This is a genomic window from Actinomadura fulvescens (genome assembly GCF_039533225.1).
GTDB classification, from domain to species: domain Bacteria; phylum Actinomycetota; class Actinomycetes; order Streptosporangiales; family Streptosporangiaceae; genus Spirillospora; species Spirillospora fulvescens.
Genome location: NZ_BAAATD010000002.1, coordinates 921,332 through 977,571, shown reverse-complemented (window position 1 = coordinate 977,571; position 56,240 = coordinate 921,332). Strand labels below are relative to the sequence as shown.

53 protein-coding genes and 2 pseudogenes (2 of these 55 running past the window's edge) are annotated in these 56,240 nt (G+C 70.1%); 30 read left to right on the top strand and 25 right to left on the bottom strand.

The features are described from left to right. Positions 1-1,554, bottom strand: the 5' portion of a protein-coding gene (locus ABD333_RS11280; protein ID WP_344540260.1) for a CocE/NonD family hydrolase. 63 nt of this gene lie to the left of the window's left edge; only the first 1,554 of its 1,617 coding nucleotides appear in the window; the start codon lies at positions 1,552-1,554; its stop codon lies beyond the left edge, outside the window. A gap of 232 nt (positions 1,555-1,786) precedes the next feature. On the opposite strand from ABD333_RS11280, the gene ABD333_RS11275 reads away from it, so the two are divergent. Then, complete coding sequence (locus tag ABD333_RS11275) at positions 1,787-2,530, top strand: M50 family metallopeptidase (protein ID WP_410556925.1); 744 nt, start codon at positions 1,787-1,789, stop codon at positions 2,528-2,530. Positions 2,531-2,744: 214 nt separating this feature from the next. Here the strand turns inward: ABD333_RS11275 and ABD333_RS11270 are convergent, their stop codons facing one another. Genes ABD333_RS11270 through ABD333_RS11260 form a run of 3 tightly spaced genes read right to left on the bottom strand, consistent with a single transcriptional unit; the run spans position 2,745 to position 5,892 of the window. Continuing rightward, the gene (locus tag ABD333_RS11270; protein ID WP_344540258.1) at positions 2,745-3,845 is read right to left on the bottom strand and encodes a glycosyltransferase; all 1,101 of its coding nucleotides are present in this window, start codon (positions 3,843-3,845) and stop codon (positions 2,745-2,747) included. Continuing rightward, positions 3,842-4,585, bottom strand: a complete 744-nt coding sequence (locus ABD333_RS11265; protein ID WP_344540257.1) for a DUF2334 domain-containing protein — start codon at positions 4,583-4,585, stop codon at positions 3,842-3,844. The genes ABD333_RS11270 and ABD333_RS11265 overlap by 4 nt, the downstream gene beginning before the upstream one ends. Next, a complete protein-coding gene (locus ABD333_RS11260; RefSeq protein WP_344540256.1) occupies positions 4,582-5,892 on the bottom strand; it encodes a glycosyltransferase family 4 protein in 1,311 nt (436 codons plus the stop codon). Before ABD333_RS11260 ends, ABD333_RS11265 begins: the two co-directional genes overlap by 4 nt. A gap of 232 nt (positions 5,893-6,124) precedes the next feature. Between ABD333_RS11260 and ABD333_RS11255 the strand changes: the two genes are divergently transcribed. The 7 genes and pseudogenes from ABD333_RS11255 (at position 6,125) to ABD333_RS11230 (ending at position 15,220) form a co-directional block, all read left to right on the top strand. Beyond that, positions 6,125-7,288: an alkaline phosphatase PhoX gene (locus ABD333_RS11255; RefSeq protein WP_344540255.1), complete on the top strand. Its 1,164-nt coding sequence runs from the start codon at positions 6,125-6,127 to the stop codon at positions 7,286-7,288. Between the two features lie 73 nt (positions 7,289-7,361). Further along, positions 7,362-8,654 carry an SWIM zinc finger family protein gene (locus tag ABD333_RS11250; RefSeq protein ID WP_344540254.1) on the top strand — a complete coding sequence of 431 codons (1,293 nt, stop codon included), beginning with the start codon at positions 7,362-7,364 and terminating at the stop codon, positions 8,652-8,654. Then, positions 8,588-8,872: pseudogene (locus ABD333_RS47825) on the top strand (DUF5691 domain-containing protein); the annotation flags it as partial. The gene ABD333_RS11250 and the pseudogene ABD333_RS47825, both read left to right, overlap by 67 nt. A gap of 177 nt (positions 8,873-9,049) precedes the next feature. Continuing rightward, positions 9,050-10,465 carry a DUF5691 domain-containing protein gene (locus ABD333_RS11245; protein WP_344540253.1) on the top strand — a complete coding sequence of 472 codons (1,416 nt, stop codon included), beginning with the start codon at positions 9,050-9,052 and terminating at the stop codon, positions 10,463-10,465. Beyond that, positions 10,462-11,556: an ATP-binding protein gene (locus tag ABD333_RS11240; protein WP_425546906.1), complete on the top strand. Its 1,095-nt coding sequence runs from the start codon at positions 10,462-10,464 to the stop codon at positions 11,554-11,556. Before ABD333_RS11245 ends, ABD333_RS11240 begins: the two co-directional genes overlap by 4 nt. A gap of 2 nt (positions 11,557-11,558) precedes the next feature. Continuing rightward, on the top strand, positions 11,559-14,057 hold the full coding sequence (locus tag ABD333_RS11235) for a DUF5682 family protein (RefSeq protein WP_344540252.1): 2,499 nt from the start codon (positions 11,559-11,561) through the stop codon (positions 14,055-14,057). Next, on the top strand, positions 14,054-15,220 hold the full coding sequence (locus tag ABD333_RS11230; RefSeq protein ID WP_344540251.1) for a VWA domain-containing protein: 1,167 nt from the start codon (positions 14,054-14,056) through the stop codon (positions 15,218-15,220). The genes ABD333_RS11235 and ABD333_RS11230 overlap by 4 nt, the downstream gene beginning before the upstream one ends. Here ABD333_RS11230 and ABD333_RS11225 read toward each other — a convergent pair. Continuing rightward, positions 15,208-17,145 carry a protein kinase domain-containing protein gene (locus ABD333_RS11225; protein WP_344540250.1) on the bottom strand — a complete coding sequence of 646 codons (1,938 nt, stop codon included), beginning with the start codon at positions 17,143-17,145 and terminating at the stop codon, positions 15,208-15,210. The genes ABD333_RS11230 and ABD333_RS11225 overlap by 13 nt on opposite strands. A gap of 149 nt (positions 17,146-17,294) precedes the next feature. Here ABD333_RS11225 and ABD333_RS11220 point away from each other — a divergent pair, with 149 nt between their 5' ends. From ABD333_RS11220 to ABD333_RS11210, 3 genes are read left to right on the top strand one after another with little or no spacing between them, the layout of a single operon-like run. Beyond that, complete coding sequence (locus tag ABD333_RS11220) at positions 17,295-18,236, top strand: DUF6777 domain-containing protein (RefSeq protein WP_344540249.1); 942 nt, start codon at positions 17,295-17,297, stop codon at positions 18,234-18,236. Positions 18,237-18,262: 26 nt separating this feature from the next. After that, the gene (locus ABD333_RS11215) at positions 18,263-18,649 is read left to right on the top strand and encodes an ArsR/SmtB family transcription factor (RefSeq protein ID WP_344540248.1); all 387 of its coding nucleotides are present in this window, start codon (positions 18,263-18,265) and stop codon (positions 18,647-18,649) included. Continuing rightward, positions 18,646-19,671 carry a cation diffusion facilitator family transporter gene (locus tag ABD333_RS11210; protein ID WP_344540247.1) on the top strand — a complete coding sequence of 342 codons (1,026 nt, stop codon included), beginning with the start codon at positions 18,646-18,648 and terminating at the stop codon, positions 19,669-19,671. Before ABD333_RS11215 ends, ABD333_RS11210 begins: the two co-directional genes overlap by 4 nt. A gap of 42 nt (positions 19,672-19,713) precedes the next feature. Here the strand turns inward: ABD333_RS11210 and ABD333_RS11205 are convergent, their stop codons facing one another. Continuing rightward, positions 19,714-20,709 (bottom strand): alpha/beta hydrolase, encoded by a 996-nt coding sequence (locus tag ABD333_RS11205; protein ID WP_344540246.1) that lies wholly within the window; start codon positions 20,707-20,709, stop codon positions 19,714-19,716. Between the two features lie 135 nt (positions 20,710-20,844). Here ABD333_RS11205 and ABD333_RS11200 point away from each other — a divergent pair, with 135 nt between their 5' ends. Further along, a complete protein-coding gene (locus ABD333_RS11200) occupies positions 20,845-21,858 on the top strand; it encodes a diacylglycerol/lipid kinase family protein (RefSeq protein WP_344540245.1) in 1,014 nt (337 codons plus the stop codon). Positions 21,859-21,899: 41 nt separating this feature from the next. After that, entirely contained in the window at positions 21,900-22,604 is a 705-nt protein-coding gene (locus tag ABD333_RS11195; protein WP_344540244.1) for a maleylpyruvate isomerase family mycothiol-dependent enzyme, read from the top strand. A gap of 23 nt (positions 22,605-22,627) precedes the next feature. Here the strand turns inward: ABD333_RS11195 and ABD333_RS11190 are convergent, their stop codons facing one another. Together ABD333_RS11190 and ABD333_RS11185 are read right to left on the bottom strand one after the other, a co-directional pair. Continuing rightward, the gene (locus ABD333_RS11190) at positions 22,628-23,185 is read right to left on the bottom strand and encodes a PadR family transcriptional regulator (protein WP_344540243.1); all 558 of its coding nucleotides are present in this window, start codon (positions 23,183-23,185) and stop codon (positions 22,628-22,630) included. Between the two features lie 64 nt (positions 23,186-23,249). Beyond that, complete coding sequence (locus ABD333_RS11185) at positions 23,250-24,137, bottom strand: aldo/keto reductase (protein ID WP_344540242.1); 888 nt, start codon at positions 24,135-24,137, stop codon at positions 23,250-23,252. Between the two features lie 96 nt (positions 24,138-24,233). Between ABD333_RS11185 and ABD333_RS11180 the strand changes: the two genes are divergently transcribed. The 7 genes from ABD333_RS11180 (at position 24,234) to ABD333_RS11150 (ending at position 30,649) form a co-directional block, all read left to right on the top strand. Beyond that, the gene (locus tag ABD333_RS11180) at positions 24,234-24,899 is read left to right on the top strand and encodes a DNA-binding response regulator (protein ID WP_344540241.1); all 666 of its coding nucleotides are present in this window, start codon (positions 24,234-24,236) and stop codon (positions 24,897-24,899) included. A gap of 143 nt (positions 24,900-25,042) precedes the next feature. Then, positions 25,043-26,545, top strand: a complete 1,503-nt coding sequence (locus tag ABD333_RS11175; protein ID WP_344540240.1) for a flavin-containing monooxygenase — start codon at positions 25,043-25,045, stop codon at positions 26,543-26,545. A 62-nt stretch (positions 26,546-26,607) separates the two neighbouring features. Continuing rightward, positions 26,608-27,375: an SDR family NAD(P)-dependent oxidoreductase gene (locus ABD333_RS11170; RefSeq protein ID WP_344540239.1), complete on the top strand. Its 768-nt coding sequence runs from the start codon at positions 26,608-26,610 to the stop codon at positions 27,373-27,375. A 210-nt stretch (positions 27,376-27,585) separates the two neighbouring features. Then, on the top strand, positions 27,586-28,557 hold the full coding sequence (locus ABD333_RS11165) for a DMT family transporter (RefSeq protein ID WP_344540238.1): 972 nt from the start codon (positions 27,586-27,588) through the stop codon (positions 28,555-28,557). A 21-nt stretch (positions 28,558-28,578) separates the two neighbouring features. After that, positions 28,579-29,331, top strand: a complete 753-nt coding sequence (locus ABD333_RS11160) for a serine protease (RefSeq protein ID WP_344540237.1) — start codon at positions 28,579-28,581, stop codon at positions 29,329-29,331. Between the two features lie 37 nt (positions 29,332-29,368). Then, a complete protein-coding gene (locus ABD333_RS11155) occupies positions 29,369-30,319 on the top strand; it encodes an NAD-dependent epimerase/dehydratase family protein (protein ID WP_344540236.1) in 951 nt (316 codons plus the stop codon). Positions 30,320-30,328: 9 nt separating this feature from the next. Further along, positions 30,329-30,649: a GroES family chaperonin gene (locus ABD333_RS11150; RefSeq protein WP_344540235.1), complete on the top strand. Its 321-nt coding sequence runs from the start codon at positions 30,329-30,331 to the stop codon at positions 30,647-30,649. A 694-nt stretch (positions 30,650-31,343) separates the two neighbouring features. On the opposite strand, the gene ABD333_RS11145 is transcribed toward ABD333_RS11150, so the two are convergent. The 3 genes from ABD333_RS11145 to ABD333_RS11135 all read right to left on the bottom strand — a co-directional run bounded on the left by ABD333_RS11145 (position 31,344) and on the right by ABD333_RS11135 (position 34,163). Further along, on the bottom strand, positions 31,344-32,306 hold the full coding sequence (locus tag ABD333_RS11145; RefSeq protein ID WP_344540234.1) for a hypothetical protein: 963 nt from the start codon (positions 32,304-32,306) through the stop codon (positions 31,344-31,346). Between the two features lie 516 nt (positions 32,307-32,822). Beyond that, positions 32,823-33,284: a MarR family winged helix-turn-helix transcriptional regulator gene (locus ABD333_RS11140; RefSeq protein WP_344540233.1), complete on the bottom strand. Its 462-nt coding sequence runs from the start codon at positions 33,282-33,284 to the stop codon at positions 32,823-32,825. A 75-nt stretch (positions 33,285-33,359) separates the two neighbouring features. After that, positions 33,360-34,163 carry an SDR family oxidoreductase gene (locus tag ABD333_RS11135; RefSeq protein WP_344540232.1) on the bottom strand — a complete coding sequence of 268 codons (804 nt, stop codon included), beginning with the start codon at positions 34,161-34,163 and terminating at the stop codon, positions 33,360-33,362. A 92-nt stretch (positions 34,164-34,255) separates the two neighbouring features. Here ABD333_RS11135 and ABD333_RS11130 point away from each other — a divergent pair, with 92 nt between their 5' ends. Next, complete coding sequence (locus tag ABD333_RS11130) at positions 34,256-34,453, top strand: hypothetical protein (RefSeq protein ID WP_344540231.1); 198 nt, start codon at positions 34,256-34,258, stop codon at positions 34,451-34,453. Positions 34,454-34,684: 231 nt separating this feature from the next. Here the strand turns inward: ABD333_RS11130 and ABD333_RS11125 are convergent, their stop codons facing one another. Together ABD333_RS11125 and ABD333_RS11120 are read right to left on the bottom strand one after the other, a co-directional pair. After that, entirely contained in the window at positions 34,685-35,626 is a 942-nt protein-coding gene (locus ABD333_RS11125) for a M28 family peptidase (RefSeq protein WP_344540230.1), read from the bottom strand. A 585-nt stretch (positions 35,627-36,211) separates the two neighbouring features. Next, positions 36,212-36,478: a hypothetical protein gene (locus ABD333_RS11120; RefSeq protein WP_344540229.1), complete on the bottom strand. Its 267-nt coding sequence runs from the start codon at positions 36,476-36,478 to the stop codon at positions 36,212-36,214. A gap of 331 nt (positions 36,479-36,809) precedes the next feature. Between ABD333_RS11120 and ABD333_RS11115 the strand changes: the two genes are divergently transcribed. Beyond that, the gene (locus tag ABD333_RS11115; RefSeq protein ID WP_344540228.1) at positions 36,810-37,208 is read left to right on the top strand and encodes a hypothetical protein; all 399 of its coding nucleotides are present in this window, start codon (positions 36,810-36,812) and stop codon (positions 37,206-37,208) included. Between the two features lie 55 nt (positions 37,209-37,263). Here the strand turns inward: ABD333_RS11115 and ABD333_RS11110 are convergent, their stop codons facing one another. From ABD333_RS11110 to ABD333_RS47490, 4 genes and pseudogenes are all read right to left on the bottom strand, one after another. Then, positions 37,264-41,340 carry an nSTAND1 domain-containing NTPase gene (locus ABD333_RS11110; protein ID WP_344540227.1) on the bottom strand — a complete coding sequence of 1,359 codons (4,077 nt, stop codon included), beginning with the start codon at positions 41,338-41,340 and terminating at the stop codon, positions 37,264-37,266. A 194-nt stretch (positions 41,341-41,534) separates the two neighbouring features. Further along, positions 41,535-41,942: a hypothetical protein gene (locus ABD333_RS11105; protein ID WP_344540226.1), complete on the bottom strand. Its 408-nt coding sequence runs from the start codon at positions 41,940-41,942 to the stop codon at positions 41,535-41,537. 18 nt (positions 41,943-41,960) lie between these two features. Further along, positions 41,961-42,341, bottom strand: coding sequence for a hypothetical protein (locus ABD333_RS11100; protein ID WP_344540225.1), 381 nt, complete (start codon positions 42,339-42,341; stop codon positions 41,961-41,963). Between the two features lie 436 nt (positions 42,342-42,777). Further along, positions 42,778-43,215 (bottom strand): annotated as a pseudogene (locus tag ABD333_RS47490) (virulence activator alpha C-terminal domain-containing protein); the annotation flags it as partial. Positions 43,216-43,335: 120 nt separating this feature from the next. Here ABD333_RS47490 and ABD333_RS11095 point away from each other — a divergent pair. Further along, a complete protein-coding gene (locus ABD333_RS11095; RefSeq protein ID WP_344540224.1) occupies positions 43,336-43,629 on the top strand; it encodes a hypothetical protein in 294 nt (97 codons plus the stop codon). Positions 43,630-43,661: 32 nt separating this feature from the next. Here ABD333_RS11095 and ABD333_RS11090 read toward each other — a convergent pair whose 3' ends face one another. Further along, a complete protein-coding gene (locus ABD333_RS11090) occupies positions 43,662-44,669 on the bottom strand; it encodes a hypothetical protein (protein ID WP_344540223.1) in 1,008 nt (335 codons plus the stop codon). Positions 44,670-44,922: 253 nt separating this feature from the next. Here ABD333_RS11090 and ABD333_RS11085 point away from each other — a divergent pair, with 253 nt between their 5' ends. After that, positions 44,923-45,393, top strand: a complete 471-nt coding sequence (locus ABD333_RS11085) for a hypothetical protein (RefSeq protein ID WP_344540222.1) — start codon at positions 44,923-44,925, stop codon at positions 45,391-45,393. A 131-nt stretch (positions 45,394-45,524) separates the two neighbouring features. Here ABD333_RS11085 and ABD333_RS11080 read toward each other — a convergent pair whose 3' ends face one another. The 4 genes from ABD333_RS11080 to ABD333_RS11070 form a co-directional block, all read right to left on the bottom strand. Further along, positions 45,525-45,773, bottom strand: a complete 249-nt coding sequence (locus ABD333_RS11080; protein ID WP_344540221.1) for a hypothetical protein — start codon at positions 45,771-45,773, stop codon at positions 45,525-45,527. Between the two features lie 196 nt (positions 45,774-45,969). Then, positions 45,970-47,514, bottom strand: a complete 1,545-nt coding sequence (locus ABD333_RS11075) for an MFS transporter (protein WP_344540220.1) — start codon at positions 47,512-47,514, stop codon at positions 45,970-45,972. A 214-nt stretch (positions 47,515-47,728) separates the two neighbouring features. Next, positions 47,729-47,839, bottom strand: a complete 111-nt coding sequence (locus ABD333_RS47485; protein WP_410556935.1) for a hypothetical protein — start codon at positions 47,837-47,839, stop codon at positions 47,729-47,731. 433 nt (positions 47,840-48,272) lie between these two features. Next, positions 48,273-48,956: a helix-turn-helix transcriptional regulator gene (locus ABD333_RS11070; protein WP_344540219.1), complete on the bottom strand. Its 684-nt coding sequence runs from the start codon at positions 48,954-48,956 to the stop codon at positions 48,273-48,275. A 76-nt stretch (positions 48,957-49,032) separates the two neighbouring features. Between ABD333_RS11070 and ABD333_RS11065 the strand changes: the two genes are divergently transcribed. Both ABD333_RS11065 and folE read left to right on the top strand, forming a co-directional pair. Beyond that, entirely contained in the window at positions 49,033-49,494 is a 462-nt protein-coding gene (locus ABD333_RS11065; RefSeq protein WP_344540218.1) for a DoxX family membrane protein, read from the top strand. Then, entirely contained in the window at positions 49,478-50,002 is a 525-nt protein-coding gene (gene folE / locus ABD333_RS11060) for a GTP cyclohydrolase I (protein WP_344540217.1), read from the top strand. Before ABD333_RS11065 ends, folE begins: the two co-directional genes overlap by 17 nt. A gap of 61 nt (positions 50,003-50,063) precedes the next feature. On the opposite strand, the gene ABD333_RS11055 is transcribed toward folE, so the two are convergent. Beyond that, entirely contained in the window at positions 50,064-50,687 is a 624-nt protein-coding gene (locus ABD333_RS11055; RefSeq protein WP_344540216.1) for a LysE family translocator, read from the bottom strand. A gap of 126 nt (positions 50,688-50,813) precedes the next feature. On the opposite strand from ABD333_RS11055, the gene ABD333_RS11050 reads away from it, so the two are divergent. Beyond that, positions 50,814-52,226, top strand: coding sequence for an aminotransferase-like domain-containing protein (locus ABD333_RS11050; protein WP_344540215.1), 1,413 nt, complete (start codon positions 50,814-50,816; stop codon positions 52,224-52,226). A 296-nt stretch (positions 52,227-52,522) separates the two neighbouring features. After that, positions 52,523-52,777 (top strand): hypothetical protein, encoded by a 255-nt coding sequence (locus ABD333_RS11045; protein ID WP_344540214.1) that lies wholly within the window; start codon positions 52,523-52,525, stop codon positions 52,775-52,777. Positions 52,778-52,867: 90 nt separating this feature from the next. On the opposite strand, the gene ABD333_RS11040 is transcribed toward ABD333_RS11045, so the two are convergent. Beyond that, entirely contained in the window at positions 52,868-53,644 is a 777-nt protein-coding gene (locus ABD333_RS11040; protein WP_344540213.1) for a hypothetical protein, read from the bottom strand. A gap of 354 nt (positions 53,645-53,998) precedes the next feature. Between ABD333_RS11040 and ABD333_RS11035 the strand changes: the two genes are divergently transcribed. Next, on the top strand, positions 53,999-54,556 hold the full coding sequence (locus tag ABD333_RS11035) for a hypothetical protein (RefSeq protein ID WP_344540212.1): 558 nt from the start codon (positions 53,999-54,001) through the stop codon (positions 54,554-54,556). Between the two features lie 175 nt (positions 54,557-54,731). After that, positions 54,732-55,940, top strand: a complete 1,209-nt coding sequence (locus ABD333_RS11030) for a tannase/feruloyl esterase family alpha/beta hydrolase (protein WP_344540211.1) — start codon at positions 54,732-54,734, stop codon at positions 55,938-55,940. Between the two features lie 37 nt (positions 55,941-55,977). Here ABD333_RS11030 and ABD333_RS11025 read toward each other — a convergent pair whose 3' ends face one another. Then, positions 55,978-56,240 carry the 3' end of a response regulator gene (locus ABD333_RS11025; protein ID WP_344540210.1) on the bottom strand. The gene runs 370 nt beyond the window's last position, so the window shows 263 of its 633 coding nt (coding positions 371-633); its start codon lies beyond the right edge, outside the window; the stop codon is at positions 55,978-55,980.

Genomic DNA, 56,240 nt, shown 5'->3' with positions numbered 1-56,240 from the left:
GGCGTCGCCGTAGATCGGGTCCTTGGTATCGATCAGCAGCATGAGCCGGTGCCCGGCGGGCACGTCGAACGAGGTCGCCTGAAGGCGGATCGGGACCCTGACGGCCTTGCCGGGGGCGGCACGGAGCAGGGAGTGCGCCTCGTGGGTGATCAGCCGGCCGTTGCCATGCGCATCCACGTCGTACAGGTACGACACGAGGGTCGCGGTACGGGCGGACGGCTTGACCGTGAGGTCCAGCATGGGCGCGCCCCGCAACCTCTTGGTGGCCTTGAGCGGCGCGGTCGACCAGATCCCGGCGGTGCTGCGGGAGATCCAGCGCGTCTGGAGTTGGTTGGGAATGCCGAAGGTCTGCAGGCCCGCGCTGAGGATCACGACCCCCGCGTTCGCACCACTGTCCTGGCCGGAACGCAGTGTCTTGCCCCAGGCAGCGGTGGGCATGGCCCGGCCGAGAGCACCTTCGCCCTTCGCGGAAGGGACGTTGAGGGCTAGCCGTTCGTAGGAGCCGGTGAAGTCGGCGACGTCGCGGTAGGTCTCGACCTTGCGGCTCCAGTGCACCTCGGCGGCGATGGGCGGCTCGCGGTCGATGCCGTTGTCCTGGCCGCGCAGGTAGTGGTCGAACCAGCGGTGCGCATCGTTCCACGTACGGCTGTCGACGCCGAGGAGGCCGGTGGCGTGCGCCATCGCGTGGTCGCCGACCGACAGGTCGAGCCGCTTCGGACCGGTCAGCCGGTCGAAGTGCACCAGGACCTGGTTGGGCCCGAAGAGCGTCTCGCCGTACGCGTTCGAGATGAAGATCGGCACCTTGCGGGCGTTGAGCCGGGGCCGGTACGTGCCGGGCGAGCGGACCCGGCCCCACTCGATCAGCTTGGGAACGTTCCGGTTGGCGGCGAAGTCCTCCAGGATCGTCCGCGTGGACGGGCTGAACCGTCCGAGGAGGAGGCCCGAGCCGGCGAGCAGCGTGAAGGCCCCCATGTGGCGGGTCTCGTTCGCGTACAGCGACTCCACCAGGTCGCCCCAGGTGTCCATCGCGACCACGGCCGCCACGCGCTCGTCGTGGGCGGCGATGAGCTGGCCGAAGCCCGAGCCGTACGAGATACCGGCGAGGCCGATCTTGGAGCGATCCACCGGGGTGTGGGCGACGAGCCAGTCGATCACCTTCGAGCCGTCGGCCACGTCATCCGGCCCGGCCACGTCGATGCCGCCGCCGGAGTTGAAGAACCCCCGCGCGGTGTAGCTCAGGACGATGTAGCCCTTCTCGGCGAACCTGGCCGCCTGCGCGATGTACTCGTGGTCCTCCAGGCCCCAGCTGGAGATGAACACCACCGCCGGGTGCGGGCCGGGCGTACGCGGGACGAAGACGTTCCCGTCCAGTGTGATCCCGCCGGTGCCCGGGATGCTGACCTCGCGATAGTCGTACGCGGCCTTCGCGGTCGGCGCGGTCGGCGCGGCGTCCGCGGTCGCGTGGGCTACGGCGGGCGGAGGCGTGACCAGCGATCCTCCGGCCGCGGCTCCGGCGAGGACGATCGCCACGGCAGCTCTACGACGACTCGGCACGTGCGCGCTCCCGATAAATAACTCGCCCGAAACCCGATATACGGGCCGTCGATGACCAGAAAGTAGTTACTGACTAGTAGAACGGCGTTCAGTCTGGCAGAACCGATCACCCCGTGTCACGAGTGACGCCCGTCACTGAACGCGCCGGGTAGCTGTTACCGAACGGAACTGAACGCGGCACTTATCCGGAACGTCCTAACCTGGGGACGCCAAACGACAACCCGGGGTGGACGTGGAACAGGTAAGCATCGCCGAGCTGTGGGATCGCGTGACGAGCACGCAGCAGACACCTCCGTGGTGGCTGGTCGTCCTGGTGGGCCTCGTCGCTCTCGCCGCGGTGGCGCACGGCCCCACGTGGCGCGTCGCGCGCAACGTGGTGACCATCGCGCACGAGGGCGGGCACGCGCTGATCGCCCTCGTCACGGGCCGCAAGCTGGACGGCATCAAGCTCCACTCCGACACCTCGGGCGTCACCGTCTCGCGCGGCAAGCCGCACGGGCCGGGGATGGTCTTCACGGCCATGGCGGGCTACCTCACGCCGCCGCTGCTCGGCCTGCTCTTCGCGGCGCTGCTCGCGGGCGGCCGCATCACCCTCATGTTGTGGTTCTCGCTGGCGCTGCTCGGCGGCATGCTCGTGATGATCCGGAACGCCTACGGCGTGCTGTCCATCCTCGCCGTGGGCGCGGTCATCTTCGGCGTCTCGTGGCTAGGCGGCGACAAGACCCAGGCAGGGTTCGCCTACCTCGCCGCCTGGTTCCTGCTGTTCGCCGCCGCGCGGCCCGTCATCGAACTCCAGCGCATGCGCGCGCGCCGCATGGCGCCCACCTCTGACGCCGACCAGCTGGCCCACCTGACCGGCGTTCCCGGCCTGGCCTGGGTGAGTTTCTTCGGCATCGTCGCGCTCGTGGCCCTCGGCACCGGCGGCGTCCTGCTGGCGCCTGACACCGCTTCGCTCCCCCAGCCCCCCGGCTTCTAGCCTGGATTCCGTCGTCTTGGGGGCCGGATGCGGTCACGGCCCTAGGCGCTTTCGTGCATCGAGCACACGATGACACATGGCCCAGAAGAAGCTTGATCGCGCCAAGTATCACCGCAAGCGCAAAGCCCGGCTGCGCAAGAACCACAAGCGTTCCCGTCCCACAGTGGGCAAGGGGCGCGGCCGTTAGCAGCGGTTAGCCGTCAGCCATTCCCTTCTAGGACACCCCCTCTGCCAGGACGTCGAGCATGCCGGTGACGGTGGCGTCCCAGGGATAACACTCGGCACGGGCCCTTGCGGCCTTGCGGCGGTGGTCGGCGGGCAGACGAAGGAGCTGCTGCACGCCGTCGGCGAACGCCGTCGCGGTCGGCGGCACGGCGACGCCCGCGCCGGGAACGAGCAGTTCGTGCGCGGCGCCTCGATCGGCCGCGACCACGGGCGTACCGCAGGCCAGCGCTTCGAGTACGGCCAGGCCGAACGACTCAACCGGGCATGGGGCGAGGGCGATGTCCGCCGTGGCGAGCAGTCCCGCGATGTCCGCGCGGCCGGGCACGTGGCCATGGAAGCGGACCGGCAGGCCGTCGCGCTGTGCGATGCTCCGCAGCGTGCCGGACAGCGGGCCGTCACCTATCACGTCCAGGTGCACGGGGACTCCGCGCCGGTGGAGTTCCGCGGTGGCTTCGAGCGCGAGGTCCGGCCGCTTCTCCGTCGAAAGCCGCCCAAGCTGGACGAGGCGTACTGGTCTTGCAGTGGCCAAGGGCCACGTAGGCGCGGGCCGGAACGTTTCCAAGTCCACGCCTAGCGGGACTCGATGCAGGGATGGCGCCTTGACCCGGGCGAACTCGGCGGCGGCAAAGGCCGAGGTGACCACCACCGCGTCGAAGGCCGTGGCGAGGCGGCGGTTCCAGCGGTCCGCGACGGCCTCCAGGGGAACCCATCCGGGCGTACGCGGCGCCAGGATGGCGTCCAGGCGTTCGTGGGAGAACAGCACTGTGCGCACCCCGCGGCGGCGTCCCCAGCGGGCGGCCACGGTGAGGGTCGCCTTGTCGGACACTTCGATGACGTCCGGCCGCAACCGCCCCAGGACGCGCAGCACCGGCCGAGGATCGAGGACGAACCGGTAACCGGGTGCCACCGATGGCCCGGGGACGGTGATGACGAGACCGGCCTCGGTATGCCTGCGCGTATAGGTGGGTCCCGGAATGACCAGGGCACGCCGGTGACCCGCCTCCACATAGCCCCTGCCGAGCCGATCCACGGCCGTACGCAGTCCACCGGAGACAGGGCTGTAGAGATTGGCCAGCTGTACGACTCTCACTCCGTCACCAGCGTCTCGTAGGTCACCGGCCTGCCACCGGCGGCCAATGTCTGGTCGATGGCCGCGAGCGCGGCACGCCGTAGGCCCGGCCTAGCGAGGTCGGCCGGGTGCAGGGCGATGCGGAACGGCATCCGCGTGCGCGTGAACGTACGGGACGCCTCGACCATCAGGTGAGCGCCTGTGCGTTCACCGAAGGCGCCGGGCCGATGCGAGAGCGCGGGCATACGGAGGATCGGCCCGCCCGGGAGACGATGTACCGCCAAGTGGCTCGTCCAGTAGGCGAATCCAAGGGCGGCCAACGCACGCCGGGTCCCTGGAGAGGCGAGCCAGCCGGGCGGGGTGAAGCCCACGACGCCGATGTCGGCGTCCGCGAGCACTTCCAGGCCCGCCCGGAGCCGGTCACGCGCCTGGTCTTCGGTGAGGGACCAGAACTCTCCCGCACCGCGTGCCAGTACCTGGTTCACGTGGTGCCGCCAGCGCGGGCCACCTGGCACACCCTCGTGCAAGAAGCCGTGCAACGCGAGCTCGTGCCCACGCCCGACGGCCTTGTGGACGAACGACACCAGGTCGGGCGCGCCCGCCAGGCCCGGTCCGCCGCCGAACGGCCCGGGGATGACGAGCAACGTCGCCGGCACGCCTCGTTCGTCCAGATCGGCGAGCCACCGGGCCACGGGCTCGGCGGTGCTCGCGGCCACATCGTGCACCGACACCACGAACCGGAGCCCGTCACGCCCGCTCACGCGGCGCTCTCCTCTCGCGCTCGCTCGGCCGCCCGCTGAACGGCCCGTTCGACTGAAAGCTCGGCGTGCGGTCCGACGGGCCGCTCGATTGGCCGCTCGACGGGTCTGTCGATTGGCCGTTCGACGGGTAGTTCGCGTTCGGCGGCGCTCTGGCTCCTCGCCGTCGCGTCCGTGAGCTCCCGGTAGTGCTCGATCAGCTCGTCGCAGACCGCCGCCCAGCCGCGGCCCTCGACCGATTCCACGGCGCGGGCGGACATGCGGCGGCGCAGCGGGAGGTCGGCTACCAGTGTGTTCACCGCGGCGCGCATCTCGGCGTCGTCGTCCGGCGCGTACAGCAGCCCGTTGGAACCCGGCCGTATGAGGTCGAGCGGGCCGCCCGCCGCGGGTGCCACCACCGGGACCCCGGAGGCCAGCGCCTCCTGGATCGCCTGGCAGAACGTCTCGTCCGCGCCCGTGTGAACGAAGACGTCGAGCGACGCGACGAGCTCCGACAGTTCCGTGCCGGTGCGGAAGCCCGTGAAGACGGCGTCGGGCAGCTGGCGCCTCAGCCGTTCCTCCTCGGGACCGTCACCGACAACGACGAGACGTGCTCCGGGGATGCCGACCAGACGGGTGAGCAGGCGGGGGCGCTTCTCTGCCGCGAGCCTCCCGACGTACCCGATGAGCACCTCGCCCCGTGGCGCCAGGCGCGCGCGCAGGTCGGCCGATCGGTGGTCAGGGTTGAAGCGTCGCCTGTCCACCCCGCGTCCCCATAGCGCCAGCCTGGGCACACCGCGTTGTTTGAGCTCGGCCAGTACGGGAGTGGATGGGGCGAGCGTACGGCCGGTACGCCCGTGCAGGCGGCGCAGCCACCACCAGATGACCGGGCCCGTGCCGTGGAACCCGTACCGCCGCGCGAACCCAGCGATATCAGTCTGGAACACAGCCACGGACGGCACATCGAGCCTGCGCGCGGCGGCGGCGCCCGACGCGCCCAGCACCAGCGGCGAGGCCAGATGAACGACATCCGGCTCGAACTCCGCGAGAGCCGACGTCACCCCGCGCGTAGGCAGCCCCAGAACGAACGACGGATAGAAGGGCAGGGCGACGCCGCGGACGTACTTCACCGGGGCACCGGCGTAGCAGTCCGGCGCCGGACCGGCGGGGCCTGTGCTCCGGCGGTTGCGCCCGGGTGCGACGACGAGGGCCTCGTGGCCCAGGGCCTCAAGGCGTTCGAGAACACGGCAGACCGAGTTGGTGACCCCGTTCACCTGGGGCAGGAACGACTCGGTCACGATGGCGACCTTCACGGCCGAGAGCGTGTCCATGCCGGCCGACGTTCCGGTCGCGTTCCGACGCCGATTGGGGAAACTCCGTGCGAACGGAAGCGGTGTGGGCCACGGACGATCCGGGCACCCAGAAGCGGACAGCTCCCATCAATCCGCCGTTCATCCGGGCCACCGGCGAACGTTCAGGACCTCTCCTACTCTCGGCGCAGCATCACCCTCCGCACAGACCCGGCAACTGATCGTCCTCCTCACCCCCCGACGGGAGACCTCGATGGAACGCCGTAACTTCCTCCGCGCCTCGGTCCTCGGCACCGGCGCCGTCGCCTTCTCCGGCTCGCTGTGGCACAACGCCGCGCTCGCCGCCCCCGCGCAGAACGCGGCCAGCCCCTACGGCCCGCTCCAGGCCGCCGACACCCGCGGCATCCAGCTACCGGCGGGCTTCACCAGCCAGATCGTCGCCCGTTCGCGGCAGACGGTCACCGGCACGTCCTACACCTGGCACGACGCGCCCGACGGCGGCGCGTGCTTCGCGGACGGCACCGGCTGGATCTACGTCTCGAACGCCGAGGTCAGCGCGAGTGCGGGCGGGGGCGCCTCGATGCTGCGGTTCAACTCCTCGGGAACGGTGACGGGCGCGTCGCGCATCCTGTCGGGCACCAACCGCAACTGCGCCGGGGGCAAGACGCCCTGGAACACCTGGCTGTCCTGCGAAGAGGTCAGCGACGGCCGCGTATGGGAGACCTACCCGTTCGGCGGTACGGCGGCGGTCAGGCCCGCTATGGGACGCTTCAACCACGAGGCGGCCGCGGCCGATCCCGTACGGCGGGCCATCTACCTCACCGAGGACGCGAGCGACGGCTGCTTCTACCGGTTCGTGCCGACCACGTGGGGTGATCTGTCGGCGGGGACGTTGCAGGTGCTCAGGGCGGGTACCGGCACGTCCGGCTCGTTCACATGGGGAACGGTGCCCGACCCGGACGGCTCCCCTACGGCCACGCGCAACCAGGTCTCGGGCGCCAAGAGGTTCAACGGCGGCGAGGGATGCCACTACGCGAACGACACGGTGTGGATCACGACCAAGGGTGACAACCGGGTCTGGCAGTTCAACCTCGCCGGCAGCACGTACGAGCTCGCCTACGACGACAGCCTCGTCAATCCCGGCCCCGCGCCGCTGACCGGCGTCGACAACGTCACCGGATCGAGCTTCGGCGACCTGTACGTGGCCGAGGACGGCGGCAACATGGAGATCTGCATGATCACGCCGGACGACAAGATCTCCGTCTTCCTGCGGATCAACGGCCAGTCGTCCTCGGAGATCTGCGGCCCGGCGTTCAATCCGGCCGGAAACCGCCTGTACTTCTCGTCCCAGCGCGGCACGTCCGGCTCGTCCTCCGGCGGGATCACCTATTGCGTCACGGGCCCCTTCCGCACCTGAGTCAAGAGCGACGGAAAACCGGCGGCCGGTAAAAGGCCGGTGAATGTCCGACCCTGCCGATAGTTTCGACAATGTGAGCGATCGATGGGGTCGGGAGCAGGTGCTCGGCCTGGCGCCGGACGCGGCGTCGGCCAAGGCCGCCGGTGGTGTCGCCAAACCGGTCAAATGGAGCGGTACGGGCAGCGACGGGGAGGCGGTCTGGGGCGAGTGTCAGGGCAGCGGTAAAAGTGTCTATCGCACGTGCGCCGATCTGACCGAGCCCGCATTCCGGTGCTCCTGCCCGAGTCGCAAATTCCCGTGCAAGCACGCCGTCGGGCTGCTGCTGTTGTGGAGCGACGGAACGGTCCCGGCCGGGCCCCGTCCCGGCTGGGCCGCCGAATGGCTCCACGAACGGCGGCAGCGGGCCGACAAGGCCGCCGAGCGCCGCGCCGATACCAAGGCCAAGGACCCCAAGACCGCCGAACGACGGGAGCGCCGGGTCGACGACGGCCTCGCCGAGCTCGACCAGTGGCTGCGCGACCAGGTGACGCACGGGCTCGCGCAGGCCGAGAAGGCGCCCTACCGGATGTGGGACGACGTGGCTAGGCGGCTGGTCGACGCGCAGGCGAGCGCGCTGGCCGGCCAGGTCCGCGGGCTGGCCGCCGTTCCGCGCCAGCCGGGCTGGCCCGATCGCCTCCTGGAGGAGTACGCCCTGATGCGGCTGCTCGTCCGGGCATATCAGGAGCGTGACCGCCTGCCTCCGGAGCTGCGTGACACCGTCCGGTCCCGGGTCGGGTTCACGCTCGCGCAAGACGAGGTACTGGCCGAGGGCGAGCGGGTCCGCGACCGCTGGTACGTGACGGGCACGCACGACACCGAGCAAGACCGGCTGACCACGCGCCGAATATGGCTGCGCGGCCGTGAGAGCGGACGGCCCGCGCTGGTGTTGTCGTTCGGGGTCCCCGGACGCCCGCTGGACGTGTCGCTGGTGGTCGGCACCGAGGTGGAGGCCGAGCTGGCGTTCTATCCGGGCGCCCAACCTCTGCGGGCGCTGGTGGCCGAACGGCTCGGCACCACGGCGGGCACGGCTCCGCACGGCACGTCCGTTCGCGAGTTCCTGGCCGAGCACGCGGCGGCGCTCGCGCGCGATCCGTGGCTCGCCCGCTGGCCCGCGGTGCTGCGCTCCGTGCGCCTGGCCCGCTCAGGCCCCACGGCCCTGCACGTCGTCGATGCCGACGGCGACTCACTGCCGCTGCGGCCGACCGACCCGTGGCGCCTGCTGGCCGTCTCGGGCGGCGCCCCGTTCACGTTCGCCGGAGAATGGGGCCCGCGCGGCCTGCGCCCGCTGTCGGCCTGGCACGAGGACGAGGGGATCGTGATCCTGTGAACGCCTGGAACGAGCACGTCACCGCCGCCCTCCTCGGCACCCAGCGCCGCCCGCCGCCGCCCCTCCCCACGGCCCCGCCCGATGAGCAGCTCCCCGACGCGGACCAAGCGGGAAGACTGCTCGACCAGGCCGCCCTGCTAACCGTCCAACGCCGAGCAGGCATCCAACCAGCCAGACGAGCCGCAACCCCCCAACCAGCCGATCCCAGCACGGACACCCAACAGGACACGCCCAGCACAGACGCACAACCGGGCGAAGTTGGCTCAGGCACTCAGCCGGGCGGGCCTAGCGCAGGCGGTCAACCAGGCGCGGCCAGCACGGACGGCCAACCAGGCACGCCGGACACGGGCGCCCAGCCGCGCGAAGTTGGCTCAGGCAGCCAGCCGGGTGGGGGTGTGGAGGGGCTTGCGCTGATCGCGCGTGCGCCTGCGGAGGATGTTCCGGCGGCGTCCGAGGCGGCGGCTGGGCGGCTGGCGCGTATTCTGCGCGGCGAGCAGATCAGGGTGCTGCCCGAGTGGCTTGAGGCGGCCGCGGCCAACGGGCTACGCGTTCCCGCGCGGTTGCTGCCCGAGCTGCTCGAAAAGGGGCGCAGCGACCGGATGTTGCGGCCCGCGATCGTCCGGGCCGCCGGACGGCGCGGCGTGTGGCTCGCCCTGCAGAACACCGACTGGGCCTACCTCGTCGGAGCCGGTGACGATCCCGGGGGCGGCCCGGACGTGTGGGAGACCGGCACCCGTAACCAGCGGGTCGCATACCTGATCCGCCTGCGCGGCGCCGACCCGGCGGCGGCACGTGAGGCGTTGCGGGAGACGTGGGCCAAGGAGCCCGCCCCTGACCGGGCCGCGTTCCTCGCCACGTTCGAGCACGGGTTGTCGGCGGACGACGAGGCGTTCCTCGAAGAGGCTCTGGAAGACCGCGGCAAAGACGTCCGCCAGCTCGCCTCGGATCTGCTCGCGCGGCTCCCCGGCTCGGCGTACGGGCGGCGGATGGCCGCCCGGGCCCGCCAGTGCGTACGGCCCGAGGTTCGCACCGTGCGTGCGCGCAGGCAGACCTGGGTCGTGGTCGAGGCGCCGCACGAGCACGACGAGGACCTCGCGCGCGACGGCGTGCCGTTCCACCCCACCGGCTCGTTCGCGCCGGGCGGCAGGGCGGGCGGGCCGGTCGGCGCCCGCGCCGCATGGTTGCGCGAGATCCTCGCGCGCACGCCGCTGACCACCTGGACCGAGCTGTTCGGCCTGCCGCCGATGGAGATCGTCTGCCTGCCCGTCGCCGACGCGGTCGACCGCGACGCGCGCGGCGCCCGTGACGTGCACATCGGCTGGGCGCGCGCCGCGCTGCGCCAGCGCGACGCCGGATGGGCGCGCGCGCTGCTCAAGGGCGGCGTCGTGGTGGACGAGCCCGAGGCGCTCGCCGACCTCCTCGCGATCCTGCCCGCCTCCGAACGCGACGCCGCGGCCGCCGGGCTGATCCGCTGGGTGGAGGGCAATCCCGACCTGCTGCGCGTTCTCGAACGCATTCCGGGACCGTGGTCCGGGGAGCTGGCCGACGCGGTCGTCGCGACGCTGGCGAGCGCCGCCGAACGTTCCTCACAGCGGTACGAGCACACCCTCACCCAGCTGTGCAGGCTCGCCGACCAGCGCCTCGTTCCCGAGGCCGCCCCCCGCCTGGAGGCGCTCGCGCACCGCCTCGCCACCGAGTCCGGCGCCGGCGTGCGCGTCACCGGCCCGGGCACGGTCGCCACGCGCGCCCTGCACGAACTGACCGAGACACTGCGTTTCCGCCACGACATGCTGAAGGAGCTCTCTGCGTGACATCCGATATCGACGCCACCGTGCTCAGGCCGCACGCCGAGCAGGAGTACGCCGGTGAGCTGGCCCGCCTGGCCGAGCACGACGACCGGCCGCGCCCGCCCGGCTGGCGGTTGTCGCCGTGGGCGGTCACCACCTATCTCCTCGGCGGGACGCTGCCGGACGGCTCGGAGATCAGCCCGAAGTACATCGGCCCGCGGCGGCTGGTGGAGGTCGCCGTGGCGACGCTGGCCACCGACCGGGCGCTGCTGCTGCTCGGCGTTCCGGGCACGGCCAAGACCTGGGTGTCGGAGCACCTGGCGGCCGCCGTCAGCGGTGACTCGACGCTGCTGGTGCAGGGTACGGCGGGCACGGCCGAGGAGGCGGTGCGGTACGGGTGGAACTACGCGCGCCTTCTCGCCGAAGGCCCTTCCGAGCGTGCCCTGGTCGAGAGCCCGCTGATGCGGGCCATGCGCACCGGCGCCGTCGCCCGGATCGAAGAGCTCACGCGCATGCCGAGCGACGTCCAGGACACGCTCATCACGATCCTTTCCGAGAAGACCCTTCCCGTGCCGGAGCTGGGCACCGAGGTCCAGGCCCGCAAGGGCTTCACGGTCATCGCCACCGCCAACGACCGCGACCGGGGCGTCAACGAGCTGTCCAGCGCGCTGCGCCGCCGGTTCAACACGGTGGTGCTGCCGCTGCCCGACTCGGTGGACGACGAGGTGGACATCGTCGCGCGCCGCGTCGACCAGCTCGGCAGCGCCCTCCAGCTTCCCGAGGCACCGGCCGGGCTGGAGGAGATCCGGCGGGTCGTGACCGTCTTCCGCGAGCTGCGCGGCGGGCTGACCGGCGACGGCCGCACCAAGCTCAAGTCCCCGTCGGGAACGCTCAGCACCGCCGAGGCCATCTCCGTGATCACCAGCGGGCTCGCGCTGGCGGCGCACTTCGGCGACGGCGTGCTGCGCGCCGCCGACGTCGCGGGCGGCATCGTGGGCGCCGTCGTGCAGGACCCGGTCTCCGACCGTGTCGTCTGGCAGGAATACCTGGAGACCGTCGTACGCGAACGCCCCGAATGGCTCGACTTCTACCGCGCCTGCCGGGAGGTCTCCTGACCATGGGCGCGCAGGTCGAGGTGTACGGCATCCGGCATCACGGCCCCGGCTCGGCACGGGCGGTCCGGCGGGCGCTGGAGGACTTCAAGCCCGACGCGATCCTGATCGAGGGCCCGCCGGAGGCCGATCCCCTCGTCGAGCTGGCGGGCGACGCCGGCATGGTCCCGCCGGTGGCGCTGCTGGCGTACGCGCCGGGCAAGGCCCCGGTGGGCGATGCCGCCGAGGGCTCCGACCGCCAGGCTGCGTTCTGGCCGTTCGCCGAGTTCAGCCCCGAGTGGCAGGCGATCCGCCACGCCCTCAGCACCGGTGTCCCCGTCCGCTTCTGCGACCTGCCCGCCGCCCACCAGCTCGTTCCGGCCGTCCCCGGCCGGCCGCCGGAGCCCGGCGCCCCCCCGGCCTCCGACACCGCGGGAGGTCCGGACGACCACGTCGCGGGCGAGCAGCCTGGGGCGCAGGCCGAGCCGGGGACACCGGGGACGCCGGGGACGCCGGGGACGCCGGGGACGCCGGCCGAGCCGGAGGCGTCGGCGGAGCCGACGGTGCCGAGGGTGTCAGCTGAGCCGGCGGAGCCGGGGATGCCGGCCGAGCCGGAGCCGGAGGTGCCGGCCGAGCAGCGGATCCGGCTCGATCCGCTGGGATGGCTGGCCAAGGCGGCCGGTTACGACGACGCGGAGCGGTGGTGGGACGACGTCGTCGAGCATCGGGACGAGGGGCCGTCACCGTTCCCGGCGATCGCGGAGGCGATGGCCGAGCTGCGCGAGCAGTTGGCGGCCCTGCCCGAGCCCGAGGTCGCGGACGGCCTGCCGCCCGGTTACCTGCGGCGGGAGGAGCAGCGCGAGGCCCACATGCGCCGGACGTTGCGGCGCACGCTCAAGGACGGGTACGAACGGGTCGCGGTGGTGTGCGGCGCGTGGCACGTCCCGGCGTTGCAGGCGAAGGTCCCCGCGTCCAAGGACGAGCAGACGCTGCGGGGACTGCCCAAGACCAAGGTCGCGATGACCTGGGTGCCGTGGACGCACGGCAGGCTGGCCAACCGTTCGGGCTACGGGGCCGGCGTCCGGTCGCCCGGCTGGTACCACCATCTGTTCGCGGCGCCGGACCGTCCGATCGAGCGGTGGCTGACCGATGCCGCGCGGGTGCTGCGCGAAGAAGACCTGCACGTCTCGTCCGCGCACGTCATCGAGGCGGTACGGCTCGCCGAAGCGCTCGCTGCGCTGCGCGGACGTCCGCTGGCGGGGCTCGACGAGGTCACCGAGGCCACCCGCGCCGTGCTCTGCGAGGGCGCCGACCTGCCGGTCGAGCTGATCCAGCGCACGATGGTCGTCGGCGAACGGCTCGGAGCCGTACCCGAGCGCACCCCCATGGTGCCGCTGCAGCGCGACCTGCAGGCCGAGCAGCGGCGGCTGCGCCTCAAGCCGTCCGCCCTCGACAAGGAGCAGGATCTCGACCTGCGCAAGCCCACCGACCTGGAGCGCAGCCATCTGCTCCACCGGCTGCGGCTGCTGGACGTGGACTGGGGCGTGCCCACCGAGGGCGGCGGCAGGTCGTCCAAGGGCACGTTCCGTGAGACCTGGACGCTGATGTGGCGGCCGGAGTTCGACGTGGAGCTGATCGAGGCGAGCGCGTGGGGCACCACCGTGCGCGGCGCGGCGTCCGCGCGGGCCGAGGCGATGGCCGCGCAGGCCGAGACCCTCGCCGAGCTCACGTCGGTCGCCGAACGCTGCCTGCTGGCCGACCTGGGCGACGCGCTGCCGACGGTGATGCGGTCGCTGGCCGACCGGGCCGCGCTCGACACCGACGTGGCGCATCTGATGTCCGCGCTGCCGTCCCTCGTCCGCGCGCTGCGGTACGGCGACGTGCGCGGCACGGGCACGGGCCCGCTGCAGTCGGTCGTCGACACCCTGGTGGTCCGCATCTGCGTGGGGCTGCCCCCGGCCGTCACCGGCCTGGACGACGGCGCCGCCCGCGAACTGCTCGGCCATGTCGACGCGGTGCATGGCGGCCTCGCTCTCCTCGGCGCCGTCGAGCACAGTGAACGGTGGCGCCGTACCCTGCGGGGCCTGGTCGACCGCCGCGACCTGCACGGCCTGCTCGAAGGCCGCCTCACCCGGCTGCTCCAGGACGCCGGGATGCTGCACGACGTGCCCGACCGCATGGCCCGGGCCGTATCAATCGGTACCGCGCCAGACCGGGCCGCCTCGTGGATCGAGGGATTCCTGTCGGGCGGCGGCCTGATCCTGGTGCACGACGAGGAACTGCTGCGCCTGGTCGACGGCTGGATCGCCGAGCTTTCCGGCGACTCGTTCACCGACGTCCTGCCGCTGCTGCGCCGCACGTTCGGCGCGTACTCCACCGCCGAACGCCGCGCGATCGGCGAGCGGGTGCGCCGCCTCGGCGCCGCGCCCGAGCGCCGCCGCGACGACCTCGACCTCGATCTCGAACGCGCCGCGCCCGCCGTGGCGGCGGCACTGCGGATCCTCGGCTGGGAGGCCCGATCATGAACACCGAGGAACGGCTCAAGCGCTGGCGGCTCATGCTCGGCGGTGAGGGCGCCGACGGCACCGGGGTCGCGCTGGAGGGCGACGAGGCTCGCATGGACGCCGCCCTGGAAAAGCTCTACGGCACCGGCGGACGCGACGAGCCGCGCGGCAAGTCGGGCCGCCGCAGCGCGGGCCTGGGCGACTCCGCGCCCTCGGTGGCGCGCTGGCTCGGCGACATCCGCACCTACTTCCCGTCCACCGTCGTTCAAGTCATGCAGAAGGACGCGATCGAACGGCTCAACCTCACCCGCCTCCTCCTCGAACCCGAGATGCTCGACGCCGTCGAGCCCGACGTCCACCTCGTCGGCACGCTCCTGTCGCTCAACCAGGTCATGCCCGACCGAGCCCGCGAGTCCGCCCGCACGGTGGTCCGCAAGGTCGTTCAGGACCTGGAGAAGCGCCTCGCCCAGCGCACCCGTTCGGCGATCGGCGGCGCCCTCGACCGCTCCGCCCGCGTGCTGCGCCCCCGCCGCCCCGCCGACGTCGACTGGGAACGCACGATCCGCGCCAACCTGCGCCACTACCTGCCCGACCACCGCACCCTCGTACCGGAACGCCTGATCGGATACGGCCGCCGCCAGCAGGCGGTCAAGCGCGACGTCGTCCTGTGCATCGACCAGAGCGGCTCGATGGCGGCGTCCGTGGTCTACGCGAGCGTGTTCGGCGCGGTCCTCGCCTCGATGCGTTCACTCCGCACCTCCCTGGTCGTCTTCGACACCGCCGTCGTGGACCTCACCGACCAGCTGCACGACCCGGTCGAGCTGCTCTTCGGCACCCAGCTCGGCGGCGGCACCGACATCAACCGCGCCATCGCGTACTGCCAGGGCCTGATCACCCGCCCGAACGACAGCATCTTCGTCCTGATCAGCGACCTGTACGAGGGCGGCGTCCGGGCCGAGATGCTCCAGCGCGTCGCCGCCCTCACCGCCGCCGGGGTCCAGGTCATCGTGCTCCTCGCCCTCTCCGACGACGGCGCCCCCTCCTACGACCACGAGAACGCGACCGCCCTGGCCGCCCTGGGCGTCCCCGCGTTCGCCTGCACGCCCGACGCGTTCCCCGACCTGATGGCCGCCGCCGTCGAACGCCGCGACCTGAAGGAATGGTCCGAACGTCAGCGGGAGTAGAGACCGATCGCCAGCAGCACCGCCGCCACCAGCGACACCGCGCCGTACACCCCGAACGCCGGATCGACCGCCACCACGAAGCTCCAGCCGACCCACGCCACGACCCGCAACACCCGCACGACGAGCACCGTCCAGGCCGCCGCCCGGCTCCCCCGCCAGGCCATGACCACCGCCACCAGCGTGACCATGGCCAGCACCCCATAGGAGGACGCCGCAGGCAGCAACTCCCCGCGCGGTCCCGAACTCAAGCCCGGCCGCGCGACCAACGCCGCCAGCACCACGATGTCAAGCACCGCCAACAAGGCGGCCAGCACCAACCCCAACACCACCACAGGCGACCGCCGCAGAACCCGATAACCCCGAGCCAAGGACGATGCGCCAGGCCGACCGAACGCACCAATCGCCCCAGACTGGCCGTACACGCCAGCCGAGTCATACACGCCAGCCGGACCAGGCGCGCCGGGCGGGCCGGACACACCGGCCGAGCCATGCGCGCCAGGTTGACCGGACACGCCGGCCGAGCCATGCGCGCCAGGCCACCCATACACGCCAGGCGGAGCAGACGCGCCAGGCGGGCCGGGCTGGCCGGGCGCGCCGACCGAGCCATGCGCGCCAGCTTGACCGGACACGCCGGGCTGGGCAGGCGCGCCATACACACCGGGCGAGCCGGATGCGCCGGGCTGAGCAGACGCGTCTGCCGCGACATGCGAGCCGAACTCGCCGGGCGAGCCGTCCACACCAGGTGGAGCAGACGCGCCGGGCGGGCCGTACGCGTCAGGCCACCCATACACGCCAGGTGGGCCGGACGCGCCGGGCTGACCGGGCGCGCCAGCCGAGCCATGCGCGCCGGGCGGGCTATACACACCGGGCGGGGTGGGCGGGTCGGGTGGGCCGGGTTGATCGGAGGTGCCGGGCTGGTTAGGCGGAGCGTAACTGCCACGTGCATCGTGGGCGCCAGGCGCGCCGTATGCATCGGCTCGGCCATGTCCGCCGGGCTGGTCATAGGCGCCGCGCGGGTCGTGGGCGTCGGGCTGGGCCGACTCGCTGGCCTGGCCGTATGCGCTGGCCGCGCCCGGCGGGTTGTATGCGCGAGGGTGGTCTGATCGGTCTGTCGGGGCGGGTTGGGCTCGGTCGCCCAGGAGCCAGAGGAGGGTTTCTTCGGCGCTGGGGCGGGACTGGGGGTCTTTGGCCAGGCAGGCGGCGGCGACTTCGGCGATCTGGGGCGGGAGGGCGCTGAGGTCGGGCGTCTCGTGGAGGATGCGGTACATCACGGCGGGGAGCGGGCCGCCCGCGAACGGGTCGGTGCCGGTGGCGGCGAAGAGGAGGGTGGCGGCCCAGGCGTGGAGGTCGGCGGACGGGCCGATCGGCGCGGCGGAGAACTGTTCGGGCGCCATGTAGACCGGGGTGCCGACGACCTGGCTGGTCACGGTGGCGCCGGAGTCGAGGGCGCGGGCGATGCCGAAGTCGATGACGCGGGGGCCGTCGGGCCCCACCAGGACGTTCTGCGGCTTGAAGTCGCGGTGCACGATCCCGGCGCGGTGGATCGCGGTCAGGGCGGTGACGGTGCTGATGGCGAGGCGGTCGAGGTCGGCGCCGGTACGCGGGCCGTGTGTCTGGACGAGCTCGCGGAGGGACGGGCCGGGCACGAACTCGCTCACGATGTACGGCCGGTCTCCGGCCACGTCGGCGTCGAGCATCTTCGCCGTACAGAAGCCCGCGACGCGCTGGAGCAGGGCCAGCTCGCGGACGAAGCGGGCGCGGGCGTTGCGGTCGCCGAGCAGTTGGGCGTGCAGGAGCTTGATGGCGACCTGGCGCCCGTCGTCGCCGCGGCCGAGGTAGACGACGCCCTGCCCGCCGGTGCCGAGCCGTCCGGTGACCGCGTAGGGCCCCAGGCGGACGGGATCGGCCGGGTCGAGCGGAGCCATCCGCACCTCGCCGTGAATTTGCAATTGGTTGCGCACAAAACGCGCTTCCCTGGCATCAAAGAGTATAGGGACGGCGGGCGGCGAACGGGAGATGACCGATGCCAAAGATCAATTCTCGGCTTTACCTGGCTGTGTTCACGGGCTGGGTCTTGATCGGCACATTGGTGACCGGTTGCGGCGAGGCGGAGGCGACGATCACGCGTCTGGCCGTGGGCACGCCGGGTCCCGATCCGTACTCCCCGATGTCCGGCACCGACGAGGTGCGGCTGACGGCACGGGCGCAGGCGGGCGGGACGACGGACGGCGACTCCCCCGGCCTGTACGGGGGTACGCGCCGCGCGGCCAGCTGCGATCCGGCCAAGCTCGTGGAGTTCCTGCGTTCCGATCCGGCCAAGGCGCAGGCGTGGGCCGCCGTGCACGGGATCAAGCCCGCCGAGATCGCGGGGTTCGTCGGACGGCTGACGCCCGTGCTGCTGCGCACGGACACGCTGGTGACGAATCACGGTTTCCGGAACGGGAAGGCGACCGCGGCACCGGCCGTTCTCCAGGCCGGAATGGGCGTGCTGGTCAACGAGTACGGTTTTCCGGTCGTCAAGTGCAATTGCGGCAATCCACTGACCGAGCCCGAGAAAAAGATCTCCACGGGGGACGCGAAATACACCGGGCAGTCGTGGCCGCGGTTCACCAAGGGGAAGGTCACTAAGATCAAGCCGCGCGAGGCGTCCCGGGGCGCGGTGCCGGTGTTCGTGCTCGTCGATCCGGAGGCCAAGATCGGGTTCGACCGGCCGCGGGCCACGCTGGGGACCCTGGACGGCCCGCCCGCGACGCTTCCGGCCACCGAGACCACCGATCCGAGCGGCGGTGTGCCGGGTACGGACCTGCCCACGCCCTCCGATTCGGGCATGCCCGCCGACAGTTCGAGCCCGGGCGTGCCGACGGACGGCACCGGCGGCCCGACGGACGAGCCGACCGGGGAGCCGACGCCCGAGCCGGAGGTCCCGGGCACGCCCGGCGCCCAGCAGTCCGGGCCGGAGCCGACCGGCGAGATCTCCGCCGCTCCGGAGCAGTCCGCGCCCCCGGTTTCCTCGTGATCCACATGTGAGGTACCTTTGCCCATATGAGCAGTTCTTCAGATGTCGTGCCGGACGCCTGTATCGTCCGCGTGGTCGATCCCGAAAAGGTCGCGATGGTCACCGCCGCCATGCCGGACGGTGAGGCGGTCGCCGAGACGGCCCGCATTTTCGGGCTACTCTCCGACCCGGGGCGGCTCCGCATCCTCATGGCGCTGCTCGAAGGGGGCGAGATGTGCGTGTGCGACATCGCCGCCGCCTGCGGGCACACCGAGTCGGCCGTGTCGCACGCGCTGCGCCTGCTGCGCGCCGACCGGGTCGTACGGGTTCGCAGGTCCGGCCGGATGGCGTTCTACCGGCTGGACGACGCGCACGTCAGGATGTTGCTGGAGCTGGCACTCGCCCACGTCGGACACCCGGAGGAAGGTAGATGAGCGCTGACCTGGACGGCACCCCGGGCGAGCGGCCCGGCGGCCATGGTCACGGCCACGGGCAGGGGCAAGGCCACGGCCACGGCGTGTCCGCGAACGCCGACCGGCGCTATCTGTCCGCCGCGCTCGCGCTGATCCTCGGCTACATGAGCGTCGAGGCGACCATCGGCGTGATCGCCTCCTCGCTGGCGCTGATCTCTGACGCGGCGCACATGATGACCGACGCGTTCGCGATCATCTTCGCGCTGATCGCGATGCGGATCGCGGCACGGCCGCCCAAGGGCGGCTACACCTACGGCCTGCGCCGCGCGGAGATCCTTTCCGCCCAGCTGAACGGGCTGACGCTGCTCCTGCTCGCCGCCTACTTCGTGTACGAGAGCGTCGAGCGGCTGCTCTCCCCGCCGGAGGTCAACGGCCAGCTCGTCTTCTGGACCTCGCTCTCCGGCGTCGCGGTGAACGTGGCGGCGACCTGGCTGATCAGCAAGGCCAACCGGAGCAGCCTGAACGTCGAGGGCGCGTTCCAGCACATCCTGAACGACCTCTACGCCTTCATCGCCACCACCATCGCGGGCCTGGTGATCTGGGTGACCGGCTTCAACCGGGCGGACGTGATCGCCTCGCTGTTCGTGGCGGCGCTCATGCTCAAGGCCGGGTACGGGCTGCTGCGCGACGCCGGCCGGGTGCTCATGGAGGCCGCCCCCGCCGGGATCGACCCCACCGAGCTCGGCGCGCGCCTGGCCGAGCGCCCCTGCGTGGAGGAGGTGCACGACCTGCACGTCTGGGAGGTCAGCTCCGGCTACCCGGCGCTGTCGGCGCACGTCCTCGTCGAGCCCAAGGGCGACTGCCATGCCGTAAGGCGCGACCTTCAGGAACTGCTGCGCTCCTCGTACGGCATCACGCACACCACCCTCGAAGTCGATCACCTCGACGACGAGTTCCACTGCGAGGACCCGCACGGCCCCCGGCACGTCGCGGCGACCGCCGAACCCCACGACCACGCCGCCGACCCCCAGTGCGACCACTGACGATCCCCCAGAAGCCCGTTCGGCTGGTGGGTTGGCTTGCTTTCAGGTGATCTCAGCTAGGAGAACGGGAAGGGCGGCGTGGAGTTCGCGCCGCCAGTACGGCCAGCGGTGGCCGCCGCGGTAGAAGTGGGCCGAGACGGGGATGCCCAGTTTCCTGAGCTTCCCGGTGAACTCCAGTGTCACCGTGCGCGCGAGCGATTCGAGCACGTCCGGGCAGGTGCCCGGCCGCGGATCGTACGCGCCCGGGCTCCCGTCGCCCGAGCTGACGTAGAGCCGGACTCCGGACAGGCGATCCGCCAGGTCGTACGGGTTGTGCTGCCGCCACACCACGCGCTGGACGTCCGGGCTGCCCCAGACGTCGAGCCAGTGGGCGGCGGGGGAGCCGATCGCGACGCCGAGCTCCACCACGTCGGCCACGTCGAGGCCGTGCGGATCGCGGTGGAGGGTGTTGAGGAATCCGCTGAACGAGGCCGCCGCGCGAAACAGCCCGCGATGCCGGGCGGCATAGGCCAGCGCGCCCATGCCGCCCATTCCGTTACCGGCGATGGCGCGTGCCGTTCCGGCGCGGTATCCGCGTTCGAGAATCTGCCGGAGCTCGGTCAGATGGAAGGTTTCCCACTTGGGCGGACCGCCTTTGCCGTGATTCCACCAGTCGGTGTAATTGCCGCAGGGCCCGCCGTCCGGCATGACGACGATGATGTCCGAGCCGGCGGTCAGTTCGTCGACGTCGGTGTTGTCGGTCCAGCTCGTGTGCAGTGCCGGTCCGCCGCCCGCGCCGGGCAGCAGCCAGAGCACCGGCCACGTCCGCGCCGCGTCCCGTGACCAGCCCGGAGGCAGCAGCAACCGCACGTGCGCGGGCGCCGCGAGCACCGGCGAACGAACCGTCAGGTCGAGAACGCGGGAGCCGCGGGAACGTTCGCCGATGACCGCCGCGCCGTCGTCGGCGGCGGGGGACGACGCCTGTGCCGGGCCGCCGGGCGCAATGGACGCCGAAAGCCCCGCAATAAAACTCGCTCCTAGCCAGCCATACCGCCACATTCTTTCGCCCCGGCCATTCCTTGTGTGCTTTCTCATGAACATCCCCACCGCACGGACGTTTCAATGCTCGGTAAACGGTTTATAAAATGCATGCCCACCGGGCCGGCCGTTCGGTGGCCGGTAGGGTGACCGGGGATGGAGGGGAGCGAGACCGTCGACATGCGCAGCAAGCAGGAGCTCGAAGCGGCGATCCGCACGGAGGGGCGGGCCGTTCTGGTGGTCAACGCCAGGTCGCGCCGCGGCCGCCGGCTCTTCGGCTCCGCGCGCCGGTTGCTGGCCGAGGCGGGCGTGGAGTTCGAGCGCGTCTACCCGGTGACCGATCCCGCCCGGCTGACCGAGATCTTCACCGAGGTGCTCGCGCTGGAACCCGACCTGGTCGTGGTCGGTGGCGGCGACGGCACGGTCGCCGCGGCGGTCAGCCATCTCACCCACCGCGACATCGCCCTCGGCGTGCTGCCGCTCGGCACCACCAACAACTTCTCCCGCAGCCTGGAGCTGCCGCAGGACCTGCGGGGCGCGGTGAACGTGCTGCGCGAGGGCAAGGTCGCCGACGTCGACGTGGGCTGGTTCACCGGCACCGACCCGGAGGCCACCGCCCGCGCGGACGGCGGCGCGCCGGACGCCCAGGACGGGCGGCACATCTTCGCCAACATGGTCAGCCTCGGGTTGTCGGTCGAGGTCGCGCGGAACGTTCCACACGGGCTCAAGCGGGTGGTCGGCCGCGCCGCGTACGGGCTGACGGCGTTGCGGCTCCTCCCCCGGCACGAGGCGTTCAAGGCCACCGTCCGCATCGGCGGCGAGACGCAGGAGTTCCAGACCCACCAGCTGAACGTGGCGAACGGCGCGCACCACAGCGGCCAGCGCATCGCCCGCGACGCCAGCCCGGACGACCGGCTGCTGGTGGTCTACCGGCTCGGCGACGAGCGGCGCCTCCGGCTGGCCTCCGCCACCGCCCGGCACATGGTCACCGGCCAGTGGCGGTCGCTCGACGAGGAGGCGTTCCTGACCACCGACGAGGTGCACATCGCGACCGAGCCGCCGCTGACGGTCGACGTGGACGGCGAGATCCGCGGGCAGACCCCCGTCACGGTCAAGCTCCTGGGCAACGCCCTCCGCGTGATCGTTCCACGGTCCTTCATCGACACCTAGGCCGCCGTCATACGCGGGGTGCTTCGGGGTACGGAAGCCCCATGGTCTCCGAGAACCTTCGCGATCTGAATCCCTTCGACGTCCTCGACACCGAGTACGCCCGGCTCGACGCGTACTTCACCGGGCTCGACGAGAGCGGCTGGGCCCGGCCGTCGCGCTGCGAGGGCTGGACGGTACGGGACGTTCTGGCCCATCTGGCCGGTGAGGAGCTCTACAACCACGCCTGCCTCGATGACGAGCTGGACGGGTTGTTCGCGCTCCTGAGCGAGAAGGGCGTCAAGGATCTCGGCGCGTTCAACGACTGGACCGTGGACGAACGCCGCGAGCTGCCGGTCGACGCGGTGCTGCGCGAGTGGCGGGACGCCAACACCGAGACCCGGTGGCGCATGCGCGAACTCGGCGCCGACGCGACACTGGCGACGATGGCCGGGGCGTACCCGGTCGGGCTGCAGGCCTTCCACTACGCCTCGGAGTACGCGACGCACGCCGACGACGTGGGGGTGCCGGTCGCTCCGGAAGAGGAGCCCGCGCGCACGGCCTGGCGGGCGCGCCTCGGCGTCTTCGTGCTCGACGAGCAGGGCTCCCTCCTCCAGATCAGCCAGATCCCCGGCGGCTACCGGGTCACCCTGGACGACAAGTCCGCGGAGCTGTCGGCGGCCGACTTCGTCGAAGCCACCACGCGCCGCCTGCCAGCGGACTACCCGCTCGACCAGGACCTCTGCCGCGCCCTCGTCTGCCTAGCCTGACCCTGACGGCCCCGGCCTACGGCCTAGGCGCGGGAGGGCTCGCCGGCCATCACGTACGCGCCGTCCTTGAGGCGCCCGATGAGCCCGCGCGTCCATTCGGCGCCCGAGTCGGCGGAATGCACCCACCAGCCGAGCAGCTCGTTCAGGTGGTCGGGGTCCCGCGTGATGTGCGGCGTGACCTCCGCGCGCCATGCCGCCAGCCCCTCCAGCCGCCGTTCGAGCAGCTCGATCGCCTCCGCCCGCGGCAGCTCGGTGAGGAAGCCGAGCGCGGCCGACCACAGCTCGGGCCGCCGCTGGTCCACGTTGACGACGGCCTCCCGCAGGAGCCGCAGGAACTCCTCGCCGCCGCGTTCGGTGATCTCGTAGTCGGTCCGCGGCGGGCCGGCGTCGTTCTCCGGGACCTCGTACGCGCGCAGCAGCTCCTCCTTGGTGAGCTGCTTGAGCGCGTGGTAGATCGAGCCCGGGTTGACGTTGGCCCACTCGTCCGAGCCCCACGACAGCAGCGCGCGGCGGATCTCGTACCCGTGCGCCCGGCCGAAGCCGCGCACCGCACCGAGCACCAGCAACCGCGTCGCCGACATCGTCTCCCCTGACTGGCCGATCCATCGATCCGCACACCGTTCGTGACCGTGGCGTACGGCCAGGTTAAGGGGTCTGGCGAGCGTCTTCCCGCCGCGGCGCCCTGAGCTCGGCGAGGTCCTCGGCGGTCAGCACGAGATCCGCGGACGCCACGTTCTCCTCCAGGTGAGCCGGGGAGGAGGTGCCCGGGATCGCCAGCATCACGGGTGACAGGGCGAGAAGCCCCGCCAGCAGCACCTGCGCGACGGTCGCGCCGTGCCGTCCGGCGATGCGCGCGACGCGTTCGTCGTCCGGGAGCCCGAAACCGCCGAGCGGGAAGTACGGCGCGTACACGATGCCGTCGCGCTCGCAGATCTCCAGCAGCTCCGTGTCGTGCGGCATCGTCACGTCGAAGCGGTTCTGCACGGCCACGACCGGGGCGATCGCCCGGGCCTCCGCGAGCTGCCCGGCGGTCACGTTGCTCACCCCGAGATGCCTGATCAGGCCTTCCTCCCGAAGCCCGGCCAGTACGTCGAACCGCGCGCCGACCGGCTCGTCCGGCGCCGGTCCGAGCCCGCCGACGCGCAGGTAGACCAGGTCGAGCCGGTCGAGCCCGAGCTCGCGGAGGTTGCGCTCCACCTCGGCGCGCAGCTCACCGGGCTCCAGCCGTCCCGTGGGCATGGGGTCGTGCGGCCCGCGTCGCGGCCCGACCTTGGTGGCGATCACCAGGTCGTCCCGGTACGGCCGGAGCGCCGCGCTGATCAGCCCGTTCGCCGTCAGCTCACCGGAGAAGTAGAAGGCGGCCGTGTCGAGGTGGTTCACGCCGAGCTCGACCGCGCGGCGCAGCACCGCCAGCCCGGTGTCGCGGTCGTTGGGGGGACCGCCGCGTTCGCTGGCGGGCAGCCTCATCGCCCCGAAGCCCATCCGCGCGATCCGCAGGTCGCCGCCCAACGTCGTGAATCGGTTCGTGTTCATGACCCGAAGCCTCCGGCCTCCGCGCGCTCGGCACGAGCCCGTGGCAGCAAGCTGCCACGTTGACCCCGTCGCGCCGTGCCGCGCAGACTTGCCTTGATGAGCCTTGACCTGGACACCAACGTCACCCTGCGCGGCGAGGACGAACTCGTCCGGCGGGCGGGCCACCTCTTCGCGGGCGCCCGGGAACGGTTCGTGTGCGCCGCGGCCGACCTGCGGACCTGGGCGATGCCCGGCGTACGCGAGCAGATCGTCGCCGAGCGCCGCCGGTCGGCCCCCGGGCTGCCGGTCTTCAAGCTCTACAATCCGCGGGCGCTCGCCGACGAGGAGTCCGAACGGCACCTGATCGAGATCGCGCGCCGCGGCGCCCGCGTCCGGATCTGCGCCACCCCGCTGCCCCACGAGACGATCATCATCGACGACCGGATCGCCGTGCTGGCGGGTCCCGCGGCGCAGGGCGTCCGCGAGTACACCGTGGTCCGCTCCCCCGCCGTGATCCAGGGGGTCGCCTCGCTCTTCTGGGCGACCTGGGAGTCGGCCGCCGACCTCGCGGAGTTCCGGCGGTCGCGCCCGCCGGTGCTGAACGACGAGAGCCGGGAGATCCTGCGGCTCCTCGGCGACGGCCTCAAGGACGAGACCGCCTCCCGGCGGCTCGGCCTCTCGCTGCGCACCTACCGCCGCCGGGTCGCGGAGATCCTCATCCTCCTGGACGCCGGCTCCCGCTTCCAGGCAGGCCGCCGCGCCCACGAACTGGGCCTCCTCTGACCGGCTCCCGCGAGCCCAGCGCGCACGAGCCCGGCGCGCGGGCCGCCCCGGCGGCCGGGCCGGGTGGCCAGATGACCCACCGGTCACTACGCTCGGCGGACACATACAGAACGAGATTCGGGACAGCCATGAGCCACAGCGTCTTGATCATTGGCAGTGGGTTCGGCGGCATCGGGATGGCGATCCGGCTCAAGCGGGCGGGCATCCACGACTTCGTCATCCTGGAGAAGGCGGACGAACTCGGCGGCACCTGGCGTGACAACACCTATCCCGGCGCCGCCTGTGACGTGCCCTCGCACCTTTACTCGTTCTCCTTCGAGCGCAAGACGGACTGGACGCGGCGTTTCCCGCCGCAGCGCGAGATCCTCGACTACCTCCGGCTCTGCGCCCGCAAGTACGGCGTGCTGCCGCACATCCGGTTCGGCACCGAGGTGACCGAGGCCCGCTTCGACTCCGGCGACGGGCACACGGCGTCGGTCTGGCGCGTGTCCACCCGCGACGGCGAGGAGCTGACCGCCCGGGTGCTCATCTCCGCGTGCGGGCAGCTCAACCGGCCGACGTTGCCGGCCATCGAGGGCCGCGAGTCGTTCACCGGGCCGAGCTTCCACTCGGCGCGCTGGGATCACGGCGTGGACCTGCGGGGCAAGAAGGTCGCCGTCATCGGCACCGGCGCGAGCGCCGTCCAGATCGTGCCCGAGATCGCCGCCGAGGCCGGGCGGCTGGCGTTGTTCCAGCGATCCGCGCCGTACGTCATCCAGAAGCCGGACCGCCCGTACCGCCGCTGGGAGAAGGCGCTGCTCACCGCCGTGCCCGGCGCGTACGAGCTGAGCCGCGCCAGGATCTACGCCCTGTACGAGTCGCGCGCGCTCGCCTTCATCAAGTACCCGCGGCTCATGGGGGTCATGGCGAAGAAGTTCCGCAGGGGCCTGGACACCCAGGTCCCCGATCCCGCGCTGCGCGGCGCGCTCGTGCCCGGCTATCCGATGGGCTGCAAGCGCGTCCTCATCTCCAACGACTACTATCCGACGCTGACCAGGCCGAACGTCGATCTCATCACCGATCCCATCGCGCGCGTCACGCCCACGGGAGTGACCACGGAGAACGGCACGGAGCACGAGGCCGACGTCATCGTCTACGCCACCGGCTTCCTCACCACCGACTTCCTGGCCCCGATGAAGATCAGCGGGCTGGCGGGCCGGGAGCTGAACGACGCCTGGCGCCACGGCGCGCAGGCGCACCTCGGCATCACGGTCAGCGGCTTCCCCAACCTCTTCCTCCTCTACGGCCCGTACACCAATCTCGGCCACAACAGCATCATCTACATGCTCGAATCGCAGTTCAGGTATGTAATGGGGTGCCTGCGCGCGCTGCGCGCGGCAGACCTGGACTGGATCGACGTGCGGCCCGACGTCCTCGACGCGTTCGAGCGCGAGATGCACGAGCGGCTGCGGTCGACCGTCTGGGAGGCGGGCTGCGACAGCTGGTACATGAACGCGGAGGGCAAGGTCGTCAACAACTGGCCGGGGTTCACGTTCGCCTACCGGCGCGCCACCCGACGCCCCGACCCCCGCCAGTTCCGCGCCAGGCGCGTCGAGCCGCATGCCACACCCGGCATGCCGCGCACCACACCGCAGAACGGGGCATAGGACGCGCGTCACCTCAGGAGGGGGCATAGGCGACGCCGCAGGCCGCACCCTAAGCTCGGATCATGCCGACTGCTCTCATCACCGGTGCGACCGCGGGGATCGGTGCCGCCTTCGCCCGCCGCCTCGCCGCCGACGGATTCGACCTGGTGCTGCTCGCCCGCGACGGCGACCGGCTCGCGGAGTCCGCGCGCGACCTCCACGACAGGTACGCGGTCCGGACCGAGGTGGTCGTCGCCGATCTCGCCACGGAGGAAGGGCTCGGCACCGCCGAGGAACGGGTCCGCGACGGCGTCGACCTGCTGGTGAACAACGCCGGTTTCGGCAACAAGGGAACGTTCCTGAACGTTCCGCTCGCCGAGGAGCTCACGATGCTGCGGGTGCACTGCGAGGCGGTGCTGCGGCTCACCCACGCCGGGCTGCCCGGCATGCTCGACCGCGGCCGGGGAGGGATCATCAACGTGTCGTCGGTGGCGGCGTTCGCCACGCGCGGCACGTACGGCGCGTCCAAGGCGTGGGTGGTCAGCTTCAGCCAGGGAGTGGCGGCGGATATCGCGGGCAAGGCGGACGACAGGGTCCGCGTGATGGCGCTCTGCCCCGGTTTCGTGCACACCGAGTTCCACGAACGCGCCAAGATGGACGTCACCGGCATCCCGGATTTCATGTGGCTCGACCAGGACAAGCTCGTCGACGCGGCCCTGCGCGACCTGCGCCGCGGCGTCCAGGTCAGCGTGCCCGGCGCCCAGTACAAGGCGATCGTCGGGCTCAGCAGGCTCGTCCCGCGCGAACTCGCCGGCAAGCTGTCGTCGCGGACGGGACGCAAGTACGACTGACGAACGCGACCGCGAGGAGGACGCGAGGAGAGCCGACCGCGAGGAGGACGCGGGCGAGGACGCGAGCGCAGGAAGGGCCCGACCGTGGGGAGGACTCGACCGCCCCGGGGACGGGCGGCGGGGATGGGCGGTGAAGGGGCGTCACGGTCTTGTCACGCGGCGTTCAGCACGGCAGGCTGGCTGATCGTCGTCCGCTGAGAGGTCTCCCCGATGGGTCGTCACGATCTGGGTTACGCCGCCCTCGCTCTCCTCGCGACCACCGCCTACTACATCGCCTTCCTGTTCTTCCGGATGGCCGCGCGCCGGATGCCTCCGCTGAGGGGAAGCCGCCCGTTCCACGTCGCCTGGCACATGCTGACCAGCCCGATCTGGCTGACCGGCGGCCTGATCCTCTTCCTCGGCCTGGCGTACGAGGTGGTGGCGTTCGCCGCGCTTCCGCTGGCCGTCGCACAACCGATCTTCGCGCTCAGCCTGGTCCTCCTGGTGATCTACTCGGTCCTGTTCCTGGACGAGCGGCTGAGCCCGCGCGAGTGGACGAGCGTCGCGCTGTTCGTGCTCGCGACCGTCCTGATCGGGCTGTCGGCCGGGTCCGAACGCGAGCTCACCGCCGACGACACCCTGCTCGGCACGCTCGCCGCGCCGTGGCGGATGCTGGCGGTGATGGCGCCCGCCGTCATCGTCTCGGCGCTGGTCTGGCTGCTCGGCGACCGCCGCGGGAGCGGCCGCCACGCCCGCAAGCTCGCCGGCGTCGCGTACGGCATCGGGGCGGGAGCGTGCGCCGGGCTGGCCGAGGCGGGCATCCGCGGCATCTCGATCGTGTACGAGGACACCGGCAGCGTCCGGGCGGTGCTCGAATCGCCGTACCCCCTCCTGACCGTCGGCATGGCCGCGATCGCCCTGGGCGGCCTTCAGGTCGCGCTGCAGCGGTGCCGGCTGGCGATCGTCGCGACCGTGCTCACCGTCATCGGCCGGACGTATCTGATCATGAGCAGCACGGTCCTGTTCGGTGAGGCCTGGCCGGAGGAGACGCTGCCGTTCGGCCTGCGCGCCGGCGGCTTCACGCTCGCGCTGGTGGCGCTGGTCACGTTCCCGCGGTACGAGCGGCCCGGCACGACCGACGTCAAGGTCGCCGCCGAACAGGCCCGGCGCGGCGATCGGGCCGACCTGCGCGCGATCACCTGAACGTTCCCCTACAGTCCCGATATGCGCCTTCCCGCCCTCCGCCGTGTGCTCGCCTCCCTCACCGCGGCGGCAGCCGTGACCGCACTCGCCTCCCCCGCGTCGGCGATCGTCGGCGGAACACCGGTACGGGCCTCGGCGCACCCCTGGCTGGCCGCCGTCGGCTCGCCGCTGTTCTTCGCCCGGCCCTCCGGGCAGTTCTGCGGCGGCTCCCTGATCAAACCGGACCGGCTCCTGACGGCGGCGCACTGCGTGTCGATGTTCCGCTCCGTCCCGGGGCTGCTGACCGTCACGTTCGGCCGCTCGGACCTCGTCGGCCGCGACGGGGAGACCGTGGGGGTACGCGCCGTGCGGATCCATCCGAAGTTCCGCGAGTCCAGGTTCAGGGACGAGACCGTTCTCCATCACGATCTCGCCGTGCTGACCCTCGCCCGCCCGGTGGCCCGCCCCGCGGTGGCCCTCGGCGCGCCGGGCGCCGAACGCAGCGGGCTGGCGCTCGGCTGGGGCATGCGGTCGGTGAACGACCTGCTCAACACCAGGCTCCGCGCCGTACCCATGCCGCTGCCCGGCGACGCGGCCTGCCGCAGGGCGTACGCGGGCTCCTACGACCCGGCCGACATGCTGTGCGCCGGGTCGGTGAAGGCCGACACCTGCCGGTTCGACAGCGGCGGGCCGCTGCTGGTCCGCGGCCGCCTGGCCGGTGTCGTCTCCTGGGGGTACGGCTGCGGCAAGGCCGGTTACCCGGGTGTTTTCGCCCGCGTTGCCGATCTCCCCTGACCCGAGGATGCTGGGGGCCGACGGGGAGGGGAAGTCAATGCGGATCTTGGTCACGGGGGCGTCCGGTTACGTCGGCTATGCCGTCGGGCGGCGGCTGATCGCCGACGGGCACGAGGTGACCGGCCTGGTGCGGCGCGCCGACCGGCCCCTGCCACGGGGAGTCCGGCCCGTCATCGCCGACCTGCTCGATCCGTTCGGCCTCGACTCCACGCTGCACGAGACCTACGACGGCGTCTGCCACCTCGCCGCCCGCACCCGGGTCCGCGAGTCGTTCACCGATCCCCTGGGCTTCTTCACCGCCAACGTCCAGGGCACGATCAACCTCCTCGGGGCCCTTCCCACGGTGCGTCCCGACGGCTCCCCGGCCCCGGCGCCGGCCGTGGTCTACGGCTCGACCGCCGCCGTGTACGGCACGCCGGAGCGCCAGCCCGTTCCCGAGACCGAGACCCCCTCCCCCACCAGCCCGTACGGCGCCTCCAAACTCGCCGCCGAACAGGTGATCCGCTTCCATGCCCGTACCGGGGCCATCGGCGCGATCGTGCTCCGCACGTTCAACGTCGCCGGTTCCGTCGACGGCCGCCCCGACCCCGACGAGACCCGCCTCATCCCGAAGGCCCTGGCGGTCGCGGCCGGGCGCGCCCCGCACCTGACGATCAACGGCGACGGCGCCGCGGTCCGCGAATACCTGCACGTGGACGATCTGGCGAGCGCCTACGCCCGCGCCCTCGAAGCCGCCCGCCCCGGCACCGATCGCGTCTACAACGTGGGCAGCGGCACCGGCACCTCCGTGCGAGAGGTCATCAGGACCGTCGAAGAGGTCACCGGCCGCCCCGTTCCCACCCGGCACGACCCGCCGCAGCCCGAGCCGCCGCTCCTGGTGGCCGACTGCACCGCGGTCCGGCGGGACCTGGGCTGGCGCCCGGAACGGTCCGGCCTGTCCGAGATGATCGCGGACTCGTGGGCGGCCCTGTCCCCGGAAGCCGGATAAACTCCCAGCGTGTCCGAGCCGAAGTTCGAAGTCCAGATGCTCCACGACCGCGTGATGATCAAGGTCGAGAAGGAGGCGGGCGAACGCCGCAGTTCCGGCGGCATCGTCATCCCCGCCACCGTGGAGCAGTCCAACCGCCTCGTGTGGGGCGAGGTCTGCGGCGTCGGGCATCACGCGCGCACCGTCAAGGTCGGCGACCGCGTCCTGTTCCACCCGGGCGACCAGTACGAGGTCGAGATCCAGGGCGAGAACTACCTGGTCATGCGCGAACGCGACCTCCACGCCATCGCCAACGAACGCCCCGAACACGGCACCGGCCTCTACCTCTGACGACAAACCTCCAAGACCGCCAGTAACCCTGTGGCGCGCAGTGCAGCCTGCTGGAGCAGCGCAGACCAGTCAGCCCGGTCGGCGAAACCAGATCTCGGCCGAAGATCGCCCCCGGTCGCCTGAACGCAGCCAGCCAGCCTCTCGCGCCGCGCACCCCCGACCGGGCCAGTGACCCGCGGTGCCTTCCACCGCTCCGTGCCGACCCTCATCCGCCTGGACGAGCGCAGGGCCCCCTCCGCGACCTGCGCAAGCGCCTCGCAATACTCGTCCTATGGCCGCGCTGTGGCCCGGAATTCCGTCTGCCCGAGACCGCCCAGGACCTGCATGTGCGACGAGCGGGAACACCGATCGGGTCTCCGTGACTCCAATGGGTGCCACCGCCTCACGACACGGCATTCAGACGACGTGGCCGCACCGCCTCGTCTTCGCGCCGCTCTGTGGCTGAGGGCGACCACCGACGCGCTCACGGTCGTCGCGGCACAACGGACCGCCTCGATCGTTGCCCGAGGCGTCACGATCGCCGACATCGACGCAGCCATGGCCCGGGGGCCTGCGGTGCGCGCTGATCGGGCCGTTCCTGGCCCAGCACGTGTCCTGCAGGCCCCTGGCCATGGCGCCTCTGCTTTATCGTGCCGCGCCTGTCAGCGGAAGACGTCCAAGCGCTCCGTTCCAGGCGGGTGCACGCCTGTGGATATCAGGTGGTGCAGTGCCTGTCGGTGTCGCGGCGTACGGTGGCGCCGGTGAACTCCTCGATGATGGCGAGGTTCGCCGGGGCGTAGTTCGTCGCGGTGATCCGGTCGGCGTCAGGGCTGCCGAGTTTGCCGGTGTAGGGCGCGGACTTGTCGAGCCAGTAGGCCGTGCGCAGGAACTGAATCAAGACGAGCTCGCGCAGCTTGGGCTCGTTTTTGATCTTGGTCCAGTAGGCGGGGTACCGGTCCTTGGCTACGCGCAGGTAGAGCAGTAGGTAGCGAAGGTTGGTGGCCGCGATGTCCCGAGAGTTGCTGGCCCCGACTCCCTTGATGTACTCCTGCACCACGGTGGCCGCGGGCAGCCCCATCAGCCCGGCGTTCAGCTCCGCCAGCACGCCCTGCAGCTGATAGCTGCCCTGCTGGCGGTCCCGCAGGTAGATGCCGTCCATGCTGTCGCTCAGCCTGTCGCTGATCAGTGGCAGGATCTCCCGGCGGGGGAAACCGCCGTGCAGCGGCACGGTCCTTGCCTGCTGCGTGGCGTTGATCCAGGCTGCGGTGTGCACGTTCCAGGTGGTCCTGGACGGATCCAGGTCCCACATGTGGGTTTCCTCGTGGATCGCCACCATCATCGACTCGGCGAAGGCCTCGAAGCTTCGGGTGTCGACGAACTGGGTCCAGTACCTGTCGTTCACCTGGGCGATGGCCAGCTTCTCTCCGCTGGGCCAGCGCCGCCGGTACATCTCCTGCAAGGTCGGCATCCAGTTCGACTGCCGGAAGCGCGTCTTGAGATCACTGATGTCGACGGCCGGGTTGGAGGGTTCTCCGTAGCAGAACGGTTCAGCGGCAGCCGCCGAGGCGACCTTGGCGGCCGGGCCGCTGGACGTGGGCGATGCCGCGGCCGAGACGCCGGGCACCAGCGACAAGGTAACGGTGGCGGTCAGCAGGGTCAGACGGCGGGGACGTTTCACGGGGACCTCGCTTCGGCAGAGCCGCGTCGGTCGCGACATGATCCGGCATGGCGCGGCCTATGTCTGATTTGGATCGTATTCTGCTTCGACCCGCGTCGCCTTCAGTGACTGTCTGTGAATGACAGTCGAATAATCTCTAAAGCCGCAGCTCAACGCCCCGATCCTCGTGGTACAAATCCCTGGAAGTTTGATTTCTCACGAAGATCGTTTGCACTTACAGGGGCGCGATGTTGAATATTCGGGAGAAGGGAGCGTCCACCTGGAAAGGGTCGTCTCTCGCACGACAAACCGGATGAGCTGCTCGCCACGGGGACCTCATTGGCCCTGCGGCCGCCGGTACCCCATGACGGCTGCCGAGCGACCGGCGAGGCGAATCCGGTTCTTTCGAGCGCCTGCCCGTCGACGAGCATTCTTCACGGACGCCGAGGGCCCGGGCCATGTGCGCTCAGAAATCCCATGAATTACTCGGTGCTCCGAACGGTGCCCCGGGTCCCCACCCGCCTGGTCGCCTAGGTCTCAATGAGTGAGGTGGTCATTCGCGGCGTTGAGCCGCCGCCAGATGTCGGCAAGCGCTTGCAGGTCGTCGGAAGTCAGGTTGTCGAGGAACAGTTCCCGTACGTCCTTGAGGTGCCGGCGATTGGCGGCTCGCAGTTGCCGGCGGCCGGCGGGAGTGATGCGTGCGTGGTAGCCGCGCAGGTCCTCCTCGCTGCGGGTGCGTGTGATCAGTCCGTCGCGTTCGAGCCGGTCGGCCAGCCGGGTCAGACCTCCGGAGGTCATGTCGACCTGCTGGGCCAGGTCGCTCATGCGCAAGCCTGTCTTGTCGGCCCATGCGAGGCGGAGCAGGACTTCGTAGGTCGACAGCGGCATCCCATGACTGCGGACAAGCCGCCGCCCGAGTTCGCGGTAGAGCAGGGCGTGCGTGCGGACGAAACCGCTCCAGGCCTCGTCTTGCAGCGGCGCCAGCTTGTCCTGTTCCATGGCGAGGCATAGTAGCGGGCCTCGTGATAGTGAATGCCTGCACAGACAGCATCGCCGTGGAAGACCTGCACGTACTCACAGGTTCGGGCTGGCCCGGGGGGTCTGATCGGCTGATGTGAGGTGGATCGATTGGCCGTGCAGGTTCGCGTGGGATCCGAACAACAGGTCGACGGCGAAGGGGCCGACGGCGTCGGCCGGGATCGGGCTGCCTGGCTGTGCCGTGCGATCACGGATCATCGCGTGGGTGACCAGTTCGGCGACGGTCGCCGAGTTGCCTTCCGTTTCCCGGGCCAGAGCCCGGAACAGCATGTGCTGGGCTGCGGTGGCGATCGAGATCAGATCTGTCCCCAGCCCGGGATAGATGTCGAACGCCAAGGGTCCCTGTAGGAACAGGTACGTGCCTCCCGATTCGGCGATCGCGGGCAGGAACGTACGCGCGAGCCGATGATGGGCGAGCAGGTAGCCGTCAAGGGCCCGCTGGAGTTCGGCGGTGCTCGCGCCCAGCAGGCTCGGCGCGGCAACGAAATCGCCCAGGGACGCGACCATCGCGTCGACGCCTCTCGCCCCGTTGGCGGCGCCGCCGACTTGATCGCCGATCCGCCTACCGAGGGCGGCGGCGGAGGAATCGTCGCCGACATCTCCGATGACTGTCCGTAGTTGACTCAGTTTGTCCTGGCCTACCTGGTCTCCCAGGTAGGCGCGCAGGTCGTCCAGCCGTTCCCGCGACCGCGACGGTGCGATCACCGCCGCGTCACGTTCGAGCAGCGTGCGGGCTATCAAGGCGCCGATATTGCCTGTCGCTCCCGTGACGATGACCGTGCGTCCCTCGAGAGAACCCATCAGATGCCAACCCCTTCGTCCACCGAACCGGAGGCCCATCGTATATTATTTGTCTGTGCAGGCAAGTAAATCATCGGGAGGCCACGCGTTCATTCGCCTCTCCTGCAACGACCCCGGCCACTTCGTATGGGATGACCAGGCCGCTGTTGTCCGATCTCGGTCTTTCGCGTGAGCTGCGCTACCCGGGCGCTCCGTGGCTGGTCAAGGGCACGGACGCGGGCGAGGATCCCAGCGCGTTGATCAATACGGATCCGCCGCGTCATACCTGGCTGCGGCGGATCGCATCAGTCGCCTTCACGCCGCGCCGGGTCGAGGACTGGCGGCCGTGAGTGGCACGCGTAGCCGGTTCGTGGAGGCGATCACATCGCTCCATCTGCTGGATTCCAGGTGAGCCCCACCAGGGCACAAACCGCTGGGACCTCGCCATGAACAGGAGCCGGCAAACCGCCGTCGGCCAGTTGAGCCAACGGCTGCGTTGAGTCGACGCATGCTGGGGCTGGCGCCCTTGGTGGGCCGCGGGATTGTCCGCGGCCCACCTGCGTTCGGTCGCCTTACGGTCTCTACGAAAAGGCTCCCACGAGGTTCGGGACGCCCGCCAGCGTCCAGGCGGCATAGGCGGCGGCGTTGGTGCTGTGGCCCATCACGTAGGGCTCGATGTTGGTGATCGTGTCGCAGCGCGAGTGGTAGCAGGGGTCGTTGCCGCTGGCGATGCCGCTTACCGCGATGCCGTAGCGGCTGAACGAGGCGTGGTCGGACCGGCCGCCGATGCTGACGCCGCGGGTGGCGATGCCCTTGCTGCTGAAGTAGGCCCTGAACGTGTTACCGAGGGTGGTGTTGTCGGTGTAGACGCCCCACGTGCGGGTGCCCTTGGCCCCGACCATGTCGAAGTTCAGATACGACCGGATCTTGCTGCGTTCCGTCGCGGCCAGAGTGCGCGTGTAGTACGCGGAACCGATCAGCCCCAGTTCCTCAGCGCCCCACCAGCCGAACCGCAGCCGCTTGGCCGGCCTGGCGTCGGCCCGCGACACCGCCAGCGCGGCTTCGAGTATCGAGCTCGATCCGGAGGCGTTGTCGTTGATGCCGGCCCCCGCGGTCACGCCGTCGAGGTGCGCGCCGAGGAAGACGACCTGGTTGGCGTCGCCGTGCGGCCATTCGGCGATGACGTTCCAGCCGGTGGCGCCGTTGTAGCTGAACGATTGGAGCGTGGTCGTGAAGCCTGCCGCGTCGAGCTTGGCCTTTACGTAATCCGCGGAGGCCCGGTAGCCGGGACGTCCGTGTGCACGGTTGCCGCCGTTCGCGGTCGCGATGCTCTGGAACTGGCGTGCGTGCGCCATCGAATTGTCCTGCGGGATATCGGGCGGCTGCACCGCGGCCGGAGCCGCCGCCACGAGCGCCGGGCCGGCCGGCTGGGAGACCGCACCCGCCGGGAGGCCAGGCAGGGCCAGGGCGAGCAGACCCAAGCCCAGCACGGTCGAGCGAGCGAATTTGCGGGGGGTCACCATGTGGACACACCTACCGTTCGGATTGGCGGGAGCTTCGGCGGGAACGTCAGGAGGCTCGTGCCGTCACGATGACCTCTGTTGGAGGTGGTGACAATGGCCATCGCCGCGGCCGGACGCCCGTTGAAACCCCAACCGGGGTGGCGGTGCGTTTTTCAATGCCAATCAAAGGCGGACTGAATTTTCAGAACCCGCACAACTCGACGAACGCGCCCGCCGGGCGACTCCAAGACGCCGGCGCGCGGGCTGCTGAGCGATCCCGGACGGGTGAACGAGGGCATCGGCGACGGCAAGCTCGCCCCGCCCCTTACATCGATCGGCTCGCCTGGGAGTTCGCTCTCAAGCTATGGCAGCGCACCCTTTGAGGGAGCTCGAACAATCTCAACGGTCGCCGAGTCTCGTTCGCCGTACCGGTTGCAGTCGATAGCTGGGGATTAACGACTCCAGCTCGGAACCGCGGCGGACGGGCGCGAGCACGACCTTGATGCGGGTCCCATCCGGATGAGGCGGCCCGACATCAGGCCTCGGCCTGCCGTCAGGGTGGCGGATGGCGGGTGGCGTGTTCGGCGTTGCGGCGGCCCAGCACGGTTACCGCCGCGTGCAGATCCGCCCGCAGCCCCGGCGCTGTCCGGCCGATGGCCCCGGCCACAGCCGTCCGGAGGTGCTGGCGCCAGCACGTCCATCCCGGGGGCGGTCGCGGACTGAGTCGGCGGCGAGGCGTTCCGGCGCGTAGATGCCGCCCAGCCGGATGTCCAGGCTGCCAGCGCCCACGGCGGTGTAGCGGCCGGTCACCAGCCGCTGTTCGGTCAGCTCATGACTGCGCTGCTGGCCGCGTTCGGTGGTCTCGGCGCTCACGATCGCGGAATGTCCAGGCGAGATATACCGGCGATATACCGGTCGGCCCCACCGTTTTGCACAGGCAGATGAAGTCCGCAGTCCACGAGCCGCCGGCGAAAGAATGCTTGGCGTGTAACCGAAAGGAGAAGGTGAAATAGGAGCTGCGGCTACCGCATGGCGTCCACAGCACATGCACCTCACCCAAAACCATCCATCAAGCGGCGGATTGAGCCTAAGGGTGCAAGTTGCGGTACCTGTTTATGGCACGAACATGCGGACTGGAGGTAGGACGCGAGTCAAAGATGTCGATGCCCGAACACATCAGAAGAGAGAGGCAAGCAAAGTGAAAATGCATTCACTGACCACCAAGAGGCGGCCGTTGATGCTGCTGGCGGCCCTGGGCCTGGCAGGAGCGGTCGCCGGTCCGGCGAACGCGGCCGAATCGACGCGGGGCAGTCTGCACGTCGCGCAGATCTGCGCGGTTACGACCGAGGACGCGACCGTAGACGAGCCCTACGTGAAGAGAAACGGCACGGTGACCTGGGGAGCGGGTTCGCTGAGGGAGGGCAACTGCCTGCGAACCGTATTCGCCTACGTCAGCGTCGGTGACATAGTCGAGATCTGGGACCAGGACACCAACACCGGATTCGATCCTCACGACAAGCTCGGCACAGTCACGATCCACGGCGTCGGCGAGTATCACTTCAGGGAAAGCGGGGCGTTCTACAAGATGTGGACTGAGTACTAAGCCTCCACGCGGGATACAGGCAACGGGAGACCCGTTGTTGGGACGGGTCTCCCGTTCAGCGGGAGCAGGGCACTTCGGCGCAGATTCGGTTGATCGCGGCGGTGGGGTTCAGGGACCAGCGGATGATGCGGTGGTCCTCTCCTCCGGAGAGGAGGTCTCCGGAGGCGGTGAAGGCCAGGGCTTGGATCCGGCCTTGGTGGCCGGTGAGGCGTAGTGCGGGCGTCAGGGTCTTCAGGTCCCAGACGATGACGGTGCCGTCATGGCCGGCGGAGGCGAGCAGGCGGCCGTTGCGGCTGAACGTCACGACCTGGACCGGTGCGGTGTGCCCGCGCAGGACTCCTTTCGCCGCTTTCGAACCCGTATCCCAGAGCCGGACGGTGAGATCGGCGCCCGCGCTGGCGATCGTCCGGCCGTCGGGACTGACCGCCACGTCGGGGACCGAGCCCTGTCCGGTCACGATGGTCGGCTCGTGCTTGTCGGTGACCGCGTCCCACAGCGTGACGCCTCCGCTGGGGCTGCCGGTGACGAGCCTGCGGCCGTCGGGGGTGTAGGCGAGCGCCGTGATCAGCGCGAGCCGGTCGGCCAGCGGGCGCGGCTTCGGATCGGACGGGTCGGCGGCGCTCCAGCGGTGCCGGCCCATCGCGGCGGCGACGAGGAACGGTCCGCCGGGCTGGAACACCACGTCCGTCGATGCGCCGAGACCCTGGTAGGGACGGCTCCACAGCCGCCGCCGGGTGGCCACGTCCCACACGGTCAGGTGGTGGTTGCGGGTCACCGTGGCGAGGGCACGGCCGTCGGAGCTGAAGGCCAGCGCCTCGACCCGGTCCGGGTGGCCACTGAGAGCGCCGAGCAGGCTTCCGCCTTGGGCGTCCCATAGGGCGACGGTCTTGTCCGCGCCCGCCGAGGCGACCACTGTGCCGTTGGGGCTAACGTCCAGGTCGGTGACAGCTTCGGTGTGCCAGCGGAAGGCCCGCCCCAGCCGGCGCAGCAGCACGGTGCCGCCCAGGCCGGACGAGGCGAGGAACGCGCCGTCGGGACTGAGCGCGATGGACGAGGCCTCGGTGCGGCCCCGGTCCTGGAAGGACTCCGCGGCTTGGCCTCGGGCGGTGTCCCAGATCGTGACCAGGCCGTTCTCGTCCGCGACTGCGACGCGTCCGCCTTCGGGAGAGGAGACGGCCCAGTTGTAGGGGGTCTTGGGCGGGATCGAGGGGCCGGGCACAAGTTCACCGTCCACGAGGTGCCAGGAGCGGATGCCGTCCCGTTCGGTGTCGGCGATCAGTGTCTGGCCCTCGGCGTCGAACTTGGCGTGGCGGGCACCCGGCAGGTCCACCTCACCGACCGCTTCTGCCCGGGCGACGTCCCAGACCACGGGACGGTTCTTGCCGTCGGAGGAGACCAGGAGCGCGCCGTCGCCGGAGAAGCTGAGCGAGCCGGGGAGGGCATCGGTGTCGCGCGTGAGGTTCTTGGAGGTGCCGCTCACCCGGTCCAGGACGACGACGGTGCCGGGGCCGGTCATGTAGGCCAGCATCCGCTCGTCGGGGCTGAAGGCCAGAGCGTCCCCGATGCGGGGGACCTTCCGTGACAGCACCGCGCGTCCGGCGGAGAGATCCCAGACGATCAGAGATCCCGGGCTGGAACGCAGGCCCGGCGACCGGGCCGTCGACGCGAGAAGACCGCCTTTGCGGCCGAAGGCGAGGCTGCGCGCGTAGAACGCGTCGCCGGCGGGCTTGTTGGCGAGATGGTCGCCGAATACCGCCACCTTGGTCGCGCGTGCGGTGTCCCAGAGCGAGACGCTGCCGTTGGAGTCGGCGACCGCGAGCCGGGAACCGTCCGGTGCGAAGGCGCAGGACCAGATGGCGCGGCTTCCTGTGCGCAGCGTTGTCGCGCGCCGGGCGGACGCGGCGGTGCTCAGCAGCGCACCCCGGGTCTCGGCGTCGTCGCTGCGCCGGTAGGCGTCGATCGCCATCACGCTCGCCTGGTCGGGATCGGTGGCCGCCAGGGAACGGGCCGTCAGCGCAAGCTGGCGGGCCTGTTCGATCCGCTGCCGGCGCGAGGCCTCGTCACGCTGATCGAGAGCTACGGTGCCTCCCGTCAACGCCAGCAGCAGCAGGACGACCTGAACCGCCAGCAGCCGTTTCAGCCGCCGGTTGTGGCGCCGGACCGTGCGGATCTCGGAGGCCTCCTGCTCCCCCGCGGTGCGCAGGAAGAGGTCTTCGGCCTTGTTGAGCTCGCCCGGATGGCCGGACGCCCAGGTCAGCGCGGCCATGAGCGGCGCGCCCCGGTAGAGCGCCCCGGGATCACGGCCGAGCAGCTCCCAGTTCCGTACCGCGAGCGTGAGCCTGCGGTGCGTCTCCAGCTCGGACCGGTCCTCGGCGAGCCAGCCCCGCAGCCTCGGCCAGGCCCGGATCAGCGCCTCGTGGCTCACTTCGGCGTGGCCCTGACTCAGAACGACGAGACGTTCGGCGGCCAGCCGGTCGAGAACCTCCTGGAGCACCTCGGGCTCGGCGATCCCGTCGAGTTCGGCCAGGGCGACGGGCCTGCGGGTGTCGTCGGTGCCGTCGCCGAGGGAGGTCAGCCGCAGGAAGATCGACCGCGCGGCACGCCGCTGGTCGGGTCCGAGTCCCGCGAAGACGCGTTCGGCGGTCTCGGTGATCGCACCGCGCACTCCCTTGGCCGCGTGATAGGCGGCGAGCGTCAGTTCCTGACCCTGTAGCCTCCGCCAGGTCTCCAGCATGGCGTGCGACAGGAACGGCAGCACGCCCGGCTCCGACCCGGCGTCGGCGAGGACGGTCGCGAGCAACTCCGGCTGTACGCTCAGCCCGGCCCGCTCGGCGGGTGCGGTGACCATCTGCCGGATTTCGGCGGCCGACGGCGGACCGACGATCAGCTGAGCTCCGTTCAGGGCCTCGACCAGCTCCGGCCGCTCGCTCACCTTGGGCAGGAAGTCGGCCCTGATCCCCAGAACGACGGTGACGTGATCCGGGCGGCCCAGCAGCTCCGCGATGAAGGAGGTGCGTTCGTCCTCGTCCGCGCAGAGCGTGAACACCTCCTCGAACTGGTCCACGACCAGCAGCACGCGCTTCGCGTCCCGGCCGTTCTCGAGTGAACGCGCGAGGGCTCTCAGTGGAGATTCCGAGGGTGTGAGCAGCACCGGCGTCCATCGTTCGTCCCGCGCCAGCCTGGCGATCAGCCCGGCCCGGAGAAGGGACGACTTGCCACTGCCCGAAGCGCCGAACACACCGACGACCGGCAGGGTCTCCACCAGACCGGCCAGCCGGTCCGTCAGCCGTTCCCGCCCGAAGAACCGCGCCTGATCCTCGGGCTGGTAGGTCGTCAGTCCCTGATAGGGGCTCTGGCTCGCGAGCACCGCCGTGCGTCTCTCGCCGGGCGGCCAGGCGATCACCTCCTCCGAGCGCAGGATCGCCTCGTGCACCCGGCGGAGTTCGGGTCCGGGATCGATGCCGAGCTCCTCGGCCAGCCGTTTCCGCACCGATTCGAACGCGCTGAGCGCCTCGGTCTGGCGGCCCGCCCGATAGAGCGCGACCATGGAGAGACCGACCAGCTTCTCCCGATAAGGGTGCTCGGTGATGAGTCCGCCCAGCTCGGGAACGAGTTCCGCCATTCGCCCGAGCCTTAGCCCCGCCTCCGCCCAGGACTCGTACACCTCCAGCTTGAGCAGTTCCAGCCGGGCGGCCTCGTCCACGAGTACCCGGCTGTCACCGAATTCGGCGAACGCGAGTCCCCGCCACTCGTCCAGCGCCCGCCGAAGTACCGGCATCGCGGCGCCATCACCCAGCCCGCTCCGTCCCTCGGCCGCCAGTTCCTCGAACCTCCTGACGTCGAGCGAACCGCCGGTGCGGACGATGTAACCTCCAGGCGCCCTGCCGATCGCCTCCTGCCCGAGGACACGCCTCAGCCGGTACACATAGAGCTGCAGGTTGCGGCGGGCCGAATGAGGCAGGTCGTCTCCCCACACGGCAGCCAGGAGCCAGTCCACCGACACCGGACGGTCCGCCCTGGACAGCAACGCCGCGAGCACCAGCCGAAGCTTGTGCGCGTTCCCGATGTCGACCGCACGGCCCGCCTCGCTCACCCGCAACGGCCCGAGAACCCGGTACTCCACAGCGGTCATGCTGACCTGCCCGGCGCATCGCGGTACAGGTTTCCGCCTGACCATGGTCGGTCAAGTAAACCCGCCCGCCACCGTCCGGCACGGAAGCTTCCAGTCACCGCCAGCGCGCCGGCGCGGCCTGAACCATCACCCCGAACGCCCGCTGCGCACAGAGTGTCCATGCGCAGCGGGCTTCGCTCTCACCGAATGCCCTGTCAGTTCCAGTAGAGCCAGAATCTCGCCGTAACGTTGGGACAGGCGGTCGTGCAGCTGGACAGGCGGCCACGGAATTGGCCGTGCTTGTAGTGCCAGGGACTGCATCCACTTGTCGCCCCAGTGGTGTACGGGCTGTTCCACACCGTCTGGTACAGGACGCCCGCGGACACCTGGAGCTGGATGCGGTAAGGCTCGGCTCCTGAGGTGTTGATACGGGTGGAGTAGCAGATCTGCTGGCTGAGGGAGTCGAACGAGGGCGTGGCGGCCGATGCGTTCGGTGCCCGACCGCCGGCGTTGAGATCGTACGGACCGGCCTGCCCGCGGCGTGCGGAGGCCGCGTCAGCGGGAGCGGCGACGAGCAGGGCACCGACCATCATCGGTGCGACCAGAGCGGCTTTGCCGATCATTCATCCACTCCTTTGCCGCTAGTTCCAGTAGAACCAGAAGTCGACGACGAGACCGGCGACGCCGCGCTGCGTAACAGACCCGTAAACCCAGGCCTGGCTGCGGTAGTACCACGGCGTGCAGGCTTGGGCGCGGCCGCTGTAGGTGGGGCTGGTCCAGATCCGGTCGAAGAAGGGACCCGACAGGTCCTCCCTGAATTCGATGTTGTAGGTGCCGCCCGAGCCCGACTTGTAGGCCTTGAAGCACATCTGCTGGCTGGAAGGCGTGAAGAACGACTGCGTCCAGCCGTTGCTGATACTGATCGGCCCCGCCTGCCCAAGGGCCGGGCGGACGACCGCCGCATGAGCGCCGGGATGGACGGCGATGGTGCCGGCCGCCGCAACCGGCACCCAGGCGGCCATGGCGAGGATCCGGCGTGCGGGGCTTGGCCTGGATCTCGACGGGAGTCTCGGCATTTGTGCGCTCCTCTCCGCGGACGGTTCTGACTAAGGGGAGTCTGAGCCGTTCGGAACGGAGCGTCATTGTCTCTGCGTGCACGCCTCGTAGGGCCTCAGCGCACGATGCACGAGCCGGAACCGGCCTCGCCGACTCGCGCGCCATACAGGGCGTGCCGGCGCGGCGGCACGAGTGATTGTCGGCGCGTTGTTGGCGTTTCTCGGACACGTCGAGCGCGAAGGCGATCTGGTAGATGCCAGCCATGAGCGCGGCTCGCCTGTCAGCAGCGGAGTCGGGCCCCACGTGGCCCTGGCCGGGCTCACTCGTCGCTGAACGCGTCGGGGGTACCCGGGCGCCGGTCTCCGGGGTGACGCCCGTCCACGTAGCGACCTCGGCCTCGGCCCATTGCGCCCAGCGCAGCTGCAGCTCGTTTTGCTCGCGCAGCAGCCGCGCGGTCAGCGCGATTACCGGAAGCCGGTGCGGGTAAGGGCCGCCGGTCGTTTCGTAGTCGGCCATCTGGTCGGCGGTGGCGGCCAGCCGCCGTTCGGCGTGGGTGCGGATCTGGCGCAGGGTGGCGCGCAGTTGCTCCAGGGCGCCGTGGTCGGCGAAGGCCACCTTCACCAGGGCCTCGAATGTGGGGCCAGGCCGCGTTCCACCAGCTTCTTCGGCTCCTCGTAGAGCACGCTGGCCGCGCGCGGCTACGTCGACCGCAGGCTGCGGTCCATCTGCTGCTTGAGCTCGTAGGTGGTCCAGGATCGCACGCCCAGCAGAGAGAGGACCGCGTACGAGGTGGTGAGTGCTCCGGCTGCCGGAGTCGTCGCGCAAACCGGAGGTGGCCATGTGCCCCGTTGCGCACGACACGAAAGAGAAGGTGCATGGAGAACCAACGAACAGTGCTCGCGCTCACCGCGATCGCAGCAGCTGGTGTCCTATTCAGCAGCCAGCCCGCCCATGCCGTTCGTGGCGCTGCAGAACAAGAAGACCAAGAAGTGCCTCGCGTCGTCCAGGAGCTCGTTCCCGACGATGCAGCGGTGCAACCGCAGCAAGCACTGGTGGCGGGTGTCGCACGGTGAGGGCAGTCAGAGGAAGAAGAACTTCCTGGTGAACCGGTACCACGGGTACCTGTTCCGGGAGGCCGGTGGGGGGATCCGCGCCCTCGGCAGCGTATGGGGCCAGCGTCCGGAAACTCCATCGCCGCGGTTCGCCTGCTACTTCATTCAGCTTGGCTTGAGCGTTCTGGAAGCCCAAGACTGACGGCATTGGCGCCGACCAACGTGCCGCTGGTCCTAGCCTAGAAGTTGTTTCAGCAAGTCATAGGCTGTGTTGCTCGCAACCCCGCCCGTGAGCACACCCGCGGTGGCGATGAGCGCAGGACGCAACTGAAGAACGGAGATCCCGTCGTGCCGGATTTCACCCGGCGCGAAGTCCCGCACTTCTGGGTCGTCATCGCGCCAGTCGCTCATGACCTCAACGATCTGCCCCAGGCTCTTGTCGATGTAGGCGCCCTGCGCATCGAGAAGCCGAACCGAACGCAGCGACGGCCAGTCGATCAGTCCGGGCAGATCTCGGTACGCCATGAAGCTCACCAAGTCCGCTGTTCCGGAGAACCGCCATGGTGACCCGCCCTCAGCGGTATCCAGGTTCGCGAGCGCAGCGGCGTGTTCATCATGGAGGGTGACCATGACTCTCCAAAATTCGGTTGCGTTGAACCGCCACTGTGGGACGCCCAGTACGCTCGGCGCGATGCTGACACGTAGCCCCGTCAACTGGTATCCCGCGAAATGCAGATCCCAGCTCGTTCCCGACCGCAGGTTCAGGTAAGCGTAATTGCGCCGGAGGTCACGGAAAACGAGTGAGTCTGGATGGCAGAAGACAAGGCTTACGAGCGCAGAACCATCATCACTGCTGTTGACAACTGAACGTACCTTCAATGTGAGGTCGGCCCAGGAACGCTCTTCGAGCATGCCCTGGGGTTCCCAACGTCCCGAGCCTGTAACACGTTGCCACTCCTCGCGATGCTCCCGCCGCTCCCGCTCTTCGGCAGCTCGATAGCACGTGAAATCCTGGAGGAGCCGGTCTACGAAACGGCCCGTAGTGAGCATCCCGGCGACATACTTGACCAGTTCATCGTCACAGCTGGCGAAAATTCGACTCAATTCAGACCATCCGCGATGGGCGACGGTTTGAGACAATCGATGTTCTAGCTCCGCGGCACTGCAAGCGGAGGTGGTGAGCCTGACCGGATCCTGCGGTACCGCCTTGTTCTCAACAGGTCGCCTCTCATCCGCTGGCATGGCAGGAGCTTAATGGCGGCGCGCGTACTCCGAAGGTCTCCGCAACGAGGATGTTGCCGAGCTCGGTGCGGCTAGCTGGCGCGGTCTCGTTCGCCCTGGTGCCCCGCCGCTGCGAACGCAGGACGCGCGGCATCGGCCGTGCCTCGTCGGTGGCTAAACAGCGGTTCAGAACACGCCGTTGAGCAGTCCTGACGGACGAGATCCACCGTTGGCGTCTCCGCATTGGCTGTTGTTGCCCAGCCCAAGGGCGCCGGTGACCGCGCCGATTCCGGCTGCTCCGCTCGCGATGTTGTTCGCCGGTTGCCCCAGGCACTGCAGGCCGGTGATCCTCGGTGGTGAACGCGCCATCGCCGTGCGCCTCCTGTTCATCGCTCTCCCGCTGTCGCCGGCCACCGCGTTCGCACTCGGCCTGTTCCTGCTCGGCGGCTCGTCGTGGGCGGTCGCCCTCGCGATCGCCTGCGTCGTGATGCCCGTCGACTTCGCCCCCGCCGCCCGGCCGCCCAGAGACGACCGCCTGCCCCGCCGGCTGCGGCATGTCCTGGCCGTCGAGAGCGGCTACAACGACGGGATCTTCTCCCCCGTGTTCGCGTTCGCGCATGATGCTCGGCGTATCGGGGCACGAGCAGATCCCCGCCGAGGCGCTGGAGCACGCCGGTCCCGCCGCCCTGTACGCCGTGCTGATCGGCGTCCCGGTCGGCGCGGTCACCGGGTTCGCGCTCCGTAGATCCGTCACGGCCGGATGGACCGAGGTCTCCTCCATCCGCATCGCCATGGTCCTGGTCCCGCTGTCACCTACGCTCTCGCTGTGGGAGTCGGCGGCAACGGCTTCGTCGCCGCGTTCATCGCGGGAATCGCCTACAAGCTCGGGCGCGTGGGCGACCGCGACATGCACACTGACATCACGCACGCCGAGCTGTCCGCCGTCGACGACCTCAGCGTGATCACCACAATGATCATGTGGTTCGTGTTCGGCACGCTCACCGAGCTGGTGCTCAGGTTCGGCCTCATGTGGCCTCGTTCGATCGTGTTCGGGCTGCTGGCGTTCAAGAAGATGGGCGACGATGACGCCAGCATCGTGCTGTGCGTCATGACGTTCGTCATCATCGGCAGCCTCCTTCTGCAAGGCCTCGCGTCCCCATCGGCGGCCGCCGCCTCACCGCCGGCTGGTCAACGCCCTCCACCCCATGACCCGGTCTCTGCTCGACTGCCGTCGTGTCGATCAGGACACTCAAATCGTCTGCATGAGCGGGCGGAGCCTCACGTTCGCCGTCGCCACGCTTGTCAACGGCGTCCGGCTCAATCAGACGAGGACATCTGGGGCCTCCTGCGTGTCCGTCGTGCTGTCGGTCTCCACAGGGACGGGTGCCTGCTCGTGGCGGGTCAGCAGACCGATCACGACGGCTCCGGCGGCGACGATGGCGGCGCTGATCAGAGTCGTCACCTGCAGGCCGGTGGTGAAGGCGTCCCGTGCGGCGTCCAGCATCTCGACGCCGGCCGTTCCGGGAAGCCGTTCGGCGGCCTCCACAGCACCGGCGAGACTCTCCCGGGCCGCGCTCTCGGCGGCGGGCGGGACCCCGGCCGGAAGGGAGTCGCTCAGGTCGCCGCGGTAGATCGCCGTTCCCAGGCTGCCGAGCAACGCCAGCCCGGCGGCGAGCCCGAACTCCTGGCCGGTCTCCGAGATCGCCGAGGCCGCGCCGGCGCGCTCCGGCGGTGCCGTGGAGATGATCCGGTCGATCGCCAGCAGGATCCATGGGCCGAAGCCCAGACCCATCACGACCAGCCCGGTGATCACCCACGCCAGGCTGCCGGTGCTGATCAGCAGCACCCCGAACGCCACGACGCCCATCGAACCCGCCAGCACCACCGCCGGACGGAACCTGCCGGCGACCCTCGGCGCGAACTGCGTGCTCAGGAGCACCGCAGCGGCCTGCGGCAGCATCCACAGACCCGCTTCCAAGGGCGACAGCCCCCGGACCAGCTGCAAGTACTGGTTGACGAAGAGCATCACGCCGCCCATCGCGACGAGCCCCACCATCAACGAGGCGAGCGAGATGCTGAAGTTGCGGTAGCGGAACAGCCTCAGGTCGATCATCGGGTCGGGCAGGCGCCGCTGCCGGCGCACGAACGCGACCCCGAGCGCAACGCCGGCCACGATGGACACCGCCACCGTCACGTCCGTGCCGTGCGTAGCGATGCGCTTGACCCCGTAGATGAGCGATAGCACCGTGCCCAGCGACAGGACGGCGCTCAGCAGGTCGAGCCGGCCGGCCTCCGGGTCGCGGTACTCAGGCAACAGGAACGGCCCGGCGAGCAGCAGGATCGCCATCACCGGCACGCCCAGCAGGAAGACCGAGCCCCACCAGAAGAACTCCAAAAGCAGCCCGCCGACCAGGGGGCCGATCGCCGAACCCACCATGAAGCCGCCCATCCAGACGGCCAAGGCCTTGGTCCGTTCCGCGTCGTCGGTGAACATGTTGCGGATCAGCGACATGGTCGACGGCATCAACGTCGCCCCCGCCACGCCGAGCAGCGCGCGGGACACGATGAGCATTTCAGCACTGGTGGAGTACGCGGCCAGCAGGGACGCGACGCCGAAGGCGCCCGCGCCGGCCAGCAACACCTTGCGCCGCCCGATCCGGTCCCCCAGCACTCCCATGCTGACGAGGAATCCCGCGATCATGAAGCCATAGATGTCCAGGATCCACAGCAACTGGTTCGCGGTCGGGCTCAGGTCGGCGCCGAGGTGCGGGATCGCCAGATGCAGCACGGTCATGTCGATCGAAATGAGCAGCGTGGGCAGGGTGAGAACAACCAACCCGATCCACCGCCTGCGGACGGACGCCATATCTGTTCCTTCCTCGTTCGGAGGCTCAGCCGTCCAGCCGCGCGGGCGGCCGGTCGCCTACGAGTAGACAAGGCGTCAACCAGGCACTCGATTCCGCATCCCGCCCGGCTCGGGCGAAGGTCTCACACCGCCTCGGTCATCCGACCTAGGTCACGCTCCAACGGCGCAGGCTTCGTTCGGACGCCAGCGGGCGGGACGTCGCGGTATGCGTCCCCTAGTCGGCCACAACGACCAGGTCGTAGAACTCGCATGGCCGCAGCCTTGGCAGGTTGGCCATCTGGACGCGCGACTCAATCTGGAACACCCTACCGGCGTCGCCGATCATCACGTAGACCGCTCGTCCGCCCGGGGCACGGTTTGCAGGTGCAGCTCACGGCCGTGCGTGACGATCGTCGTTGCCACTGTGCTGCGTGCTTTTCGACGACGTGGCACAGCCTCGCTACGGCTATGAGCTGATGCAGCTGACGGCGGATCGACCGGCCCGCCTCCTATATCGGCTCAAGCAGCGCGCTTTTAGAGCCGAGCTGGCATCGCGCACGAAGTCGCTCGCGTTCACGCTGGCCTCTTCGACTCGGTCGATCTTGCGGTCTTCGTCGAAGGCGGCGACCACAGCCCGCCCGCGCGCTCCATCGCATGGTGGTGGAACCACCTTGATCAGGACCCCACAATTCATCGTCGTACGTCGCGGCGGAGCGAGGCTTCCTCTTGAGGTCGTACATGGCCGTGTAGCGCACCGCGTGACCACCCGGTGGAGGCTGTCACGGGGTGGGCTGGAGACGTACGCAGCACCGGTCGGGTGCGGGGTCGAGCTGAGCGGTCATACCGGTCTCGTCCAGGCCGTCCAGGAGTCCGCTGAGCAGGCACAGGTTCATGCCGCACACCAGCTCGGTGTGTTGCCGCGCCAACGTGTGGAACGGGCAGTTGCCCAGCACGATCGCCGGATCGGTCACCTGCGGCTCGAAGCCGAAGTCCTCCAGAACGTCCAGCACGGCCGGTCGGCCGTCCGGGCCGGGGTGGGCCTCGCGTGATGCCCGGCCGATGTCCTCTCCCAGTTCGCGGGCGAGCCGGTCGAGGATCGTCCGTGGTGAACGGCCGGTGGCTTCGGCTTCCTGAACGGCGGTCGCCAGCAGGCGCCCGGCCAGTTCGTACTGGCGGTCGGGCAGCGACACCGCGATCTGCTGCGGGGCGCGCCGGTAGAGCTTGGAAGGACGGCCGGCGCCGGGTCCTCCGGTGCGGCGCTCGGTCACGACCTCCAGCAGGCCCTGGCCGACGAGGCGGTCCAGATGGAACACCACCGTGCTGCGCGACAAGCCCAGCGCCGCGGCGGCGGCGTCGCGGCTGACCGGTGCCGGCTGCCGGACCACGTGGTCGTACAACCTGCGCCGGGTCGGCTCGTCGAGGGCGGCCACCGCCGACACCCGCGAGGTCAGCGACTCGTCCATCTCTAAAAACCATTTCTATTGAAGAAATCTTCATTACGTTCTAACGTTAACACGAGTCGTCGTTAGAGGAGGCGTCATGACCGCACAGTCGCCCACGTCCGTCCCACGGTCGTCCGGCCGGGGAGCACTGGCCGATCCGGGCTACCAGGCGTACCTGGTCCTGCGGGTGGTGTTCACCGTGGCGCCGATCGCGTTCGGGCTCGACAAGTTCACCGGCCTGCTCGCCGACTGGCCGGCCTACCTCGCGCCCTGGATCGACGATCTCGTACCGGGCACCGCCCAGCAGGCCATGTACGCCAGCGGCGTGGTCGAGATCGTCGCCGGGCTCGTGGTCGCGGCGGCGCCGCGGTTCGGCGGCCTGCTGGTGGCCGCCTGGCTGACCGGGATCATCATCAACCTGCTGACCCTCGGAGACTTCCACGACGTGGCGCTGCGGGACGCCGGGCTGTTGGCCGGTGCCGTGGCCCTGTTCCGGCTGGCCGCCGGCCGGCCCGCGGTCGGGCGCACCCGGCGGCACGGAGATGGGGCCGGTCGATGAGCGTCGCGGAGCCCGACGTCTTCGCCGAGCCGCCGGTGCCGTCGATCCAGCAGTTGCGGCAGACGGTGACCGGCGGCCGAACGGGCATCGACCTGCGAGCCGCACCTTTCCCAACGACGAAGGCTACGACGAACTGGTCCTGGCCAAGAACATTCCGGTGCAGTCGCTGTGCGAGCACCATCTGCTGCCGTTCCAAGGTGTCGCCCATATCGGATACCTTCCGGGCGAACGGATCCTCGGCCTGTCGAAACTGGCCCGGGTGGTGGAGCTGTTCGCCCGTGATCTGCAGGTGCAGGAACGGCTGACCAAGCAGGTCGCCGACTGGCTGCAGGAACACCTGGCGCCCAAGGGGGTCGGCGTGGTCATCGAGGCCGAGCACCTGTGCATGTCCCTGCGCGGCGTGCGGGCGGCCCGATCGGCCACGGTGACCTCGACCCTGCACGGCGCGCTCCGCGACGACGCGCGCTCCCGCCAGGAGTTCCTCGCGTTCACCTCGGCCACCCGCTAGCTGAATCGACCACGAGCGTTGTCGACGGGCGCGCCTGAAGACCCCGGTGCGGTGGAGGTGGTCAGCGGCGTTCGACGGCGACGCGCAGGCCGAGGGCGATGAACGCCACGCCGGTCGCGCGTTCAAGCCAGGCCTTCACGCCAGGGCCGTTCAGAACGCGGCGGGCGCGCGCGATGAGGTGGGCATAGGCGGTAAGCCAGATCAGCCCGATCAGAACGTGCAGCGCGGTGAGCGTCAGCGTCTGGGGAAGGACGGGTCGGCCGCGGTCAACGAATTGGGGCAGGAAGGTCAGAAAGAACAGTGCGGGCTTGGGATTGAGCACCGTGGTGAGGAGGCCCTGAAGGTAGGCGCGGCGGGGCAGGGCGCCGTCGGCGAGTTCGATGCCGGGCGGCTTGCGGGCGTCGCGCAGAGCCTGGACGCCGAGCCACACCAGGTAGGCGGCGCCGGCGAGCTTGACGATGGTGTACGCCGTCGCGGAGGCCACCAGCAGCGCCGACAGTCCCGCCGCCAGCGCCAGGCCGTGCACCAGCAGACCGCTGAGGCTTCCGAAGACCGTCTTCTGGGCGAGCCGTGGACCGGCCACCAGAACGTGGCGCGTCACGATCGCCATGTCGGCGCCGGGCACCACCGTGATCAACGTCGAGGCCAGCAGGAACGGCAGCAGCAGGTCGAGGGGCACCATCATGTGCCGCTCCGCGACCGGCACGGGGCTGCGGGCGACAGCACGGTCGATCCGGAACGGCGAAGGGGCGCGCCTGCCGGGCTGAGAAGTGGTTCCATGTCGCCATGAGAAGCGCTATCTTTAAGCTTCATGTCAAAGCGTAGCACTATCCAAGAGTTGATCGATCATCTTCGTATGGAGATCGATCAGCTGGCACCCGGGGACCGGCTGTCCAGCAGTCGCGAACTGATCGACCGCTACGGGATCAGTCCCGCGACGGTGTCGCGCGCCATCGCGCGGCTGGCCGCCGAAGGTGCTGTGGTGACACGCCCAGGCAGCGGCACGTTCGTGGCGCCGCGGCGCACCGCGCCCCACGACGGCGTCGCCGACACCTCCTGGCAGTCCGTGACCCTGGCCGGGCGCGACACCGGCCCGGTGCCCGCGGGGCGCCTGCTGGACGAACCACACCGCGACGCGATCACCATGGCGGGCGGCTACCTGCATCGTTCACTGCGGCCAGACTCGGCACTGGTCGCCGCCATGAGACGTGCGGCGGGCAGGCCGGACGCGTGGGACCGCGCGCCGACGGCGGGCCTGGCGTCCCTGCGCGCCGTGTTCGCCCGGCTTGCGGGCGGCGCGGTAACGCCCGAGGACGTGCTCGTCACCAGCGGCGGGCAAAGCGCGCTGTCGATCGTGTTCCGCGCGATCATCCCGCCCGGCAGCCCGGTCCTGATGGAGTCACCGACCTATCCGGGGGCGTTGGCCGCCGCCCGGGCGGCAGGTCTGCGGCCCGTGCCCGTCCCCATGGACGCCGACGGCGTCCGCCTGGAACTGCTGGCCGAAGCGTTCGCCAGGACGGGCGCACGCCTGCTGTACTGCCAGCCCGCACTGCACAATCCCACGGGTGCCGTGCTGGCCGCCGACCGGCGCCGCCAGCTCATCGATGTGGCACGCGCGGTCGACGCCTTCGTCGTCGAAGACGACTTCGCCCGGCTTCTCGGGCACGGCGGCACGCCGCCTCCCGCTCTGGTCGCCGACGACCACGAAGGCACGGTGATTTACCTGACCTCACTGACCAAGCCGGCGGCACCGAGCCTGCGCATCGGCGCCCTGATCGCTCGCGGCCCCGTGATGGCACGCCTGCGGGCCATCCGCCATGTCGACGACTTCTTCGTCGCCCGTCCCCTCCAGGAGGCGGCCGTCGAACTGCTCAGTACCCCCGCCTGGGAACGCCACCAGTCGAGTTTGGCCAACGCGCTGCGCGAACGCTGCGCCACGCTGGCCGCCGAACTGACCCGTCGCCTACCGGACTGGTCCACCCGCCTACCGAACGCCGGTCTGCATCTGTGGGTGAGCCTGCCCGCCGCACTGGGCAACCCGTCCGAACTGGCGGATGCGGCACGTACCCGCGGAGTGGTCGTCAGCTCGGGCGACGACTTCTACCCTGCCGAACCGCAAGGACCGTACCTGCGGCTCAGCTTCGCCGCCGCCGAACTCACCGACCTGGCCGAGGGCGTCCGCCGCCTGAGCGCCGCCGCACACGACCTCGCCCACCGCGGCTAGGCCGCTCGCCACCGCACCCCCGTTCCCCGATGGTTTTCGGCGACGGAAGTCGAATCTGACTAGAGCCGGCCTGCCGTCCTGCTCGGCGCCCCGGGCGATGCGGACACCTGCTTCGACGGCCTCTTCCCAGGTCGGGTACTCGCCGCCGAAATCTGTCGGACCGTCCTGACTGCCGTCGACGTAGACGCCACCGACCGCGAGATCGTTCTTGGTGATGCCGCGCAGCACGGGCCGGCACGGTCGGGCTCCTGTCAAGACCGCATCCATATGTCACGGCTGGAAGGAATACTGAACCAATGCGCGGGGTCGAATACGAAAAAGCCAAACGAGTCATGCAGGACCACCATGAGGAGATCGAGAGCCGGTATCACCCGGTCGCCGGTTACGGCATCGGCAGTGTCGTCGCGCCGGAGCATCTCGACGAGGCACACGATGAGGTCTTCGGGATCCACGTGTTCCTGGAAGACGCCGGTGGCCTGCCAACCACGCCTCAATCAATCGAAGGTGTTCCGCTGCACTTTGTGGTCACCGGTCCGTTCAAGCCGTTCTGATGGACGTGCCAGCGGCCACCGTCGCCACACGCGGACGTCAGGCCGCAAGCGCAGCAACGGCGCAGATATGGGGCGCGTCTCGTATGCGGGTTAACTGACAACTGCTCCCCATGGGATTCGTACTCGATCGATGACGTTCGTTGTGGCGGTAACCAGGAAAGGTTTTCCGTTGTCGTTGATCCGCGAGGTTCCGGCTACTCGCTTGTCCCCGCCCATGTCAGCATCCCAGTACAGAACGGCACTCCACGAGCAAAGACATCGTTTCGTGTTCGGGTAGAGCTGGAATTCTTCGACTTCGGTCTCTGACACGGTATAAGGAAAGTCAACAAAGTCCTCGTCGCCCGCTACTTCGCCCGGCTTGGTGGCTGCCAGCATGACTGACGGAGGCTGACGGTCCAAATTGAGGTGAAAACGTCGCGGGCTGAGGCCTCCTGCTCCACCTTTTGCAACGAACGTTCCCGCAAGGGGAGGTTTCCGTTCATGGATGGTCACGGTGAGCTTTCGCAGCACAACGGCCTTGGCAGATCTGCCTGAGACCGTTATTGACACTGTGTTGTCGGTCGCTGCGACCCCCTTGCGGGCGTCGACCCACTTTTTCCAGTTCTCTCTTTTCCAGGTGGAATAGACCTTCTCGGCTGGTGGCTGGCCGACGTCTTCTTTCGTGCCCGGGAATACCCATCCTGGGTCGGCCTCGTAATCCATTCTGACGTCCACCAGTACCGGGCTGTTCGAACCTGCGCCAGGCGTCCCTTCCGGGGATGCGGCGACTTGTGGGCGGCCAAGCATGCTACGCCCGGTATCTTCGAGCACCGCAACGAACGGAGCAGCAAGCAATGCGGCAGCCAGCGTAATGAGAATTGCCTTCATTGTCATACTCGTGTCACGCCAAGAGGACCGCATCCGCCGCCGTCGCGATGAGTGAGCGTGGTCGCGTATCCCACGCCTATCGTCCCGCCGATGATTGCGATGTGACGCCATACATGGTCAGTACCACACCCCCAGCCTTGACGGAAGATGACAGAACAGATGGTCATGGACGAGCATTGCCTGACCATGTTGATCACCGGAAGGCGGGGCTAGGCCCGTCGTAAATCTTCTGCTACATGATCCGGCAATCGACGCCATGGCGCGTTCGTAGCGGCCGCTCCTACTGGCGTTGCCGCACCGGGCCCGGGCCGCCACCGCGGACGGGTCGTCCGTCCAATGTGGCAATCTGCCGGTATGTCCAGTGCGCTTGTGCCTGAGCCGACCGTCCAGCTTCTGCATCACGCCGCCACTGAGCGAGCCGGAAACATGCTGGTCGACAGCTACGCCCGGCAGGAGGTGGTCGTGCTGAAGCGTCCGCGGGATGGAGCCGAGCCCAGGGAGGTCGTCCTCGTCTGCGGCTCGTGCCGAGAACGGTTGACCTACCGGGTCTTCAGCGTGCGAGCGGCGCGCAGAGCACGGCGGATGTGGACGGCCCTCGGGCTGGCGGGCGTCGGGCTGGTGCCCCTGTGTGTGCTGGTGCCGAACGGGGTGGTCGCGATCGTGCTCGCGCTCGCTGGGTTCGGCCTGGCCCTGGGATCGTTCACCATCGTGTCCCGCGATATCGGAGTGGCCGGTCCTGGCCGCCTGTGGCGGTGGCCGCACTATCTCGCCGTGCCGACCGAGGAACGCACGGGCGCTCTGCCCACCTTGCGGTGCGACCGATGCGGGCATCGCGAACCTTTCGCCGTGGGCGATTTCCACGACGCCAAGGCTCGGCTTGCACAACACACTTGCCCAGCCGACGGCAACTGAACGGTAGGGCGTATTGAGAGCGCCCCTGCGTCGGGCGATGAGCAGGAGTGCCACAGGTCATGTGCCTTCCGGCCAACAGATCCAGGACGGATCGCACTTATCGGTCACGATCAGGCGGTTCTAGCTTCGTGGAGTCACTTCGCATCCACGAGAGGCCACCCTCATGCGATCACTGTTGGCTACCACTTCGCTCGCCGCCGGGCTGGTGGTGCCCGCCGTCGGGTCCCCAGCCGCCGCCCAGGACTGCCCCGACGTCCGGGTGCCCGGCGCGCGGCACAGCGTCACCGCTTGCCTGCGTGACCTGACCACGGCCGGGACCGTGGCGTCCGGGCATACCGATCCCGCCGACTGGGCAGGCCTGGTCGCCCCGGGCACCACCACGCCTTCAGGGGTGCCGGGCGTTCAGGTCGACGGCTACTTTCCGGACACCTCGACGACGAACACCAACCACGGATGGAAGCACGACTCTCAGTTCGTGCTGCGTCTGCCAAAGCGCTGGAACGGCGGCCTGGTCGTCGCCGGGCCGCCCGGGACCCGCGAGCAGTACGCCAACGACCCGATCATCAGCGACCAGGTCCTCGCCAAGGGTTACGCCTATGCCGCCACCGACAAAGGCAACACCGGCCCGAACCTGGCGGCGGACGGAGCCCGGTCCGGCGACGCCATCCTCGAATGGCACCACCGCTTCACCGAGCTCACCCGCGCCGCCAGGAAGGCCGTCGCCCGCCACTACGGGCGTTCTCCAGCCCGCACCTACGCCGCGGGCCTGTCGGCGGGCGGCTATCTGGTGCGGTGGCAGCTGGAACGTCACCCGTCGCTCTACACCGGCGGCATCGATTGGAACGCCCTGATCTTCACCCCCGGCACCAGCCTGCTCACGACATTGCCGCCCGCGCTTCGCGCCTATCCGCCCTACACGAGGGGTGATTCCAGCGCGCATGCCGCTCTGCTTGCCGCGGGCTACCCGGCCGGATCCGAACCGGCGTGGCCGTTCAGCTACCAGAACCTGTGGGGACCACTCCAGCAGCAGGTGCGTAAGGAGCTTGACCCGTCCTACACCGGTGACGAAGCCGCCTACGATCTCGTCTCGCGCCCACGCGCGGTCCAGCGTGCCGTCGCCCGCGTCTCGCTGACCGGCCGCATCGGCCGTCCCCTTGTGAGCGTCCAGGGCACGCTCGACGCTCTGACCCCGCCGTTCCGTTACGCCGCCACCTACGAACGGCTCGTCGCCGAAGCCGGGCGCTCGGCCCTGCACCGCAAGACCCGCGTCCCCGGCGGCCCCCACACCGACGGCCTCGTCGCCCTCTCTCCGACGACCTTCCGCCCTATGCTCCCCGCCTTCGCTGCCGCCTTCACCCGGCTCGAATGCTGGACCACCCGGTAGGCTCCGGACGCTCAGACGGCGAGGAGACCACGCCCTGTCAGAGCAGCCCGTGGTCGTGGGCGTAGATGGCGGCCTGAGTGCGGTCGCGCAGGCCGAGGCGGGTCAGAATGCTGGACACGTGGTTCTTCACCGTGCCCTCACTGACGTAGAGGCGTCCGGCGATCTCGCGGTTGGTGGCGCCGGTGGCGATCAGGCGGATCACGTCGAGCTCGCGTGCGGTGAGGGTGGAGTCGTTGGCGGCCGGTGGGTCGCGCAGGGCGCCCAGCAGGTGGCCGGTGACGGCGGGTGCGAACTGGTCGA

Excerpts from the sequence above, each read along its gene's own strand:
- ABD333_RS11130 (WP_344540231.1), top strand. The coding sequence starts at position 34,256 with ATGACCAGGCCGCTGTTGTCCGATCTCGGTCTTTCGCGTGAGCTGCGC.
- folE (WP_344540217.1), top strand. The coding sequence starts at position 49,478 with ATGGGGCCGGTCGATGAGCGTCGCGGAGCCCGACGTCTTCGCCGAGCC.
- ABD333_RS11055 (WP_344540216.1), bottom strand. The coding sequence starts at position 50,687 with ATGATGGTGCCCCTCGACCTGCTGCTGCCGTTCCTGCTGGCCTCGACG.
- ABD333_RS11235 (WP_344540252.1), top strand. The coding sequence starts at position 11,559 with ATGGGCGCGCAGGTCGAGGTGTACGGCATCCGGCATCACGGCCCCGGC.
- ABD333_RS11215 (WP_344540248.1), top strand. The coding sequence starts at position 18,263 with ATGAGCAGTTCTTCAGATGTCGTGCCGGACGCCTGTATCGTCCGCGTG.
- ABD333_RS11170 (WP_344540239.1), top strand. The coding sequence starts at position 26,608 with ATGCCGACTGCTCTCATCACCGGTGCGACCGCGGGGATCGGTGCCGCC.
- ABD333_RS11140 (WP_344540233.1), bottom strand. The coding sequence starts at position 33,284 with ATGGAACAGGACAAGCTGGCGCCGCTGCAAGACGAGGCCTGGAGCGGT.
- ABD333_RS11045 (WP_344540214.1), top strand. The coding sequence starts at position 52,523 with ATGCGCGGGGTCGAATACGAAAAAGCCAAACGAGTCATGCAGGACCAC.
- ABD333_RS11125 (WP_344540230.1), bottom strand. The coding sequence starts at position 35,626 with ATGGTGACCCCCCGCAAATTCGCTCGCTCGACCGTGCTGGGCTTGGGT.
- ABD333_RS11230 (WP_344540251.1), top strand. The coding sequence starts at position 14,054 with ATGAACACCGAGGAACGGCTCAAGCGCTGGCGGCTCATGCTCGGCGGT.
- ABD333_RS11090 (WP_344540223.1), bottom strand. The coding sequence starts at position 44,669 with ATGCCAGCGGATGAGAGGCGACCTGTTGAGAACAAGGCGGTACCGCAG.
- ABD333_RS11110 (WP_344540227.1), bottom strand. The coding sequence starts at position 41,340 with ATGACCGCTGTGGAGTACCGGGTTCTCGGGCCGTTGCGGGTGAGCGAG.
- ABD333_RS11105 (WP_344540226.1), bottom strand. The coding sequence starts at position 41,942 with ATGATCGGCAAAGCCGCTCTGGTCGCACCGATGATGGTCGGTGCCCTG.
- ABD333_RS11255 (WP_344540255.1), top strand. The coding sequence starts at position 6,125 with ATGGAACGCCGTAACTTCCTCCGCGCCTCGGTCCTCGGCACCGGCGCC.
- ABD333_RS11050 (WP_344540215.1), top strand. The coding sequence starts at position 50,814 with ATGTCAAAGCGTAGCACTATCCAAGAGTTGATCGATCATCTTCGTATG.
- ABD333_RS11070 (WP_344540219.1), bottom strand. The coding sequence starts at position 48,956 with ATGGACGAGTCGCTGACCTCGCGGGTGTCGGCGGTGGCCGCCCTCGAC.
- ABD333_RS11205 (WP_344540246.1), bottom strand. The coding sequence starts at position 20,709 with ATGTGGCGGTATGGCTGGCTAGGAGCGAGTTTTATTGCGGGGCTTTCG.
- ABD333_RS11135 (WP_344540232.1), bottom strand. The coding sequence starts at position 34,163 with ATGGGCCTCCGGTTCGGTGGACGAAGGGGTTGGCATCTGATGGGTTCT.
- ABD333_RS11260 (WP_344540256.1), bottom strand. The coding sequence starts at position 5,892 with ATGGACACGCTCTCGGCCGTGAAGGTCGCCATCGTGACCGAGTCGTTC.
- ABD333_RS11225 (WP_344540250.1), bottom strand. The coding sequence starts at position 17,145 with ATGGCTCCGCTCGACCCGGCCGATCCCGTCCGCCTGGGGCCCTACGCG.
- ABD333_RS11115 (WP_344540228.1), top strand. The coding sequence starts at position 36,810 with ATGCATTCACTGACCACCAAGAGGCGGCCGTTGATGCTGCTGGCGGCC.
- ABD333_RS11165 (WP_344540238.1), top strand. The coding sequence starts at position 27,586 with ATGGGTCGTCACGATCTGGGTTACGCCGCCCTCGCTCTCCTCGCGACC.
- ABD333_RS11080 (WP_344540221.1), bottom strand. The coding sequence starts at position 45,773 with ATGATGACGAACGTCATGACGCACAGCACGATGCTGGCGTCATCGTCG.
- ABD333_RS11035 (WP_344540212.1), top strand. The coding sequence starts at position 53,999 with ATGTCCAGTGCGCTTGTGCCTGAGCCGACCGTCCAGCTTCTGCATCAC.
- ABD333_RS11100 (WP_344540225.1), bottom strand. The coding sequence starts at position 42,341 with ATGGCCGCCTGGGTGCCGGTTGCGGCGGCCGGCACCATCGCCGTCCAT.
- ABD333_RS11190 (WP_344540243.1), bottom strand. The coding sequence starts at position 23,185 with ATGTCGGCGACGCGGTTGCTGGTGCTCGGTGCGGTGCGCGGCTTCGGC.
- ABD333_RS11180 (WP_344540241.1), top strand. The coding sequence starts at position 24,234 with ATGAGCCTTGACCTGGACACCAACGTCACCCTGCGCGGCGAGGACGAA.
- ABD333_RS11075 (WP_344540220.1), bottom strand. The coding sequence starts at position 47,514 with ATGGCGTCCGTCCGCAGGCGGTGGATCGGGTTGGTTGTTCTCACCCTG.
- ABD333_RS47485 (WP_410556935.1), bottom strand. The coding sequence starts at position 47,839 with ATGATCGGCGACGCCGGTAGGGTGTTCCAGATTGAGTCGCGCGTCCAG.
- ABD333_RS11195 (WP_344540244.1), top strand. The coding sequence starts at position 21,900 with ATGGTCTCCGAGAACCTTCGCGATCTGAATCCCTTCGACGTCCTCGAC.
- ABD333_RS11065 (WP_344540218.1), top strand. The coding sequence starts at position 49,033 with ATGACCGCACAGTCGCCCACGTCCGTCCCACGGTCGTCCGGCCGGGGA.
- ABD333_RS11155 (WP_344540236.1), top strand. The coding sequence starts at position 29,369 with ATGCGGATCTTGGTCACGGGGGCGTCCGGTTACGTCGGCTATGCCGTC.
- ABD333_RS11040 (WP_344540213.1), bottom strand. The coding sequence starts at position 53,644 with ATGAAGGCAATTCTCATTACGCTGGCTGCCGCATTGCTTGCTGCTCCG.
- ABD333_RS11200 (WP_344540245.1), top strand. The coding sequence starts at position 20,845 with ATGGAGGGGAGCGAGACCGTCGACATGCGCAGCAAGCAGGAGCTCGAA.
- ABD333_RS11185 (WP_344540242.1), bottom strand. The coding sequence starts at position 24,137 with ATGAACACGAACCGATTCACGACGTTGGGCGGCGACCTGCGGATCGCG.
- ABD333_RS11210 (WP_344540247.1), top strand. The coding sequence starts at position 18,646 with ATGAGCGCTGACCTGGACGGCACCCCGGGCGAGCGGCCCGGCGGCCAT.
- ABD333_RS11160 (WP_344540237.1), top strand. The coding sequence starts at position 28,579 with ATGCGCCTTCCCGCCCTCCGCCGTGTGCTCGCCTCCCTCACCGCGGCG.